General features: G+C 59.1%; 51 protein-coding genes (1 of these 51 cut by a window edge). 22 read left to right on the top strand and 29 right to left on the bottom strand.

Annotation, left to right across the window (positions count from 1 at the left end; genetic code table 11):
* Positions 1 to 151: 151 nt before the first annotated feature.
* The gene (gene ychF / locus AGR13A_RS10950) at positions 152 to 1,255 is read right to left on the bottom strand and encodes a redox-regulated ATPase YchF (protein ID WP_080835421.1); all 1,104 of its coding nucleotides are present in this window, start codon (positions 1,253 to 1,255) and stop codon (positions 152 to 154) included.
* 252 nt (positions 1,256 to 1,507) lie between these two features.
* Here ychF and clpS point away from each other — a divergent pair, with 252 nt between their 5' ends.
* The gene (clpS, locus tag AGR13A_RS10945) at positions 1,508 to 1,819 is read left to right on the top strand and encodes an ATP-dependent Clp protease adapter ClpS (protein ID WP_035220214.1); all 312 of its coding nucleotides are present in this window, start codon (positions 1,508 to 1,510) and stop codon (positions 1,817 to 1,819) included.
* A 3-nt stretch (positions 1,820 to 1,822) separates the two neighbouring features.
* On the opposite strand, the gene AGR13A_RS10940 is transcribed toward clpS, so the two are convergent.
* The 5 genes from AGR13A_RS10940 to AGR13A_RS10920 all read right to left on the bottom strand — a co-directional run bounded on the left by AGR13A_RS10940 (position 1,823) and on the right by AGR13A_RS10920 (position 7,041).
* Complete coding sequence (locus AGR13A_RS10940; protein ID WP_080835419.1) at positions 1,823 to 2,275, bottom strand: GNAT family N-acetyltransferase; 453 nt, start codon at positions 2,273 to 2,275, stop codon at positions 1,823 to 1,825.
* A gap of 7 nt (positions 2,276 to 2,282) precedes the next feature.
* The gene (pth, locus tag AGR13A_RS10935) at positions 2,283 to 2,999 is read right to left on the bottom strand and encodes an aminoacyl-tRNA hydrolase (protein ID WP_080835416.1); all 717 of its coding nucleotides are present in this window, start codon (positions 2,997 to 2,999) and stop codon (positions 2,283 to 2,285) included.
* 77 nt (positions 3,000 to 3,076) lie between these two features.
* The gene (locus AGR13A_RS10930) at positions 3,077 to 3,790 is read right to left on the bottom strand and encodes a substrate-binding periplasmic protein (RefSeq protein WP_080836767.1); all 714 of its coding nucleotides are present in this window, start codon (positions 3,788 to 3,790) and stop codon (positions 3,077 to 3,079) included.
* 16 nt (positions 3,791 to 3,806) lie between these two features.
* Positions 3,807 to 6,194: an EAL domain-containing protein gene (locus AGR13A_RS10925; RefSeq protein ID WP_080835413.1), complete on the bottom strand. Its 2,388-nt coding sequence runs from the start codon at positions 6,192 to 6,194 to the stop codon at positions 3,807 to 3,809.
* A gap of 241 nt (positions 6,195 to 6,435) precedes the next feature.
* Positions 6,436 to 7,041 (bottom strand): 50S ribosomal protein L25/general stress protein Ctc, encoded by a 606-nt coding sequence (locus AGR13A_RS10920; protein ID WP_035220222.1) that lies wholly within the window; start codon positions 7,039 to 7,041, stop codon positions 6,436 to 6,438.
* A gap of 306 nt (positions 7,042 to 7,347) precedes the next feature.
* Between AGR13A_RS10920 and AGR13A_RS10915 the strand changes: the two genes are divergently transcribed.
* The 3 genes from AGR13A_RS10915 (at position 7,348) to adh (ending at position 12,239) form a co-directional block, all read left to right on the top strand.
* Positions 7,348 to 9,429: a putative bifunctional diguanylate cyclase/phosphodiesterase gene (locus AGR13A_RS10915; RefSeq protein WP_080836765.1), complete on the top strand. Its 2,082-nt coding sequence runs from the start codon at positions 7,348 to 7,350 to the stop codon at positions 9,427 to 9,429.
* A gap of 108 nt (positions 9,430 to 9,537) precedes the next feature.
* Entirely contained in the window at positions 9,538 to 10,497 is a 960-nt protein-coding gene (locus AGR13A_RS10910; RefSeq protein WP_035220224.1) for a helix-turn-helix domain-containing protein, read from the top strand.
* A gap of 224 nt (positions 10,498 to 10,721) precedes the next feature.
* Entirely contained in the window at positions 10,722 to 12,239 is a 1,518-nt protein-coding gene (gene adh / locus AGR13A_RS10905; RefSeq protein ID WP_080835410.1) for an aldehyde dehydrogenase, read from the top strand.
* Between the two features lie 190 nt (positions 12,240 to 12,429).
* On the opposite strand, the gene AGR13A_RS10900 is transcribed toward adh, so the two are convergent.
* Positions 12,430 to 14,697 carry a methyl-accepting chemotaxis protein gene (locus tag AGR13A_RS10900; RefSeq protein WP_080835407.1) on the bottom strand — a complete coding sequence of 756 codons (2,268 nt, stop codon included), beginning with the start codon at positions 14,695 to 14,697 and terminating at the stop codon, positions 12,430 to 12,432.
* Between the two features lie 190 nt (positions 14,698 to 14,887).
* On the opposite strand from AGR13A_RS10900, the gene AGR13A_RS10895 reads away from it, so the two are divergent.
* Genes AGR13A_RS10895 through AGR13A_RS10880 form a run of 4 tightly spaced genes read left to right on the top strand, consistent with a single transcriptional unit; the run spans position 14,888 to position 18,356 of the window.
* On the top strand, positions 14,888 to 15,727 hold the full coding sequence (locus tag AGR13A_RS10895) for a glycosyltransferase family 2 protein (RefSeq protein ID WP_080835404.1): 840 nt from the start codon (positions 14,888 to 14,890) through the stop codon (positions 15,725 to 15,727).
* A 20-nt stretch (positions 15,728 to 15,747) separates the two neighbouring features.
* Positions 15,748 to 16,035, top strand: a complete 288-nt coding sequence (locus AGR13A_RS10890) for a lipid-A-disaccharide synthase N-terminal domain-containing protein (protein WP_080835401.1) — start codon at positions 15,748 to 15,750, stop codon at positions 16,033 to 16,035.
* The gene (locus tag AGR13A_RS10885) at positions 16,010 to 17,518 is read left to right on the top strand and encodes an ArnT family glycosyltransferase (protein ID WP_167377470.1); all 1,509 of its coding nucleotides are present in this window, start codon (positions 16,010 to 16,012) and stop codon (positions 17,516 to 17,518) included. Before AGR13A_RS10890 ends, AGR13A_RS10885 begins: the two co-directional genes overlap by 26 nt.
* Positions 17,508 to 18,356, top strand: a complete 849-nt coding sequence (locus AGR13A_RS10880) for a phosphatase PAP2 family protein (protein ID WP_080835394.1) — start codon at positions 17,508 to 17,510, stop codon at positions 18,354 to 18,356. Before AGR13A_RS10885 ends, AGR13A_RS10880 begins: the two co-directional genes overlap by 11 nt.
* A 313-nt stretch (positions 18,357 to 18,669) precedes the next feature.
* On the opposite strand, the gene AGR13A_RS10875 is transcribed toward AGR13A_RS10880, so the two are convergent.
* The 6 genes from AGR13A_RS10875 to lgt all read right to left on the bottom strand — a co-directional run bounded on the left by AGR13A_RS10875 (position 18,670) and on the right by lgt (position 24,691).
* Positions 18,670 to 19,602 carry a ribose-phosphate pyrophosphokinase gene (locus tag AGR13A_RS10875; protein ID WP_035220711.1) on the bottom strand — a complete coding sequence of 311 codons (933 nt, stop codon included), beginning with the start codon at positions 19,600 to 19,602 and terminating at the stop codon, positions 18,670 to 18,672.
* A gap of 220 nt (positions 19,603 to 19,822) precedes the next feature.
* On the bottom strand, positions 19,823 to 20,575 hold the full coding sequence (locus AGR13A_RS10870; RefSeq protein ID WP_080835391.1) for a hypothetical protein: 753 nt from the start codon (positions 20,573 to 20,575) through the stop codon (positions 19,823 to 19,825).
* A 90-nt stretch (positions 20,576 to 20,665) separates the two neighbouring features.
* Positions 20,666 to 21,817: a M24 family metallopeptidase gene (locus AGR13A_RS10865; protein WP_080835388.1), complete on the bottom strand. Its 1,152-nt coding sequence runs from the start codon at positions 21,815 to 21,817 to the stop codon at positions 20,666 to 20,668.
* Positions 21,818 to 22,612: a peptidoglycan editing factor PgeF gene (pgeF, locus tag AGR13A_RS10860; protein WP_080835385.1), complete on the bottom strand. Its 795-nt coding sequence runs from the start codon at positions 22,610 to 22,612 to the stop codon at positions 21,818 to 21,820.
* A 150-nt stretch (positions 22,613 to 22,762) separates the two neighbouring features.
* Complete coding sequence (locus AGR13A_RS10855; RefSeq protein WP_080835383.1) at positions 22,763 to 23,863, bottom strand: class I SAM-dependent methyltransferase; 1,101 nt, start codon at positions 23,861 to 23,863, stop codon at positions 22,763 to 22,765.
* A gap of 15 nt (positions 23,864 to 23,878) precedes the next feature.
* Positions 23,879 to 24,691 (bottom strand): prolipoprotein diacylglyceryl transferase, encoded by an 813-nt coding sequence (gene lgt / locus AGR13A_RS10850; protein WP_167377536.1) that lies wholly within the window; start codon positions 24,689 to 24,691, stop codon positions 23,879 to 23,881.
* Between the two features lie 310 nt (positions 24,692 to 25,001).
* On the opposite strand from lgt, the gene AGR13A_RS10845 reads away from it, so the two are divergent.
* The 4 genes from AGR13A_RS10845 to AGR13A_RS10830 all read left to right on the top strand — a co-directional run bounded on the left by AGR13A_RS10845 (position 25,002) and on the right by AGR13A_RS10830 (position 27,371).
* Positions 25,002 to 25,265 (top strand): accessory factor UbiK family protein, encoded by a 264-nt coding sequence (locus tag AGR13A_RS10845; RefSeq protein WP_035220242.1) that lies wholly within the window; start codon positions 25,002 to 25,004, stop codon positions 25,263 to 25,265.
* A gap of 431 nt (positions 25,266 to 25,696) precedes the next feature.
* Positions 25,697 to 26,197, top strand: coding sequence for a YbjN domain-containing protein (locus AGR13A_RS10840; RefSeq protein WP_003494682.1), 501 nt, complete (start codon positions 25,697 to 25,699; stop codon positions 26,195 to 26,197).
* 2 nt (positions 26,198 to 26,199) lie between these two features.
* A complete protein-coding gene (gene proC, locus AGR13A_RS10835) occupies positions 26,200 to 27,018 on the top strand; it encodes a pyrroline-5-carboxylate reductase (protein ID WP_035220243.1) in 819 nt (272 codons plus the stop codon).
* Positions 27,019 to 27,029: 11 nt separating this feature from the next.
* A complete protein-coding gene (locus tag AGR13A_RS10830) occupies positions 27,030 to 27,371 on the top strand; it encodes a tRNA-binding protein (RefSeq protein WP_035220244.1) in 342 nt (113 codons plus the stop codon).
* 115 nt (positions 27,372 to 27,486) lie between these two features.
* Here AGR13A_RS10830 and AGR13A_RS10825 read toward each other — a convergent pair whose 3' ends face one another.
* The 4 genes from AGR13A_RS10825 to AGR13A_RS10805 form a co-directional block, all read right to left on the bottom strand.
* A complete protein-coding gene (locus AGR13A_RS10825) occupies positions 27,487 to 28,866 on the bottom strand; it encodes an ATP-binding protein (protein WP_080835377.1) in 1,380 nt (459 codons plus the stop codon).
* A 132-nt stretch (positions 28,867 to 28,998) separates the two neighbouring features.
* Positions 28,999 to 29,712, bottom strand: a complete 714-nt coding sequence (locus tag AGR13A_RS10820) for a response regulator (protein WP_035220248.1) — start codon at positions 29,710 to 29,712, stop codon at positions 28,999 to 29,001.
* A gap of 2 nt (positions 29,713 to 29,714) precedes the next feature.
* Entirely contained in the window at positions 29,715 to 30,242 is a 528-nt protein-coding gene (locus AGR13A_RS10815; RefSeq protein WP_035220715.1) for a MarR family winged helix-turn-helix transcriptional regulator, read from the bottom strand.
* Between the two features lie 215 nt (positions 30,243 to 30,457).
* On the bottom strand, positions 30,458 to 31,063 hold the full coding sequence (locus AGR13A_RS10805; protein ID WP_080835374.1) for a DUF1236 domain-containing protein: 606 nt from the start codon (positions 31,061 to 31,063) through the stop codon (positions 30,458 to 30,460).
* 233 nt (positions 31,064 to 31,296) lie between these two features.
* Between AGR13A_RS10805 and AGR13A_RS10800 the strand changes: the two genes are divergently transcribed.
* Positions 31,297 to 31,941: an MBL fold metallo-hydrolase gene (locus tag AGR13A_RS10800; RefSeq protein ID WP_035220250.1), complete on the top strand. Its 645-nt coding sequence runs from the start codon at positions 31,297 to 31,299 to the stop codon at positions 31,939 to 31,941.
* Between the two features lie 95 nt (positions 31,942 to 32,036).
* Here AGR13A_RS10800 and AGR13A_RS10795 read toward each other — a convergent pair whose 3' ends face one another.
* From AGR13A_RS10795 to AGR13A_RS10775, 4 genes are all read right to left on the bottom strand, one after another.
* The gene (locus AGR13A_RS10795; RefSeq protein WP_003494703.1) at positions 32,037 to 32,252 is read right to left on the bottom strand and encodes a cold-shock protein; all 216 of its coding nucleotides are present in this window, start codon (positions 32,250 to 32,252) and stop codon (positions 32,037 to 32,039) included.
* 444 nt (positions 32,253 to 32,696) lie between these two features.
* On the bottom strand, positions 32,697 to 33,599 hold the full coding sequence (locus AGR13A_RS10785; RefSeq protein WP_035220253.1) for a DMT family transporter: 903 nt from the start codon (positions 33,597 to 33,599) through the stop codon (positions 32,697 to 32,699).
* Between the two features lie 183 nt (positions 33,600 to 33,782).
* Positions 33,783 to 34,094 carry a hypothetical protein gene (locus AGR13A_RS10780; protein ID WP_080835371.1) on the bottom strand — a complete coding sequence of 104 codons (312 nt, stop codon included), beginning with the start codon at positions 34,092 to 34,094 and terminating at the stop codon, positions 33,783 to 33,785.
* Positions 34,095 to 34,243: 149 nt separating this feature from the next.
* A complete protein-coding gene (locus tag AGR13A_RS10775) occupies positions 34,244 to 35,173 on the bottom strand; it encodes an EAL domain-containing protein (RefSeq protein ID WP_080835369.1) in 930 nt (309 codons plus the stop codon).
* A gap of 210 nt (positions 35,174 to 35,383) precedes the next feature.
* Here AGR13A_RS10775 and AGR13A_RS10770 point away from each other — a divergent pair, with 210 nt between their 5' ends.
* Positions 35,384 to 36,586: a pyridoxal phosphate-dependent aminotransferase gene (locus AGR13A_RS10770; protein WP_035220259.1), complete on the top strand. Its 1,203-nt coding sequence runs from the start codon at positions 35,384 to 35,386 to the stop codon at positions 36,584 to 36,586.
* Positions 36,587 to 36,805: 219 nt separating this feature from the next.
* Positions 36,806 to 37,495 carry a hypothetical protein gene (locus tag AGR13A_RS10765; RefSeq protein ID WP_080835366.1) on the top strand — a complete coding sequence of 230 codons (690 nt, stop codon included), beginning with the start codon at positions 36,806 to 36,808 and terminating at the stop codon, positions 37,493 to 37,495.
* Positions 37,496 to 37,594: 99 nt separating this feature from the next.
* On the opposite strand, the gene AGR13A_RS10760 is transcribed toward AGR13A_RS10765, so the two are convergent.
* Positions 37,595 to 38,701 (bottom strand): calcium:proton antiporter, encoded by a 1,107-nt coding sequence (locus tag AGR13A_RS10760; protein ID WP_080835360.1) that lies wholly within the window; start codon positions 38,699 to 38,701, stop codon positions 37,595 to 37,597.
* Between the two features lie 195 nt (positions 38,702 to 38,896).
* Between AGR13A_RS10760 and AGR13A_RS10750 the strand changes: the two genes are divergently transcribed.
* Positions 38,897 to 39,163: a DUF2188 domain-containing protein gene (locus AGR13A_RS10750; RefSeq protein WP_035220261.1), complete on the top strand. Its 267-nt coding sequence runs from the start codon at positions 38,897 to 38,899 to the stop codon at positions 39,161 to 39,163.
* Between the two features lie 19 nt (positions 39,164 to 39,182).
* Here the strand turns inward: AGR13A_RS10750 and AGR13A_RS10745 are convergent, their stop codons facing one another.
* Entirely contained in the window at positions 39,183 to 40,127 is a 945-nt protein-coding gene (locus AGR13A_RS10745) for a LysR family transcriptional regulator (protein ID WP_080835355.1), read from the bottom strand.
* An 89-nt stretch (positions 40,128 to 40,216) separates the two neighbouring features.
* Here AGR13A_RS10745 and AGR13A_RS10740 point away from each other — a divergent pair, with 89 nt between their 5' ends.
* Both AGR13A_RS10740 and AGR13A_RS10735 read left to right on the top strand, forming a co-directional pair.
* Positions 40,217 to 41,254: an NAD(P)H-binding protein gene (locus tag AGR13A_RS10740; protein ID WP_080835353.1), complete on the top strand. Its 1,038-nt coding sequence runs from the start codon at positions 40,217 to 40,219 to the stop codon at positions 41,252 to 41,254.
* A complete protein-coding gene (locus AGR13A_RS10735; protein ID WP_080835349.1) occupies positions 41,254 to 41,643 on the top strand; it encodes a DUF6220 domain-containing protein in 390 nt (129 codons plus the stop codon). Before AGR13A_RS10740 ends, AGR13A_RS10735 begins: the two co-directional genes overlap by 1 nt.
* Before the next feature lie 58 nt (positions 41,644 to 41,701).
* Here AGR13A_RS10735 and AGR13A_RS10730 read toward each other — a convergent pair whose 3' ends face one another.
* The 4 genes from AGR13A_RS10730 to trxB all read right to left on the bottom strand — a co-directional run bounded on the left by AGR13A_RS10730 (position 41,702) and on the right by trxB (position 45,732).
* Positions 41,702 to 42,814, bottom strand: coding sequence for an alkene reductase (locus AGR13A_RS10730; protein WP_080835346.1), 1,113 nt, complete (start codon positions 42,812 to 42,814; stop codon positions 41,702 to 41,704).
* Between the two features lie 131 nt (positions 42,815 to 42,945).
* Positions 42,946 to 43,236, bottom strand: coding sequence for an ArsR/SmtB family transcription factor (locus AGR13A_RS10725; RefSeq protein ID WP_003494718.1), 291 nt, complete (start codon positions 43,234 to 43,236; stop codon positions 42,946 to 42,948).
* 600 nt (positions 43,237 to 43,836) lie between these two features.
* The gene (locus AGR13A_RS10720; protein WP_020011327.1) at positions 43,837 to 44,733 is read right to left on the bottom strand and encodes a LysR family transcriptional regulator VtlR; all 897 of its coding nucleotides are present in this window, start codon (positions 44,731 to 44,733) and stop codon (positions 43,837 to 43,839) included.
* 24 nt (positions 44,734 to 44,757) lie between these two features.
* Positions 44,758 to 45,732: a thioredoxin-disulfide reductase gene (trxB, locus tag AGR13A_RS10715; protein ID WP_035220716.1), complete on the bottom strand. Its 975-nt coding sequence runs from the start codon at positions 45,730 to 45,732 to the stop codon at positions 44,758 to 44,760.
* A gap of 265 nt (positions 45,733 to 45,997) precedes the next feature.
* Here trxB and AGR13A_RS10710 point away from each other — a divergent pair, with 265 nt between their 5' ends.
* Positions 45,998 to 46,465 carry an Lrp/AsnC family transcriptional regulator gene (locus AGR13A_RS10710; protein WP_003494724.1) on the top strand — a complete coding sequence of 156 codons (468 nt, stop codon included), beginning with the start codon at positions 45,998 to 46,000 and terminating at the stop codon, positions 46,463 to 46,465.
* 31 nt (positions 46,466 to 46,496) lie between these two features.
* On the opposite strand, the gene AGR13A_RS10705 is transcribed toward AGR13A_RS10710, so the two are convergent.
* Positions 46,497 to 47,552: a glycosyltransferase family 4 protein gene (locus AGR13A_RS10705; protein WP_080835343.1), complete on the bottom strand. Its 1,056-nt coding sequence runs from the start codon at positions 47,550 to 47,552 to the stop codon at positions 46,497 to 46,499.
* Between the two features lie 91 nt (positions 47,553 to 47,643).
* The gene (greA, locus tag AGR13A_RS10700) at positions 47,644 to 48,120 is read right to left on the bottom strand and encodes a transcription elongation factor GreA (protein WP_003522847.1); all 477 of its coding nucleotides are present in this window, start codon (positions 48,118 to 48,120) and stop codon (positions 47,644 to 47,646) included.
* Positions 48,121 to 48,341: 221 nt separating this feature from the next.
* On the opposite strand from greA, the gene AGR13A_RS10695 reads away from it, so the two are divergent.
* From AGR13A_RS10695 to AGR13A_RS10685, 3 genes are all read left to right on the top strand, one after another.
* Positions 48,342 to 49,574: a putative DNA modification/repair radical SAM protein gene (locus AGR13A_RS10695; RefSeq protein WP_080835338.1), complete on the top strand. Its 1,233-nt coding sequence runs from the start codon at positions 48,342 to 48,344 to the stop codon at positions 49,572 to 49,574.
* A complete protein-coding gene (locus AGR13A_RS10690) occupies positions 49,574 to 51,019 on the top strand; it encodes a UdgX family uracil-DNA binding protein (RefSeq protein ID WP_080835335.1) in 1,446 nt (481 codons plus the stop codon). Before AGR13A_RS10695 ends, AGR13A_RS10690 begins: the two co-directional genes overlap by 1 nt.
* Before the next feature lie 149 nt (positions 51,020 to 51,168).
* Positions 51,169 to 51,793, top strand: the 5' portion of a protein-coding gene (locus AGR13A_RS10685) for a GGDEF domain-containing protein (protein WP_080835332.1). 515 nt of this gene lie beyond the right edge of the window; only the first 625 of its 1,140 coding nucleotides appear in the window; the start codon lies at positions 51,169 to 51,171; its stop codon lies off the right edge, out of view.

Genomic DNA, 51,793 nt, shown 5'->3' with positions numbered 1-51,793 from the left:
CGAGCGTCGAGATATTCGGGGGAGGGTGCCCCCTCATCCGACCCTTCGGGCCACCTTCTCCCCGGCGGTGAGAAGAAACAAGCGGCCAGATCTGCGCCCACTTATCGCCTTCAAAGGAAGTGACCTGACCGCAAGCAGGCTCCGCTCCAGATCAGGTATTGAAGCGGAAATGGATGACGTCGCCGTCCTGAACGACATATTCCTTGCCTTCGTCGCGCCCTTTGCCGGCTTCCTTGGCGCCGACTTCGCCCTTGTAGGCGATGTAGTCGTCAAAGCTGATGGTGAAGGCGCGGATGAAGCCGCGTTCGAAATCGGTATGGATGACGCCGGCGGCGGCAGGGGCCTTGGTGCCGCGCACGATCGTCCAGGCGCGGGTTTCCTTCGGGCCGACGGTGAAATAGGTGATGAGGTCGAGCAGGTGATAGCCGGCCCGGATCAACCGGTCGAGACCCGCTTCGGTAAGCCCCAGCGCCGAGAGGAATTCCTCGGCTTCATCGGCGGGGAGCTGCGCGACTTCGGCTTCGATTGCCGCCGAGATGATCACACATTCGGCGCCCTGTTGCTTTGCCATCGCTGCGACGGCCTCAGTGTGCTCGTTGCCGGACGATGCATCGGCTTCCGAGACGTTGCAGACATAAAGCACCGGGTGCGACGTCAGAAGGTTGAGGCCCTTGAGGATTTCGATCTCCTCCGCCGCCAGCGTCTTCAAAAGCAGGCGTGCCGGCTTTCCGTCGTTGAGCAGCGCGATGACGGCTTCCATGACAGGCAGCTGGGCGAGGGATTCCTTGTCCTTGCTGCTGGCGCGCTTGCGGGTCTGCTCGACGCGGCGTTCCAGGCTTTCAAGGTCGGCGAGCATCAGCTCCGTCTCGATCGTGTCAGCATCGCCGACCGGATTGATGCGGCCTTCCACATGGGTGATATCGTCGTCTTCGAAGCAGCGCAGGACATGCACGACGGCATCGACTTCGCGGATATTGGCCAGGAACTTGTTGCCGAGACCTTCACCCTTCGACGCGCCGCGCACCAGGCCGGCAATGTCCACGAAGGAAATGCGGGTCGGGATGATCTCCTTCGAGCCGGCGATGGCTGCAAGCTGCTGCATGCGCGGGTCCGGCACGGCCACTTCGCCGGTGTTGGGCTCGATGGTGCAGAAAGGATAGTTGGCGGCCTGCGCGGCGGCCGTTTTCGTCAGCGCGTTGAAGAGGGTGGACTTGCCGACATTTGGCAATCCAACGATACCGCATTTGAAGCCCATGGCTTGAAACCTGTCCGTTTGAAAGAATTCGTTGAGGAGCCTTTTGAGGAAAGGGCAGGGCAAGGTCAAGCCCGTGGGCCGATTTGGGCGAGCAAAGCCCTGCGAATGGTGCGGAATTTCGCGCGGCCGGCGTGCCGGGCTTGTCGATGCTGCGGTTGCGGCGCAATATGCGCCGGTCGAGCGACCGATCTTTCGTCATCAATGGGGGGTTCCCCATGCGCAATATCTGAGTGACAATTACGGGCGACAATAATGAGTGACAGTCCTGTCGATCTCAAACCGAAACCGAAAGTCAAACCGAAGCTGGAACGGCCGAAGCTTTACAAGGTCATCCTGCTGAATGACGATTATACGCCGCGTGAATTCGTAACCGTTGTGCTGAAAGCCGTGTTCCGCATGAGCGAAGACACCGGCCGCCGCGTCATGATGACGGCGCATCGCTTCGGCAGCGCGGTCGTCGTCGTCTGCGAGCGCGACATTGCCGAGACAAAGGCCAAGGAGGCGACCGATCTTGGCAAGGAGGCGGGTTTTCCGCTGATGTTCACCACCGAACCGGAGGAGTGAGCGTCAATCCTGCCGGATCTGGAAACCGGTCTTGTTCTGGACAAAGCCGCAGCTTTCGTAAAAGGCGTGAACCTCGGGATGCTGTCGGCCGGTCAGCAGCATCACCTTGTAGCAATTTGCGGCAAAGGCGGCCTCGATGGCATGGCGCACCACCGCGCGGCCATAGCCGCGGCCGCGATGGGTTTCCAGCGTCACCACGTTTTCGATGAGGGCATAGGGGCGGGCGGCGCGTGTCAGGTTCGGAACGACCAGAAGCGTGGCGGTCGCGACCGGTTCTCCGGCCTCGGTTGCCAGAAACACGGTGAGGCCGGGTTGGCCGAGCATTGCGGTGAAAGCGGCTCTTGCCTCTTGTGCCGTCAATTGCGGGTCGGACGGATTGAGCGCCCGATAAAGCTCAAGCAGGCCGGGCAGGTCGGCGGAGCCGGCTTCGCGCAGGACGAGGGTTGCTGAAGACATGCGAAACCTAGTCCTTCTTGCCGAACATCCGCTTCAGCATTTCGGCCATGGGTCCGGTTTCAGGCAGCTTTTTCGGCTGGGCGCTGTTGCGGGCCTGATGGATGTGGGACTGTGCCGCGGGTTTGGCCGCCTTAGCAGGTTTTTCCGTTTCCGGCTTGCTGCCGGTGGCCAGCGCCAGCTTGTTCATCAGCTGCGAATCCTCCGCCTTCACCAGCATGGCGGCATTGTCGGCAATGGCGTCCAGCAACGGCTCCAGCCAGACACGGTCGGCCTTGGCGAAATCGCCGAGTACATGGCCATGCACGCGCTCCTTGTCGCCGGGATGGCCGATGCCGAGACGCAGGCGGCGATATTCCTTGCCACAATGGGCATCGAGCGATTTCAGGCCATTATGGCCGCCATGGCCACCGCCGGTCTTGATGCGTGCGCGGCCGGCGGGGAGATCGAGTTCGTCATGGATGGCGATGATGTCCGCCGGCGTGAGCTTGAAGAAGCGCATGGCCTCGCCGACGGATTCGCCGGAAAGGTTCATATAGGTGAGCGGCTTCATCAGCAGAACTTTCTCGCCGCCGATCTCGCCTTCGGAAATCTCCGCCTTGAACTTTCTCGCCCAGGGCGAGAAGGAGGGCAGGCGCTGTAGCGCATCGACGGCCATGAAACCGATATTGTGGCGGTTTCCCGCATATTGCGAGCCGGGATTACCGAGTCCTGCGATGATCTTCATGGGGCATGTCCGCGTTTTGCCTGACGATGCTGTTGTCACCACCCCGAAATCCGTCGGCTGTCAATCATTTTATCAGTTCAGGGGCTGACGAGATTGTAGCGGTCGAATATGCGCTGCTGTGTTCCATCGGCGATCAGCCTGTCCAGCCGGGCCTGCAATTTCGCGATCACTGCGTCGGGAACGCTTTTATTGCATGCAAGACCCAGCTGTTGCCGCGTGAAGGTTATCACTTCCTTGAATGTATCTGCTGGCAGGCTTTTGAAGGTGCTTTCCGACATGGGCATCAGGTCGATTCTTCCAACTCTCAACTTATGAAGCGTGATCTGGAAGTCAGAGCCGACGTCGACCTGCGGGAAACCGAGCCTTTCCAGAAGGCTTTCGGTATAGTCGCCGCGCTGGGTGCCGACCCGGTATTTCTTGGCGTCCTCAAGGCTTGAAACATCGATATCCGCCTCGCGACGCGCCACAAGAATATTGCGGTCGCTGTGGATCGGCGAGACCCATTTGAAGAGCTTTTCACGTTCGGCGGTTCTTGCCGCAGCGAAGACACAATGCATGGGCTGCGTTGTTGCCATGGCGATTGCGCGTGCCCAGGGCATGACGGCGACTTCGTAATCCGTGCCGGTTTCCTCAAGCACGATCTTGAGCTGGTCGATATAGACGCCCCGCACGCTGCCGTCGCCGGCCTGCATATTGTAAGGCGGATAGACCTCGGTCGTCAGGAAAAGCTTGGCCGCACAGGCCGGATTGGCGAGAGCAAGAAAGATCAGACAGAAGCGGATCAATCTCATCGTTGCTCCCACCGGCTCAGGCTTGTCGCGCCGCGGGGTGGCTTGCGCCGGAAGCCGCGTCCAATGCATCCATCAGTCTTCCGATGGGTTGGGGACGTGCAAACAGGTAGCCCTGTCCGTAATCCGCGCCTATCGCCGTCAGAAGCTCCTTCTGCTCTTCCGTCTCAACGCCTTCGGCGATGACGGCGCAGTTCATCTTGTGGGAGATGGCGGCGATGCCCTCCACCAGCATGCGGTTGCGCTGTCTTATCTCCATTGCGTCGTCGCAGATCGAGCGGGTGAAAGACTGGTCAATCTTGACGATATCGACCGGAAAACGGCTGAGATAGCTGAGCGACGAGTAACCTGTTCCGAAATCGTCCAGCGCGATGCGGCAGCCCAGCTGATGAATGGCGTTGAGGATCGCCCGGATTTGCGGGTCGTCCTTCATGATCACAGCTTCGGTGATCTCGATGACCAGCCGTTTGGGGAGAATGCCGTGCCGATGCAGCACACCGGCGATACGCGTCGGCAATCCCGGCTCGAACTGCAACGGCGAAAAATTCACCGCCACATATGTCTGCTCCATACCCGGCAGGCGCGACAGCCGTGCGAGATTGGCGATCGACTGATCGAGGATGACGTTGCCGATGCGGTGGATCGTGCCGTTTTCTTCCGCAAGGCTGATGATGGCGGCGGGGGAGAGCAGACCCTTTTCCGGGTGGTTAAGACGCAAAAGCGCCTCGAAACCCGCCGTTCGGCCGCTTGCAAGGTCCTGAATCGGCTGGAAATAAGCCTCGAACCAGTCGTCGGAGAGTGCCTGCGCTATATCCCGTTCCAGTTCCGCATGCTCGCGCGCCCGGTCCATGATCGAGCTGTCGAAGACCTGCGAACCGTTCTTGCCGGTTCTTTTGCGGGTATACATGGCCATGTCGGCATTCTGCAAAAGCTCCGAGGCGCTGGAAGCATGCAGAGGATAGACGGCCATGCCGATACTGGCGCTGAGACGGATGCTGTTGTTCTCGATCTCGAAGGGTGTGTCCAGCATGGTGCAGACGCGTTCGCAGAACTGCAGGGCGCGCTCTTCCACCTTGTCGCCGGCAAGCAGAATGGCAAATTCGTCGCCACCCAGGCGCGAGGCGCTGTCGAGCGGCGTCAGCAACGGCTCGAGCTTCATTGTGAATTCCCGCAGAACCGCGTCGCCCGCCGCATGGCCGAGATTGTCGTTAATGGCCTTGAACCGATCGAGGTCGATGAACAGGCACGCCAGTTCGCTGCCGTTCCGGTCCGCATCGCGAATCTGCAGGTCGAGGATCGCCTCAAAACCCTGGCGATTGAAAAGGCCGGTCAGATGGTCGGAAATGGCTTGCTGGCGGTTGCGCTTTTCCGACTGGCGCAGCTCGGTCACATCAGTCATGACGCAGAGACATGTGCTCTGCTGTGTAGCATCACCGGAATCGAGGGCTTTTTCGAGAATAAGCGCGTCCATGACGTCGCCATCCATGCAATGGAAGCGGACGGTGATGCCGGTATGCGCGGCGTCCGGCGACTGCTGGGCAGCCTTGCGTTTCTGGAACAGGGAGCGATCATCCGGGTGGATGAGATCGGCGAAATTCAGGCCAAGTATCTTCGCGCGGTCGTAACCGGTCGCCTGCACCCAATAGTCGCTGACGGCGGCAATGCGGTCGTGCCTGTCGAGCGAGAACAGCATGGCGGGCGTCCGGTTGTAGATTTCCGTCTTCCGCTCATGGGCGTTCTTGATCTCCAGCTCTTCCTTTTCGAGCTGGGTCTGCATCTCGTTGAAGCTCTTCGCCAGCCTGCCGATCTCGTCCTTCGACCGCCAGTCGACGTGGTGACGCGAGCCGAGGCGCCGTGTCGCCTCAATGGCGGCTGCAAGCCGCATCAGCGGGCGGATGACCATGAAGCGGTTGCCGGCAATGGCCGCCAGCACAATGGTGAGAATGGCAAGGATGAAAATCGTGATGAACGACAATTCGGTGCGGCTGAGAGATGTCAGAAGGCTGACATCGTCATAATAGATCGTCAGCTGCCCGACCTTGACGGAGCCCTTGGTGGTTTTGTAGGCGACGTCGCGCGTCGTCGAGGAGGCGTCCTGAATGAAGTCGCTGCCGGCTGTCTGAACGATGTCGAGCTGACCGGAGGTGTCCTTGACCTCGACCATCTTGATCATGGGGTCGGAAACGAGGGTCCCGGTAATCTGGTTTATCGTGTCGTCGTCGAGATCCCACAGGGGGCGGGCAAGCGCCTGGGCATTTGTTGAGAGCAGAATTTCAAGGTGATTACGCTGGCTGCGAATAGCCTCGTGATAGGAGAGCGTCAGCAAAAGCGTGAATAGCGGAGCGACCACTGTAAGAAGTGCGCCGGAAACAATCGCGATGAAGCGGCTTTCGACGGAATGAGCCATGTTCTATTGCAGTTACCCTTGCCCCTGAATTGCTGCGCGCCATTTTCCACCCGTCCGGTGTTTTCATGACAGCGCAGGGGTATCGTTTCATGGAATTGTTAATCGACGCTGAAACAGGTCCGGCATCATGCACGGGGCAGAAGGGTTTCTGTCTTTAAAGTTCATAAAAACTAAAAAGCCCGTTCCGAAAACGGAACGGGCTTAAATGTCTGGAGCTGTCCGGCCTTGCGGCCGCCGATTATTATTCGGAAGCTTCTTCAGCCGTTTCTTCTGCAACGCCGCCAGCCGGAGCAACGATCGTTGCGATCGTGAAGTCACGGTCGGCGATCACAGGGGTGATGTTCTTCGGCAGCTTCACATTCGAAATGTGAACGTTGTCACCGATCTTCAGACCAGAGAGATCAACCGTGATGAATTCCGGAATGTCGTTGGCCGGGCAGTGGAATTCCACCGTGTGACGAACGATGTTCAGAACGCCGCCGATCTTGATGTCCGACTTTTCTTCGTTGACGAAGTGAACCGGAACTTCAACGTTGACGAGCGTGTTGCCCGAAACGCGCAGGAAGTCGACATGCATGGTGAAGTCGCGGACCGGATCAAGCTGGTAATCCTTCGGGAGAACCTTGATCTTCTTGCCGTCGACGTCGATGATCGCAACCGTCGTCATGAAACCGCCGGCGTGGATACGCTTGGTGACTTCGTTGGTCGACAGGGCGATGGAAATGGGGGCCTGCTTGTCACCATAGATGACAGCGGGAATCAAACCGTTGCGGCGAAGTTCACGAGAGGACCCCTTACCAACTCGTTCGCGCGCCTCGGCCTTGAGCTCATACGATTCTTTGCTCATGGCAATTCCTTTCGAGGTTATATGGAGAGTTCACGCCGAACAGAGCGGCCTGAACTGGAGAGGCTTTGAGGCCATCCCGCCCGCGTTGCCTCCAAGGGTGTCTACACGGGTGCGGGCGCTATAATACAAACGGCACATAAAGACAAGGGCCGCGTCTCTCGCCGGAATATCATGCCTTGATTTAATTAGATTATTCTAATTCAAGCAGGCGGTGAAAAGTTTAATCTATGCTTATCCATGCATATAAACCCGCTGCAAACTTGGCAAATGATAAAGCATCCCGGAATTCCAATTGTGTAGATGACAATGCTCAAAGTTCTGCAATGCCTCGCCGTCGATCACGACTATCGATATACCGCCGCAGCGGTCTTCGTCTGCATGCTGGGAAGCTTCGTTACCATACGTCTTTTTTCAAGGGCGCGTCTGGCGACGGGTGTACAGAAGATCAACTGGCTGTTTCTGGCGGGCGTGAACGGCGGTGCGGCGATATGGACAACCCATTTTGTGGCAATGCTGGGTTATGTCGCTGCCGGCGATGTGGGTTATGATCCCTATCTGACGGGACTGTCGCTGCTTATCGCCATTGTAACCACAACGGCGGGTTTCGGCATTTCAGCCTATGGCGGGCGCAGCGTGCTGGTGGAAGCGGGCGGGTTGATACTCGGCCTCGGCATTGCCGCCATGCATTATACCGGCATGGCTGCCTACAATGTTCAGGGCATGATTTTCTGGAACCAGGGCTATGTCATCGCCTCGCTGGTGCTGGGAGCGATGCTGGGCGCCATTGCAATCAATCGCGTCGCGCGTCCGGTCAACTGGTTCTGCCAGTACAGCGCGGTAACCTTTCTCATCCTTGCCATCGCCTCGATGCACTATACCGGCATGGCCTCGATGTCCTTTGCGTTTGATCCGCGCATTGTCATTCCGGAAAATCTCCTGCCGCCGGCCGTCATGGGTGGCGGCGCCATCGCGGTGACGCTTCTGCTTCTGGCGCTCGGGCTTTCCACCTATGTCATCGATGCCCAGTCCACCCAGCAGGCGGTTGCCCGCTATCGCCATCTTTCGCTGCATGATCCGCTGACGGGCATTCCCAACCGGGCGGCGTTCATTGAGCATCTCAATCGCCGCACGCGCTATCTCTCCATGGGTGCACATACGGCGCTCCTCTCCATCGATCTCGACCGTTTCAAGGAAATCAATGACGTGCATGGTCATGCGGCGGGCGATGCCGTGTTGCGCGCCATCGCCGACCGGGCGAGTTCTGTCCTGAAAGCCGGCGAGTTTCTGGCCCGTATGGGCGGTGACGAGTTCGTGGCGATGACCCATTCCTATTACACCCGTGCCGATGGCGCGGAATTTGCGCAGCGACTGATCGAACAGATCAGCAAGCCGGTCGAATGGAACGGGCAGACATTCTGCGTGGGCGCGAGCGTGGGCATATCGGTGCGCAATACCAGCGCCATCGATGCCGATACGCTGATGGCGCAGGCCGATGTCGCCATGTATCGCGCGAAAAGCGGGACTTCGGATACGATCTGCTTCTACGATAAGTCCATGGACGAGGCGGCCCGCGCGCGCAACGTCTTGGCGATTGCCATGCGCAGCGGCCTCGCCAGTAATGAGTTTGAGCTTTATTACCAGCAGCAGAACGATACGAGGAGCGGCAGTATCGTCGGTTTTGAGGCGCTTTTGCGCTGGAACCATCCGGAGCGCGGCATGGTCTCGCCTGCCGAATTTATTCCGATCGCCGAACAGACCGGCTTCATCGTCGATCTGGGCGAATGGGTTCTGCGTGAAGCCTGCGCGCAGGCGGCTCTCTGGAAGAAATCGCTTTCCATTGCTGTCAATGTCGCGCCGCAGCAGCTTGCGGATAATGATTTTCCCGAGAAGGTCGAGAGAATTCTCGCTGATACCGGGCTTGCGCCGGAGAGGCTGGAACTGGAAATCACGGAAGGCAGCATTATCGCCGACCACCGCCATGCGCTCGTCACCATCCGCAAGCTCAAGGCGCTTGGCGTCAAGATCGCCATGGATGACTATGGCACCGGCTATTCCTCCCTGTCGACCCTGCAAAGCTTCCCTTTCGACAAGATCAAGATCGACCGTGCCTTCATCGATGGCCTGTCGACCAACGTACAGTCGGAGGCGATTGTCCGCTCGACGCTCATTCTGGCGCACAGCCTCAATATTCCCGTGCTTGCGGAAGGGGTGGAGACCAAGGCCCATATCGAATTCCTGCGACGGGAAGGCTGCCTGCAGGTGCAGGGCTTCTTCTTCGGCAGACCCGGGCCGCTGACCTCCATCGCCAATCTTGTGGACGATACCTTCCTGACGGTGGAAGACGAGCCGAAAATCACCACAGGGCGGCGTTACTTCAAGGCTGTCTGATCGTCCGGCGCAGCCCGCGGTTGCGCCGAGGAATGCTGGTCGCGAAGTTTTTAGTTGAAACGGGAACGCTTCCAGCGCACCATCGCCGAAAAGCTTTGGGAGGAGCGAATGCCGACAGACATCGCCCATGCAGAACGCGTGTATGAAACAGCACGCCAGCGTTCCGCAGCCGCAAGTTCCCCGATCATCGCCTCATGGCGCCGCTGCATGGTCAAGCATCGCCTTGCGCCAGAGGAAAACCGCAAGCCGATCTTCCTCAGCGAGTTTGAATTTCGCCGCGCCCGCGAAAGCTCTGCCGGGCTGATCGCCGAAAGCAGCGATGAACTCGACCGTATTTTCCACAGCGTCGGCAAGTCCGGCTGCTGCCTGCTTTTGACCGATGCGCAGGGCGTTGCGCTGGAACGGCGCGGTGCCGCCGGTGATGACCGCGATTTCCGTGCGCTCGGCCTTTGGTCCGGTGCGGTCTGGAGCGAGGCAAGCGTTGGCACCAACGGTATCGGTACGGCGCTTGTCGACGAGCGTTCGGTGGTGGTTTATCGCGATCAGCATTTTTTCACATCCAATACGGAACTCTGCTGCACCACGGCGCCCATCCGCGACCACACGGGCAGGGTGACGGGTGCGCTCGATATCTCCACCTGCCGCGACGACATCAATGAGATGACCTTCTCCTTCGTCACCCAGGCGGTGAGGGATGCGGCGCAGCGCATCGAGGGCAATCTTTTCCGCCGCGCCTTTCCCGGCGCACGCATCGTTGTGGTGCCGACGAGCTTTGGCGCGGCTCTTTCGCTGCTTGCCGTGGATCAGGACGATCTTGTTCTGGGGGCGACACGTGCGGCGCGTCTGGCGCTGAAGCTCGATGACCATGCCATCGCGCAGGGGGTGCCAGCTTCGGATGTTTTGCAGGAGCAGCGTCACGATGGCGGTTCCGATCTTGCGGAAGCGGAGCGCTCGGCGTTGCGCCGCGTTCTTTCCCGCACGAATGGCAATGTCACGCAGGCCGCATCCCTGCTCGGTATCAGCCGGGCGACGCTTCACCGCAAGATGAAGAAGCTTGCCGTGCACTGAGGGCAGAACCCTTGAAATAGAGGTTTCAGACCGAGTTCAGGCCTCATTTCACGCAGAAACCGGCCTCATTTGCCGTTAAACCGATCTGTCGCGCGGGTTTGTCGCAGATGTGAGACAATGTGCGATGCGGAACCACGACGCCCCACTACCGGCCGCCGCCATCTAGGCCCACCTTTCTCCCATGCGGTCCGTCGCGGATCGTTTTCATCAGGGAGGATGAAATCATGAATATTCAGGTTCAGCAGAAAGCCGGCGAAGCGCCCTTCAAGCTGAAATACGGCAACTACATCGGCGGCAAGTGGGTGGAGCCGAAATCCGGCCGCTACATGGACAATCTGTCACCGGTGACGGGTCACAAGATCTGCGAGGTTCCGCGCTCGGATGCGGCCGATATCGAGTTCGCACTGGATGCGGCCCACAAGGCACGGGAAAAATGGGGCAAGACGAGCGTTACGGAACGCTCCAACATCCTGCTCAAGATCGCCCAGCGTATCGAGGACAATCTCGACCTCATCGCGCGGGCCGAAACCTGGGATAACGGCAAGCCGCTGCGTGAAACAACCAATGCGGATATTCCGCTGACGATCGACCATTTCCGTTATTTCGCGGGCTGCATCCGCGCACAGGAAGGCACGATCGGCGAAATCGACAACGACACGGTCGCCTATCATTTCCATGAACCGCTCGGCGTCGTCGGTCAGATCATACCGTGGAACTTCCCGATCCTGATGGCCGCCTGGAAACTCGCGCCCGCTCTTGCCGCCGGTAATTGCGTCGTGCTGAAGCCGGCCGAACAGACGCCTGCCTCCATTCTCGTCGTGATGGAGCTTATCGAAGACCTGCTGCCGCCCGGCGTTCTCAACATCGTCAATGGTACCGGTCTTGAAGCCGGCAAGCCGCTGGCGCAGAGCAATCGCATCGCCAAGATCGCCTTCACCGGCTCCACCTCGGTCGGCAAGGAAATCATGCGTTATGCGGCTGACAACGTCACCAACATCACGCTGGAACTGGGCGGCAAGTCGCCGAACATCTTCTTTGCCGATGTGATGAACGAAGACGACGCCTTCCTCGACAAGGCGCTAGAAGGTTTCGCCTTCTTCGCGCTCAACCAGGGTGAGGTCTGCACATGCCCCTCGCGTGCGCTGGTGCATGAATCGATCTATGACCGCTTCATGGAGAAGGCGATCAAGCGCGTTCAGGCCATCAGCCAGGACGATCCGCTCAATCCGTCGACCATGCTTGGCGCACAGGCCTCGCAGGAACAGTTCGACAAGATCATGAGCTATCTTGATATCGGCAAGAAGGAAGGCGCAAGGGTTCTGACCGGCGGCGACCGCAAGACGCTGACCGGCGACCTGAAAGACGGATATTACATCCAGCCGACGGTCTTCGAAGGCAACAACAAGATGCGGATTTTCCAGGAAGAAATCTTCGGCCCGGTTGTTTCCGTCACCACCTTCAAGACGGTGGAGGAAGCGCTCGAAATCGCCAATGACACGGTTTACGGTCTGGGCGCCGGGGTCTGGAGCCGGGATACCAATGTCGCCTACCGGGCGGGCCGGGGCATCGAAGCGGGCCGTGTGTGGACGAACTGCTACCATGTCTATCCGGCGGGTGCGGCTTTCGGCGGTTACAAGCAGTCGGGTATCGGTCGTGAGACCCACAAGATGATGCTCGATCACTACCAGCAGACCAAGAACCTGCTCGTATCCTACAGCCCGAACAAGGTTGGCTTCTTCTGAGTTCCTCCCCGGAAGCCGGCGACGGATCATCGTGATCCTGCGCCGCCGGCGTGTTCCCAGGGGCTTCGGCCCCTGGGAGCCCGGATCGGGTTCTCAGGCAAAATAAAAGGCCGGAGGTTTTGCCTCCGGCCTTTTTGATGACGGGGAGCGGAAAACCTCCCCTCCGTCATCCTCGCTCTTTTTGTTCCGATCAGGCCGCGTAGCGCTGGTCCCGCTGCCGGGTTTCGCCTACCGAGAACTGTCCCACCTGCTCGGTCAGGCCGTCCGCCTCGTTCGCCAGCGAGAAGGCAGCAGCCGTCGTTTCCTCCACCATCGCCGCATTCTGCTGGGTGACATGGTCGAGTTCGTTGACGGAGGCATTGATTTCGCTGAGGCGGCCGGACTGTTCGCGCGACGCCGTGGCGATTTCGCCGATCTGGTCGTTGACCGACTGGATGCGTTTCTGGATCTGCTCGAGGCTTTCGCCGGTCTTCAGCACCAGCGCCACACCGCTTTCCACATCGCCTGCGGACGTGGCGATCAGCGTCGTGATGTCACGGGCGGCGGCCGCCGATTTCTGGGCGAGTTCGCGAACCTCCTGCGCCACGACCGCAAAGCCCTTGCCGGCCTCGCCGGCGCGGGCGGCTTCCACACCGGCATTCAGCGCCAGCAGATTGGTCTGGAAGGCGATCTGGTCGATGACGTCGATGATCTGGCGAATCTTGGCCGATGAGGTCTCGATGCGTTCCATGGCAACGATCGCTTCCTTCACGACGGCCGTGGATTTATGGGCGTCCTGCATCGTGCCCGCCGTTGCCTCGACGGCGACGTTGCAGCGTGACAGGGAGACATTGACGGCCTGCGTCATGTCTCCGAGTGCCGCTGCGGCTTCTTCAAGTGCCGCAGCCTGGCGTTCCGTACGGCGCGACAGGTCTTCCGAGGCGCTTTTCAGTTCGCCCGAGCCGGAGCGGATGGCATTGGCGCTTTCGCCGATACTGGAGATCGTCGCGTCCAGCCCCGCGATGGAGTTGTTGAAATCGATGCGCAGATGGTCGAGCGACGGCACGAAGGATTTTTCGATGCGAAGATCGAGCCTGCCAGCCGCAAGATTGGCGAGACCGGTTGCAAGGGCGTCGACAGCCTCTTCCAGTTCCCTGGCGCTTCTTGCCTTTTCCATTTCGCGCTGGGCGCGTTCCTCGTCCAGCTCCTCGCTCTTGCGATGGGACTCGGCTTCCATGTGCTGCTTGTCGAGAATACCCTGGCGGAAAGATTCCAAAGCGCGCGCCATGGTGCCGATCTCGTCGCCACGGGAGACCGCCTTGATTTCGATATCGTTTTCACCGCCGTTCAGGCGCTCCATCAGCCCGGCGAGGCCGGTCAGTGGCTTGGTCAGGCTGGCGGAAACGAAGATGCCGACGAGGGTCATGACGGCAAGGACAGCCAGTGTGGCCAGTGTCGCCCAGAAGGCCAGATCGTTGGCGGCGGCGAGAACCTTGCTTTCCTGCTGGCCGATCGCCAGAAGATGCTTCTGTCCGAAGACGGTGACCGGGCGATAGGCGTAGAAGATGTTGCCCGCAGGTGTCTGCGCCATCACCGTTCCGGCTTCGCTGGTGTTCGAAAGGGCCACAAGGCTTTCGGAAACGGCGGCATCGGCGCCGGCCGAGAGAACGCCTGCCCGCAGCTTGCCTTCCGCGCTCAGAAGAACGGCGTCATCGATCGACTTGCCTGTTTCCTCGGGGGTGACTACTGCGCCGATCCGGTCGGGTGAAATGCGCATGATGACAGCGCCCTTGCGCTGCAGCTGGCCCCAGTTCGAGACCGCGAGCGGCATGCCGACCAAGGCAGAATCATTAGCGCCGCCAACGCCGAACCCGGTGGTGCTGACGACGCCATCCTTGCCCGCTTCGATACGGTCGAACAATTCCTTGATCGTGCTGTTTTGCGGTTCCGACACATTGGTCAGGAAGTTTTTGCCCTTGGTCACGGAATAGATAATGAGACCGGCCTTGTCGATCACATAGATGTCGCTGACCCGGGTGTTGCGCCAGACGCTGGCAATGGCCGCGTTGATTGTCGCGTGACGGATGGCGTAAAGCAGCCGCAATCCTTCGCCGCTGAAGGAGGCGCGCTCTTCCTCGGATACGTTTTCGCGGCGGAAGGCCTGGATGATCGCTTCCTTTTCCGTCGGCACAACGGTGGTCATGGTTTCCAGCGCCTGTGCGATCGCGGCATTCTGCGACAGCTCGGAAATGCTTTGTTCGACGCGCAGCGTATAGGCATCAAGCTGCTTGGACTGATTTCCTGCAACCGTTTCGAGCCTGATTTCGCTGGCGTCGATCAGGCCGGACTTGCCCATCTCATATGACAGCAGCCCTACCGAAAGGCATGAAACCAGCGTCGCGCCCGTGACGAGCGCTGCGAATTTAGCTTTTATAGACAATGATTTAGCTTTGACAGCAGTCGGATTTGCACCCGGCATCCTGTTTCCTCCCCCCAAAAAAACGTTGCCGCAGCGTCGCAACAATTGTTTACGGTCGCGTTAAGGAGCCGGAGAATTGTATGATTATTTCCCGCATACCGCGAGAAAATTGCCGACCCCGGAGGCGTGATAACCCGTAATAAAACTGAAACAAAACGGGCGCATACCGTGCGAAGTTCAACGGCTGTTCATATTCATGCAAGCTTTTCGCGCTCCTTCTCCCGCCACTATCGACGATGTTTGCGGAACTCGCGCAGACGGATATGACGGAGCCACCTTGAGACCGACCCCGGATTTCGCCGTTGTCGTGCCCATGCACAATGAAGAAGCGAGTGTCGAAACACTCGTGGCGGAGATTGTGGCCGCCTGTCAGCCGGTCGGCCGGTTCGAGATCGTCGTGGTGGATGACGCGTCCTCCGACCGCACGGCGGATGTCGCACTTTCGCTTGGCGGGCGTTATCCCATGCTGCGGCTGGTCAGGCACGACCGTCAGGGCGGGCAATCGGCGGCAATCCATAGCGGTGTGCAGGCGGCGCGTGCACCGATCATCTGCATGCTTGACGGAGACGGTCAGAACCCGCCGGACAATCTGCCGGCACTTCTCGCACCCCTTCTTACCGCCAGTGCCCCGAGCCGGCTCGGGCTCGTTGCCGGCCAGCGCGTTGGCCGGCGTGATACGCTTGGAAAACGCCTTTCCTCCCGCTTCGCCAACGGCTTGAGGGCGCGAATATTGAAAGACGGCACGCGGGACACCGGCTGCGGCCTCAAGGCCTTCCGCCGCGACGCCTATCTCGCCTTGCCCTATTTCGACCATCACCACCGCTATTTCCCGGCGCTGTTCAACCGTGACGGCTGGCAGGTCGCCCATGTCGACGTCACGCATCGAGCGCGCCTGCATGGCAATTCCCACTACACCAATATCGGCCGCGCGCTTGTGGGCATCCACGATCTGATCGGCGTTGCCTGGCTGTTGCGGCGGCGCAAGCGGGCAAGCTGGGCTGAAACTTTCAAAACGGAGACATCGCCGTGAATACACCGGCCTTATGGTCCATGCTGCATGTGGACAGCTGGAAGGAATTTCTCTGGGTCTGCATCGGATTCATGGGCCAGATGCTGTTCACCATGCGTTTTCTGGTTCAATGGATTTCGTCGGAACGGGCGAACCGTTCGGTCATACCGGTGGCCTTCTGGTATTTCTCCGTTCTCGGCGGTCTGGTGCTCCTGTCCTATGCCGTCTGGCGCCGCGACCCGGTGTTCGTCATGGGGCAGGCGTCTGGCCTGTTCATCTATGCCCGTAATCTCTGGTTGATCCATGCAGAACGCCGCCAGCATGCATGATGTGGCGGCGTTGCCCCATTTACAGGCAAGCGAGCAGCGCCGGTGGATGACGCTTGCGCTTGCGGCAATCGTGCTTGTGACGGTGCTGCGCATCCTCGGTCTTGCCCTCAACCGGACTGACCTCTTCGTTGATGAGGCGCAATATTGGTTATGGGGCCGCGAGATGGCGCTCGGCGCCTATTCCAAGCCGCCTCTGATCGGCTGGCTCATTCGCGCATTCAGCATTCTGGGCGGCGGCGAGGGCACATTTCAGGTGCGGCTTGCCGCACCCGTGGTCCATGGTGTGGCGGCAGCGGCCATTCTTGTGCTCGGGCGCATGATCTATGATGTCAGGCTCGCGTCGCTGGCTGCGGTCATCTATCTGACATTGCCCGCCGTGACGCTGGGCAGCCTGCTGATCTCGACCGATACGCCGATGATGCTGTTCATCGTGCTGTCGATGATCTGCATGCGCAAGCTGGCGTTGGCCCGAAGCGCGGGCAAACCGGCGGCGGGCTGGGGTCTTGCTCTCGGTCTCTGTTTCGGCCTCGGCCTGATGTCGAAATATGCGATGATCTATTTTCTGCCCTGTTTCATCGCCGCCGGCTGGCTTTGCGAGGCATGGCGCATCCGGCTGCGTGACGCGGGCATCGCCGCCCTTGTTTGCGTCGCCGTCATCGCTCCCAATCTGTGGTGGAATGCGGCCCATGATTTCATGACGGCGCGCCACACGGCGGATAATGCGAACTGGCACGGCGTTCAGCTGAAAATCGGCCCGGCGCTTGAGTTTTTCTTCTCGCAGGCGGGCGTTGTCGGGCCTTTCGTCTTCGTCGCCATGATCATCGCGACCTTCCGCGCGAAGAGCGCTGAAACCCGGGCGCTGGTCGCCCTTTCGGTGCCGATTGTGCTGTTGATAACGGCACAGGGGCTGATGTCGCGGGCGCTTGCCAATTGGGCCGTGGGGGCCTATGCGGCGGGCGTGCTTCTGGCGGTGCCCGTCCTGGCATCCCGGCGCTGGCTTACCATTTCCACCCTTGTGCTCGGCGGCATCGTTGCCATCGCGTTGCCTGTGATGACGATTGCCGGAACCGAATTGCGTCTGCCGAGCGGTGAACTGGCGATGAAGCGCTATCTTGGCCGCTCCGAGCTGGTGTCTACAGGTTTCGCGCGGGCGCGTGAGGCGGGGGCGGATGCCATCGTTGCCTCTGATCGCTCCATTCTGGCCGAGCTTTTTTATCAGCTGCGGGACGAGAAGGGGATCATGCTGCTGGCGCTGCCGGAAACCGGTGTTCCTTCCAGCCACTATGCCCTTCTTTATCCGCTGAAATCCGGCGAGGCGAAAACTCCGGTATTTCTGGCGATTTCGGACGCCCTGCCGGCTTGTCTTGCCGGTGAGGCACCGCTTTCCCGCTGGGTTGCCGGGCCGGGTTTTCTGGAAGGCAGGGAAATCGGAATCTGGCGCCTGCTCCCGCAATGCATTCCGGGGAGCGCCAATGGACGATGATCTCTCGCATATGCGGATCACGATCTGGGTGATGTTCGCCACATTGGCGCTCGTTATCCTGTTCGCGACCTTCCCGTCGATCGATCTTGCGGTCTCGTCGCTGTTCTTTTCTCCCGAAGGGCGTCTGTGGGCAGGTCGCGAGCCACTTCCCGAATGGCTTCGCGACACATTACGCGAGCTGACGGAACTCGCCGCTCTTCTGGCCTTCATCGTCTTTGTCGGCAATATCCGGCTGGGCGCTTTGCAGCGTACGGGCTGGCGGGTCTGGGCCTTTCTCTGGGGGCCGGTGGTTCTCTGCGCCGGGCTGCTGGTGAACGGGGTGCTGAAGGCCAATATTGGCCGTGCCCGGCCATTCAGCGTCAGCGATTTTGGCGGGCAGCAATTGTTCACGCCGCCTTTCCAGTTCAGTACGCAGTGTTATTCGAACTGTTCGTTTTCTTCGGGGGAAACCGCACTCATCGCGAGTTTTTTCCTGCCGCTCTGTGTGCTGGTCTGGCATCGCCTGCAATGGCGCGGGCGGTTTATCATGGGCAGTGCCGCCGCCGGCGCAACAATCCTCATGTCAGGCCTGCGCATTGCAGCCGGCGGGCATTTCCTCAGTGATGTCGTGATGTCGGTTCTGTTTTCGGCCCTGACAACGCTGTTTCTCTACCGGGTGCTGGCGATCTCCCGCCACCGCCAGGTGTTTACCGGCGATGCCGTTACAGCCGACGCAATCAGCCTGTGGCGTAATGGCAGCCATGCTGTCCGTGCCCGCTTCCGGCGTTGGTGGCCGAAAATCAAAGCCGCCGCCACACGCCTGCAAGGGCCTCCGGGTGCGGGGACGGCATCGTCCTGAGCGGCAATCAAGCGTAGCTGCTGCTGGCGCCCTGGACGCTTGCACGAGTTTCCGGGGACGAGGGTAGAGCCTTGTCTTTCAGGGACACGCATTGCTCGGTGGAACACCGCTATATCCAGCGTCGCCTTGATCAAACATTTCATGCGTTTGCTTGAAAGGCGTTTGTATTTGGCGGAGGTTCAGGCTGTTGACGACCCTGTCTCGATACTCGACGTCATCCTCGGTCTTGTACCGAGGATTCACCAACGTGGCTCAAAATCAATAGGTTGCAGATGCTCGGGACAGGCCCGAGCATACAGGGACCGAGAGCGTATCAGTCGAACAGGCCGGAAACCGACTGTTCCTGCGCTGTGCGGTTGATCGCTTCGCCGAGCAGACCGGCTGTGCTGACCACGCGGATATTATGCGCGGACTGGACGGCGGTGGTCGGCTGGATGCTGTCGGTGATGACGAGTTCGCGCAGCTTCGAGGAGGCCACGCGGGCAACCGCGCCGCCGGAAAGCACGCCGTGGGTGATATAGGCGGTGACGCTGGTGGCGCCCTTCTTGAGAAGTGCTTCCGCCGCATTGCAGAGCGTGCCGCCGGAATCGACGATATCGTCGATGAGGATGCAATCCTTGCCGGAAACATCGCCGATGACGTTCATGACTTCGGATTCGCCCGGACGGTCACGGCGCTTGTCAACGATGGCCAGCAGACAGTCGAGGCGCTTGGCCAGCGCACGGGCGCGGACAACGCCGCCGACATCGGGCGAAACAACCATGACGTTATTGGTGTCGTAGTGGTCCTTCACATCGCGGGCGAGAATAGGCGCTGCGAAGAGATTGTCGGTGGGGATATCGAAGAAACCCTGGATCTGGCCGGCATGGAGATCGAGGGTGAGAACGCGGTCGGCGCCGGCTTCGGTAATCAGATTGGCAACGAGTTTGGCGGAAATCGGAGTGCGGGGGCCGGCCTTGCGGTCCTGGCGGGCGTAACCGAAATAGGGAAGCACCGCCGTGATGCGCTTTGCCGAGGAGCGGCGCATGGCATCGATCATGATGAGCAGTTCCATCAGATGATCGTTTGCCGGAAACGACGTGGACTGGACGAGGAAAACGTCCTCGCCGCGCACATTTTCACTGATTTCTACGAAAATTTCCTGGTCAGCAAACCGCTTTACGGTGGCATTTCCCAAGGGAACGTTGAGATACTTGCAGATCGCTTCGGCAAGGTGCCGGTTCGAATTGCCTGCGAAAACCTTCATTGCGGCCGCCTGTTTCCATGCCATCGCCTTGCGCCACGGAAAAGTGTTTGCCGTAACCAAGCGTCGTTCAAGGGGAGGAACATCCGGCCGAAAAGCCTTTGCCGGATACGCCTTGTTGCCATGCGCGCCTTAATAGCGCTGTTGCTTCCGATTGCAAGAGGACTCCGCGCTTTCGCAATGATTTTCGTGAAATCTCTGTGACTTCTCCCGTCGTTTCACCTCATCCGCGTTGAGACTGCTTCCATGACGAATAGTCGTTCAGCGTTTTTGCGGCGATATCCTGCATGACCCTGTCGGTCACGGCGGCCCATGGATCGCTGCCCCTGGCGGCTATGGTTTCCTGCCCCTGCAGGCGGTGAAGCCTGACACCATTGGCGTCCAGCACATCCCAGACATAGATGACATTGACCTTGCCGCCATCGGCGAAGGCGGAGAAATATCCCTTCAGGATGTTCTCAGCCGAATTGTCGTTGGACGCGCGGATTGTCAGTCCCTTTGCCCGTGCCTCGGCCCCCAGCTGACGCGAAAGCGGCGTGACGGCCTGAACGGGGGCGCCGATGATCGGCAGGAAACGGATGGTGTTGCCGGAGGAAGCGGCGGGGGTCAGCGCTGCCGTCTGCTGCGCCGGCTGTGGTTGGCTGGCAGGCAAGGATTGGGCAGGTGGCTGGCTTTGGCTGAGAGGCTCGCCATATTGGTTGCCGTTGGAAAGCGCCTGTGCCTGCGCCTGCAGGGAATTCTGCGGTGCATAAGCGGGCACGGAAGACGCCGTTGCCGGAGCGCCGGCAGGCGCGCGGTCGGCGGCAGCGGCCATCTGGTCGAGATCGCCCTGTGTCACCGGGCCCGATTGTGAGCCGTTGTGGCCGACATCCACCTGCGGCGTCAGCGCCTCTGTCGTGTTACAGGCCGACAGGCCCAGCACCAGCGCCGGGACGACGAGGGCTGGGAAAAGGGGGCCTAACCCCTTCCGGCTCATGCGATGTTCCCTCTCATGTTCCGCTCCTTCTTGCCCAAGGTGGCGGCAATGTAGGGCCGGTTTTCCCGCTCTGTCAAACCCGGTGGCGATTTAAGCTGTGAGAAGATCGAGACTATGGCGTGAGAGCGGCTCGGGAGCGCCGTCCGTGGTCAGATAGGTCTGGCCGAGCGTCATCGCCGTGCCGGAATCGGAATCCATCACGATCATGTGCACGAACAGCGTCATGTCGCTGGTTATCTCCTGCGGATTGCCGGTGTGGAACATCTGGTGCTCCATCCAGGAGGGCGAGAAACGTGCGCCCAGCGAATAACCGGAGGAATTCAGCCGATGACGGGTCAAGCCGCGTTCGTCCATGACGCGGGCATGCACGTCGAAGACATCGCCAAAGGTCTTGCCCGGCTGCAATACTTCTTCGATGGCGGTGAGGTTTTGCAGGCAGGCGCTGTAAAGCTCCTTCTGGCGGAAATCCTGTTCGCCGATCACCACAGTGCGCATCATGGCGGCATGGTAATGGGCGCTAACGCCAGCCCATTCCAGTGTCAGCTGATCCTTGTCGTCGAGCCTGCGGCGGCCGGCCTTGTAACGGCACAAAAGCGCATCCGCGCCGGAGCCGATGATGAATTCATTGGCAGGATAGTCGCCGCCGCCGCCCAGAACCGCACCCTGCATCGCTGCAAGGATGGAGGCTTCGTCGGCACCCGGCTTGATGAGTTCCAGGGCTGCGTCCAGAGCCGCATCCGCTAATTGGCCGGCCCTTCTGGCATAGGCGATCTCGGCGGGACTTTTGACGAGCCGCAGGGTGCTGACCAGATAGGAGGCGTCGATCATCTGGCAGAAGCTGGCAAGCTGGTTGTCCAGCAGGCGGGCGACGCGCCCGGTCATGCCGTGGGTGTCGTATTCAACGCCGATCTTGGCGCCGAGCAGGTCGAGATCGCTCAGGAGGTTTTTAAGATCGAGTGTGGGGTCGGCGTTGGGCCGGTCGACCCAGATGAGAATATTTTCGATGGTCGAGGTATTGCGGGCCTGACGCAGATCCGCCGAACGGGTCAGAAGCGTCATGGAGCCGTCCGACTTGACCACCAGTGTCTGGAAGAAACAATAGCCGAAAGTGTCGTAACCGGTCAGCCAGTACATGCTTTCCTGCGCGAAAAGCAGCATGGCGTCCAGCTTCTCTTCCGCCATCTTCGCAATCAGCCGTTCGCGGCGGGCATCGAATTCCGAGAGCTCGAAGTGCAGGGCCATTTAGTCCTCCAGAATTGCGATTGCGGAAATCTGCCGCCCGTAATCGGGCTCGGCTCTGTGGGTCGTGCGGCGGTAGGAATAGAAACGTTCTTCGTCGGGATAGGTGCAGAGGCCGAGATTTTCCGCCCGCACACCCGTCTTGACCAGACGGTCCACCGTAAACTGCTTGAGGTCGAACAGGGCGTGGCCGTCTTTTTCGGAGGCGGTGAAGTAGGCCGCATAGGCGGGATCGAAATCGGTGAAGCGGGCCTTATATTCCGGTCCGACCTCGTAATTCGCCTGGCTGATGGAAGGGCCAAGCGAGGCGGCGATGCGGTCGCGGTTGGCGCCCAGCTTTACCATGGTCTCGATGGTGTTTTCGAGCACGCCGAAGAGGGCGCCCTTCCAGCCGGCATGGGCGGCGCCCACGACACCGGCTTCCGCATCGGCAAAGAGGATCGGGCCGCAATCGGCGCTCAGCACGCCAAGTACGAAGCCCGGCGTCGACGTCACCATCGCATCGGCCTGCGGGCGGCTGCCGTCATAGCTTTCATCGACCACGAGGACATCAGGGGAATGGACCTGATGTACGGTGGCGAGGCGTTCCGGGGACAGGCCGAACCATTGCGTGACGCGCCGGCGGTTTTCCTGCACCAGCTCCGGCTCGTCATTGGAGCCAAGGCCGACATTGAGACCCTGATAAAGACCCTCGGAGACGCCGCCCTGCCGGGTGAAAAAACCGTGGCGGACGCGGTTTTCACTGAAGGCGGCGAGCAGGGGGCTCTGGATCGGGAGCGGCAAGGTGTCGTTCTGCATGGTGCGGGAGTTCCTTGGAGAATATCGCTTTTGGCCAGTGGGATGGGTCAAGCGAGATGTTTCCTGTTGCCGCTTCGTTGCGCGGCGCGTGTGATGCAGTGTGCCTGCTTCGTGTGTCGCGGCGATGTTGGCCCAGAGGTTATTGCGCTGTCAATCCACCGCGCGAAACGGCAGGAGATGGAGCGCGGGACTTGAAACGGCGATGACCTTGAAAAGTTCCCCCATCTTGCCGGCGCCTTCGCCGGCGAGACGGTTTACGGCTTCGGCGATTTCAAGCGTCTGGTCGGGCGTCGCCTTTGCGGCAAGCGCAGCTGCCCGCTCCTTGAGTCCAAGACCATAAAGAAAGTCGCCCTGTCTCAAGGTGCCATTGACATGTACACCGGTTGCCTCGGCAGTCCTGACGAGGCTTTCGAAATCGACATGGCTGGTGAGATCCGCTTGCCCCGGATGGGCAAGTGGCGGATCAAAGGCATGGTCGCGCATGGCCTGCAATGTGTCACCAAATCCGGCAACCAGGTGGCCGTAATCGATGGCGAGCGCCGTGCCGCCATGGATCGACAGGCGCTGGCAGATCGCCGTCATGACGGCTTCACGGGCGGGAGAGATTTCGAATATGGTGCCGACCGGCTGCCGTTCGGGCAGGGGCGGTAGCAGCGTCGGATCGATGCCGGCAAGGCCTGTCGAGAAGACGAGTTCGTCATTAACATCGAGGCTGACGACGCGTTCGCGAAAGCCCTGCGGCGTCCTGACGAATTGCCGGATCGGGATGGCATCGAAAAGCTCGTTTGCGACGACGAGCAGGAAGCCTTCCGGCACATCGTCGAAGCTCTCATACCATGTCAGCCGGTCAGCATGGGCGGTAAGCGTTTCCTTCTGGATGGCGGAAAGGCGAGGGCTGGTCTCCACCAGATGGACCCGCATCGTCTCGTAGAGCGGCGGCGCGATGCGGCGGATGACGCGCAGCATGTCCGACATCATCGTGCCGCGGCCGGGGCCTATTTCCACCAGCCGGGTCTGCGCGGGCGCGCCATGGCGCTGCCAGGCATGGACCACGAAAACGCCGAGCATTTCGCCGAAAAGCTGGCTGACCTCCGGCGCGGTGATAAAGTCGCCCGAGCGGCCGAAGGGTTCGCGGCTCTTGTAATAACCGTGTTCGGGATCAGCGAGGCAAAGCGAGAAGTAATCGGTGACGCTGAGCGGACCGTTGAGCCGGATAAGGGATTTGATGCGTTGCGCAAGCGGTGTCGTCATGGCAGGCCATACCGCTTAGGCGCTTATTTTCGCGCTGCGTGCGCGCAGGACGGCCCAGAGGCCCAGAAGGAACATCGGCGTGGAAAGCACCATGCCCATGGTCAGCCAGTTACCGGCGAGATAACCGATCTGGGCATCCGGCTCGCGGAAGAATTCCACGAAGATGCGCGACAGCGCGTAACCGCAGACGAAGATGCCGGTGACGATGCCGGGTGTCTTCAGCGCCCTGAAGGCGTAGATGGCGATTGCCAGAATGACGACAAGCACGAGGCCTTCGAGTCCGGCTTCATAAAGCTGGCTCGGGTGCCGCGCAAACGGGCCGCCGGTGGGGAACACGACCGCCCACGGAACATCGGCGATACGGCCCCACAATTCGCCATTGATGAAATTGGCGATGCGCCCGAACAGCAGGCCGATGGGCGCGACGGCGGCGACGACGTCGAACATGCTCCAGACGGGGATGCCGTTCTTGCGGGCAAAGAGGATCATGGCGATGGTAGTGCCGATGAGGCCACCATGGAACGACATGCCGCCGTTCCATATCTCCAGCGCCCTTATGGGATTGGCGGCGACCGCTCCGAGATCGTAAAACAGGATATAGCCGATGCGTCCGCCAAGGACGATGCCGCCGGCCGCCCACAGGATGAAGTCGTCAAGATGCTGCGCCGAGATCGGCGAGGTATCATTCGGCCAGAGGCGATCCGTACGGGCGAGGCGGCGGGCATAAAACCAGCCGAGCATGATGCCGGCGACATAGGCAATGCCATACCAATGGATCGCCAGAGGCCCGATGGACAGGGCAACGGGATCGATATTGGGAAATGGCATGATGGCAAGTTGGGTGGGAGCGGCTATCAATCCGTATATTCCGTCATCGTTGCTGGGCGGACAACAGAATGATCCATTGCCTCAAGGGGCCGGGCGATGATGCTCACCGGTCTCCCTGACGCCAAGGAAAATGGCGATTGCGGCGGCGGTGGTCAAGGCTAATCTTCGTGAGCGGATTGCGATGCCGGGCGCCCCGGGGAAAGGCCGCCATTTTTCGATTTCGCTTGCAAGGCGGCTGTCGAGTGCCTACCTGAAAGGCATCAATAGCGGGGATAAGGAATGCTCCCCGAACCGACGAAGGAACAGCGCCATGAGCACGACAGGCACCAATCGTTTTCTGGATGAATTCGCCAAGCTGATGACCGATGCGGCGGGCGCGGCGCAGGGTGTGCGCAAGGAAGCGGAGGCCGCTTTTCATGCGCAGGCAGACCGCTGGCTGAACAGCCTGGATGTGGTGCGGCGCGAGGAGTTCGACGCGGTGCGCGAAATGGCCATCAAGGCGCGTGACGAAAACGATGCGCTGCGCGCCCGAATCGAGGCCCTCGAAGCAAAGCTTTCGGCTGCAAAGGACTGATTTTAGCGCTTTTTCCTGATGGGTCCCGGATCGCCTGCGATTCCGGGGCTTTTTTGTTTGCGGGCCATGCAACTCGAAATAGTCCCCGGTTGTTCGAAACCGGCCTCCGCCCGCGAATTTTTTGAGGCCTGTGGACACTTTCAAAAAACGCAATCGCCAGAGTCGCTTATGTATCTCGCCTGAGGTGATGGGGGAGAAGATATCCACTGCTCAAAAAGCAAAAATGGGCCCCAAGGGGTGGCAGCAGGACTCGGCCATTATACACTGATTTTAAATGATGATTCGAAACGAACCTGGTAAGCTCCAGACAGGGTGAATGTGTAACTCTTTTGGTGTCGGGCAATCGTCTCAAGTGTTGAATCCGGTTTGTGTGTGCGTTTTGTGCCCGGCGTTCAAAACAGAACATTCAATACCGGCTGAGAAGGTGCCGCATGAGCCTGATGGAATTTGAAATTGAGCGTCAGTCCAATCCCGTGGACATGATCGAGATTGTCGCTGCCTCGAACGACTGGTCGTTCGAGCGTTCGGGCGAAGACGAGATCGCCATGACGGTGGCGGGTCACTGGGCCGACTATCACGTTTCCTTTTCGTGGATGGAGGAATTCGAGGCGCTGCATCTGGCCTGCGCCTTCGACATCAAGGTTCCCGATCAACGCGTCAACGAAGTCATTCGCCTGCTGTCGCAGGTCAACGGTCAGGTGCTGATGGGTCATTTCGATCTGTGGCGGCAGGAAGACGTGGTGATCTTCCGCCAGTCACTGCTGCTGGCAGGCGGCGCCGAACCGAACAATCAGCAGGTTGAAGTGCTGCTTTCCAGCGCGCTGGAGGCCTGCGAGCAATATTACCAGGCATTCCAGTTCGTCGTCTGGTCGGGGCTGGATGCGAAAAGTGCAATCGAAGCGGTCATGTTCGAGACCGTCGGAGAAGCGTGAAGATGGTGTACAAGGCTTCCGGTCCGCTCGTCCTCGTCGGCGCGGGCAATATGGGCGGCGCTTTGCTTTCGGGCTGGCTGAAAAAGGGCGTGCCGGGATCTCAGGTGATTGTCGTCGATCCACGCCCCTCCGACGCCATGCGGACGACGATTGCTGAAGCCGGCGCGGCCCATAGCGAAAGCGTCCCTGATGGCGTCAAGGCGGGGATTCTGTTCGTCGCGGTGAAGCCGCAGATGATGGACGTCGTTTTGCCGTCTCTCAAGCCCCTGTTGGGGCCGGATACGGTCGTCGTTTCGATCGCCGCCGGCACCACAATCGGCACTTTCGTTGCGCATTTCGGTGCCGTTGCCGCCGTGCGGGCCATGCCCAACACGCCGGCCATGGTGGGCCGTGGCGTAACAGGGGCCTATGCCAATGAGTTGGTGACGCCGGAGCTGAAGGCTGTGGTGGACGGCTTGCTGAAGGTCAGCGGCCCGGTGGAATGGGTGGAGACCGAAGGTGATATCGACGCGGTGACCGCCGTTTCGGGAAGTGGTCCTGCCTATGTCTTTTATCTGGTGGAATGCATGGCGGAAGCGGGCCGCAAGGCCGGTCTGCCGGCCGATGTGGCCATGCGTCTCGCACGCGAAACCGTGGCCGGTGCAGGCGAATTGTTGCACCAGTCCTCCGATGAGGCCGCGCGTCTGCGCCAGAACGTGACATCCCCGGGCGGCACGACGGCGGCGGCGCTTTCGGTGCTGATGGCCGAAGACGGGATGCAGCCCTTGTTCGACAAGGCAGTCGCTGCGGCGAAAACACGCGCCGAAGAGCTGGCGGGTTAAAGGGGCGGGGCATGAGCGGCGAAATTTCCTATGCCGATTTCGAGAGGGTCGATATTCGTGTCGGCACGATCATTGAGGCAGAGCCTTTTCCCGAAGCGCGCAAGCCGGCGTTCAAGGTGAAGATCGATTTCGGGCCGGAGATCGGCATCAAGAAATCTTCCGCGCAAATCACCGTGCATTATACGCTGGAAAGCCTTGTTGGCCGACAGGTTCTGGGCGTGGTGAATTTTCCGCCGCGCCAGATAGGCCCGTTCCGCTCCGAGGTTCTGACACTGGGCTTTGCCGATGGCAATGGCGACATCGTGCTTGCCGCCGTGGAGCGGCCGGTGCCGAATGGCGAGAAAATGTGCTGATAGGGCACAACGGCGCGCAGCACAAAGATTATGAAGGTGACTTTGCTTCCGTCATTCCAGCTCAAGGTGGAATGACGGGGTAGGCGAACCGCATTACCCTCTTCAATTGGATGGCCTAGGCCGGGATTTTGACGATTACCCGCAATCCACCCATCGGGCTTTGATCCAGCGATACGTCTCCACCATGGCTGCGGGCGATATCTCGCACGATGGAAAGGCCAAGTCCCGTGCCCGAGGCGTTGAGATTGCGCGCCTCATCCAGCCGGAAGAATGGCTTGAAGACATCCTCGCGTGACGCTTCCGGAATGCCAGGCCCGTCATCATCGAAGGTCATGATGATCGAGCGTGGCGCCTTGCGTATGTCGATATGGAGATTGGTGGCGTAACGGCGCGCATTTTCGGCCAGATTGGCGACGAGGCGGGAGAGGGCATTCGGACGCGCGATGATCCGTTCGATATTATAGAGCTCGTAGCTGAATGTCTTGCCGTGAAGCTCGAAATCATGGCCGATCTTTTCGAGAAGCGCCGGAAGCTCGAGTGTGCCGACATCTTCCTCGACGTCGGTGCGGGCGAAGGTGAGATAGGCCTCCAGCATCGACTGCATGTCCTCGACATCCTTGTCCAACCCTTCGAGGTCCGGATTGTCGCCCGCTAAGGCAAGTTGCAGCTTGAAACGGGTGAGGATGGTGCGCAGGTCATGGCTGACGCCATTCAGCATGGCGGTGCGCTGTTCCATCTGCCGTTCGATGCGTTCACGCATCAATATGAAGGCAAGGCCCGCCCGCCGGACCTCGTCTGCACCACGCGGAGAGTAGGCGCTGACCTTTTGTCCCTTGCCGAAATTCTCAGCCGCTTTAGCGAGCGATTCGATGGGTTTTATCTGCCCGCGCAGGAACAGAATGGAAATGGCGATCAGGACCAGCGACGCGCCGACCATCCAGACAAGGAAAATATGGGTGTTGGATGCATAGGCAGCGCTGCGGCTGGTAAAGACCCGCAGGGTTTTGTCTTCCAGCTGGACACGGATTTCAACCAGCGAGCCATTTCCATAGGTATCGATCCAGAACGGCCTGCCGATCTGCTGGGTCAATTGATCTGCGAGGATCCTGTCGAGAATGGAAAACAGCGGCTCGGGTTTTGGGGCGGGCAGGTCCGCCTTCGGTTCGATATAGACGCTGAGATCCAGTCTTTCACGGGCGATGCGGATGACGCGCTGATAATCGTCTTCTTCCGGGTCGGTTTGCAGAAGCTCGATGATTGCGGCAATGTCGCGCGTCACGGCGGTGGAAAGGCGTTCCGTCACCAGCTGCCAGTGTCGCTCCATGAAGACGGCCGCGACCACGGCCTGAAGCAGGATCATCGGCAGGATGATGATGAGCAGCGAACGGGTATAAAGCCCGGTGGGCAACCAGTGGCGCAGCCACCTGCCGGAGGTGCGCCAGGCTTTCGCTATGCCGCTTTTTCTGACCGTGCCGAGAAAATCGAGGCTCGCCATGCCGTCAGCCCGCCTTTCGCTGGTGCCGCGTCCTGTCGAAAAACGAAACCGATTGTCGACGGGACGATGCACGGATTTAACGTGGCAGAGCGCCCTTTGTGTGTCCAAAGATGCGCGGCGCTCTGTTGCTTGTCAGTCCACACTCAGCCGGTAGCCGATGCCGCGGACTGTCTGCAGATAGACCGGATTGGCAGGGTCGTCCTCGATCTTGCGACGAAGACGGTTGATCTGCACGTCGATGGTTCTCTCGCCCACCTCGGATTCTGCCTCGACCAGTTCGTGCCGCGGAATGGTGTCGCCGGCGCGCAGCGCGAAAAGCAGCATGATTTCCTGCTCCCGGTCCGTGAGGCGGATCGTTTCCGGGCCGCGCCGCAATTCCTTTTTGGGAATGGAGAAGCTGTAGGGGCCGAACATGATCTGTTCGATCTTGGGCGTATCGGGCGACGTGTTGCGCCGCAGGATATTGTTGATACGCAGCACAAGCTCACGCGGATCGAAGGGTTTGGCCAGATAATCGTCCGCGCCCGCTTCCAGTCCCGCAATACGGGAATCCGCTTCCGAGCGGGCGGTCAGGAGGATGACCGGCACGGATTTGTTCTCGTTCAAAGAGCGGGTGAGCGACAATCCGTTTTCCCCCGGCATCATCACATCGAGGATGAGGAGGTCGAAACGGATGCCCATCATCTTGCGCCGGGCTTCGGCCGCATCCGCGGCCACGGAGATGCGGTATCCCTTGTCGCCAAGAAAGCGCTGCAGGAGATCGCGGATGCGGGCGTCGTCATCGACAATCAGGAGGTGGGCGGCGTCGTCATCAGCCGGCGGGCGTTTTGTCGTCGCTGTCGCCATGATCAATCGCCTTCCGGGGTTGTCGGGCTGCGCATCTGCGCCAGGAACTGGCGCACGCAGGCCCGGGCCTCGGGCCCCAAGCCTTCCAGCGCGCGGTCGATGCGGCGCGATTGCGGCTCGCTCAGCGCAAGCGCCAGTTCTCGGCCTGTCAGCGTCGGATAGAGTCTGCGCTGGCGGCGGTCTTCCGGGCCCGCCATCTGGCGGATATAGCCGTCGTCGATCAATTGCTTGAGCACGCGGGCGAGGCTTTGTTTGGTGATCTGCAAGGTGTCGAGCAAATCCGCGACCGTCATGCCGGGCTGTCTGCTGACGAAATAGACGACGCGGTGGTGCGCCCGGCCATATTCCAGTTTTGACAGAATGACGTCGGGATCGGACACGAAATCGCGATAGGCGAAGAACAGCGCCTCGATCGTATCGAAGTCGATCTTGCCGTCGTCAACCTTCGGGAGTGCCGGTGTCTGCCTGGCGGCTGCGGTTTTGAGCGATTGCGGTGGCACTGCGGTTCCTTCATATTCTGCGGCTGACATGCGTCGATGCGCCAATATTCTGTAAACATAGCCGAAAATGCGTCCGCTCGGGAGAATGCCGCCGATCATTTTCTGTTGCGGTGGATAATATGCTGCGGGTGCGGGTGCAACTGGAATCCTGACCGACCTTTACCGCAAATAGAAAAGAGCGCGGAATGCCCGCGCTCTTCAATGGTTTGATGCCATCTATCCGGTCTGATGAATACCGGCTGGGTCTACTGGTAGACGTAGACGATCCGGTGCGTCGATGGTTCGACGAGAACCGGCACGTCGTTCACCCGGACATAACGGTACTGGTAGTCGGGTACTTCGACCAGCCGGGTGTCGGAGGGCAGGGTGGTGCCGACCACGACGTCACCATCGAAGGTGACGGTGTCCGCAGGGTGCTCGTCCATATAGGTGATGACCGCTTCGGGCGGGGTAATGTCCACATCACCAACGCGGCCGAGGTTTGGATCGCCGGGATTGGGTTCGGCCTGCACGCTCGCGGTTTTTTCGTATGTCACGACTGGCACTTCAATATCCGTGCGTCGCTGCTCGAGAATGACAGGAGAACCCTCATACATGACGTTCAGATAATCGGCATGTGCCCAACCGCGCAGGCCGTTGACTTCGATACGGCACCAGCTGCTGCCTTCCATGCAGCCGTCCAGAACCGCGTTACTGCCACGGGTGGCGAGGCCGAGTTCGGGATAGTCTTCACCCGGGCCTGAACGAACAGAAATGTCCGATGCGGTGGTGGCGACCATGGCGGCGTTTGCATAACCGGCCATCAGGGCGAAAGCGCCGCCAGCCATGAGCATTTTAAGCGTCTTGTCCATGTGTCTCACTCCTTTCAAGACTGGAGCTACAACGTCGCAGCCTTCCGGGCGTTCCACATTTTTCGCGGCGGGCTCCTGAAACTCACCCGCGTTTATCCTTTATCTTGTTGAAATTAAATCCGATTTTTAGAGCCATTAAAACCGTTGGGAGGCGATTGGTTTCCGTCGCCATTGTGTCGAAACCGGTCGCGGGCTATAGGAGGCAGGATTTGTCAGACAGGGAGATACGGGAAATGGGAAAGTTACAGGCGGGCATTATCCCGGTCACGCCGTTCGAGCAGAACTGCACCATTCTCTTCGATCAGGACACAAAGGAAGGTGTCGTCGTTGATCCCGGCGGGGATGTGGACGTCATTCTCCAGGTGGTTTCCGAAAACGACATCACGCTCAAGGAAATCTGGCTGACGCATGGGCATCTTGATCATGCCGGTGGCGCTGAAGAATTGCGCGAAAAGCTCTCTTTACCGGTCATTGGCCCGCACGAGGACGACCGGCCGTTGCTCGAAAGGATCGAGACGCAGGCCGAAAAATACGGGATCACCGGTCTTCGCAACGTCCTGCCGGACCAATGGTTGAAGGAGGGTGACAAAGTCTCTTTCGGGGATCATGTCTTCGAGGTCTATCATTGCCCGGGCCACGCCCCGGGCCATGTCATCTATTATAATCGCGACCAGCAATTCGCCCATGTCGGCGATGTGCTGTTTGCGGGGTCGGTCGGCCGTACGGATCTGCCCGGTGGAAACCATGAACAATTGATGGCGTCCATTCGAGACAAGCTTCTGCCGCTCGGAGATGATGTCGGTTTCATCTGCGGTCACGGTCCCGGCGGCCGGCTTGGAGAGGAGCGGCGGACCAATCCTTATCTCAAGGGTATCTGAGTTTCCCGTGTTGTGACGCCTGCCCGCGTCGGGCAGGCACAAAAAAACCCGGCATTCCTGCCGGGCTTCAACTAGAAAAGAAAGCCGTTTTAGGGTCAGCCAGCAATCTGCAGATTGACTGCCTTCGGGCCCTTGCCGCGACGATCCGGTTCCGTGTCGAAGCTCACTTTCTGATTTTCTGAAAGTCCGGACAGGCCAGAAGCCTGTACAGCAGAGATGTGAACAAAGATATCAGCGCCACCATTGTCTGGCTTGATGAAGCCGAAGCCTTTGTCTGTATTGAAGAATTTTACGGTGCCAGTTTCGGCCATGCATCAGGTCCTTTTCGCTCTGCCCGCGTTCAGCTACAGGCAGCATTACAGTTTTGCCCCGCGAGGGCGTTGGCAGGCAGTTCTTGACTATTGAGAAAAAGGACCTTCACAGCGGGAAGTAATGGCGTTCTCATCCAACGTTTTTCGTCCCACCGCCCGAGGTTTATAGCGTCCCCAGTGCGCAAATTTATAGGCCTTCCCATGCTCGCAAATTGCCCGAACCGCGGTAGAGTGATGCGTTTATCGAAAATTGGCAAGCAAAAGTTTTCACGGGCTTTTTGTCAGATAAAAAACCTGCGGTAGAATTACTGCGTGGAATCGCATATTTTTTCCGCATAATCGATTATTGATGAAATAATTGCCGTTCGCCTTTGGTTTTCCGGGCAAAATTTGAATATCGAACCCTGATTTTTCAGCGAATGAGAAAAATACGTTCTTTTGGCGTCAGGCCGCTCCAGCCATGGATTTTTGCCGCTTTCGCGTCAGTTCCGGCACCAGTTCGACGATCAATATGGCGACGAAAATGATCAGGCAGCCGATATAGCCGGCATTTGAAATGGTCTCCTTCAGGAAAACCGAGGCCAGCAAAGCGCCGAAAAGCGCCTCTGAGGACAGGAATATCGCAGCCTGCGGCGCCGTCGTGTAACGCTGGCCGATGACCTGCAGCACGAAGGCGAGGCCGGAGGAAACAAGGCCGACATAGAGAATTTCCGCCATCGACGCCTCTATCGAAGCCAGGCTGATGGGTTCGAAGAACACCCCGATCATGCAACTCAAAAGAGAGCAAACCGCAAACTGGGTGCAGGAGAGCGCAAGTGGACGCTCGCTTTCGGAAACGAAACGGCCGGCGAGCGTGATCTGGATCGCCCAGAAGAAGGCGCAGATGATGCTGAGAATATCGCCCCGCGTCAGCGTCTCGAACGCGCCGCCGGAGAGCAGGAATATGCCGCCCAGCATCATCAGGGCGCAGGGCCAGACGATCCAGTGGGGATGACGCCGGTAAAGGATGACGGCGATGACCGGAACGAAGATGACGTAAAGCCCGGTGAGGAAGCTGGAATTGGTGACGGTCGTGGTCAAAAGCCCGACCTGCTGGGTGGTGGCGCCGCCGAACAGGGCCAGTCCCACGAGAATGAAGCTGCCGATCTCCTTGCGGCGCGGCGGCGACTTTTTCGAACGGGTTTCCATCATCGCAAAGGGCAGTACGGCGATTGCGGCAATGGCGAAACGCAGGCCGACGAACCAGAACGGGCCGATCGAGGCCATGGCGGAGGATTGCGCGACAAAGCCGCCTCCCCAGATCGCTGCGGCGAGCAGAAGCAGCATATTGGCCTGAATACGCGTCATGATTGGCACCAGCACAGCAGGGGCCGGAAGATCATTCAGTCACGGCCTTGGAAATTCGGGGATTTTTTGAAATGTCGATCCGACGGTTTCGCTGGTGCTTTAGCAGCAAGCTGCCGATGCCGCAAGTCAGGGGAGATGGCCATAGCGAGTGCGGAAGCCGATGCCGCCCTTTATGGTGGCGGCCTATTTGAAGCGGCGGGCTTCGTCCTTCAGGCTTCGCCGGGTGAGTGTCAGGCCGCTTATTCCGAGGCCGATGAAGGCTGCGGCCGACAGAATGATAAGCAGGATGTGAGGACCGGCCTGCGATGTTGTCGCCACCTGCGGGATAGCGGATGTGTGCAGGGTATCGACCGCCTGAGCCGCTGCATTTGCCGAGGTTGCAATGCCGGCTGCCATGGTGACAATGACAAGAAACGCCGCGACCGCCATCCAGAGCGAGAACAGCGTTCTCTGCGCCCTCAACCTTTCAACGGAAGTCCGATCGTTGGTAAACATGGCGATTGCCTCTTGTCCCTGTTCCTGAAGGATAAAAGAGGCTTCGAAATGGACGGCTTGGAGACCGAATTCTGGCGTTCCAGAGTATTTATTGTGGCGATATTTGGGCGAGGCCGATTATGGGGCCATTGCCGCCGCCAATGGCGGCGTCAGAGGCCGCGTTTTCCGAAGGTCCGGGTCTGGCGCAGCGGATGCGCTTCAGGCGTTCGTTCGTCCCGGGAAAATGCCGGTGCGGCCGCGTTCCTGTCCGCTCTCGGCGAAGGGGAAAAATACTCGCTGCCAAGTTCGGGAAAGCGTGCGTCGAATGTTGTCGGCGCGAGCTCGGGTTTCGCCAGAACGTAACCCTGCATCAGCAGAACGCCCAGTTCCTCGCACAGTTCGACCTGCCAGCTGGTTTCCAGCCCTTCAAAGACTGGCTCTATTCCATCGTTGCGGAACTGGCTGACGATGACGCGCAGAAGGGCGGCGCCCGCCGAATTCTGCATAAAATCACGCACCCAGCCCGCCTCGAATTTCACATAGTCGGGCTTGATGAGTTTCACCCGGTCGATGTCGGAATCGCCGGCGCCATAGTCATCCAGCGCCACGCGAAAGCCGATATCATGCATGTGGTAGGCGAAATCGGCGACTATCTGCGTGTCAGACGCCTTTTTCTCGGAGATTTCGCAGACGATGCGGTCTGCGGTCATGCCGGCCTCGTGGGCGGCCAGCCGCATGCGTTCCACCTCCTGCCGCATCTTGGCAGGTGTCTGGAACAGGCCGGGATGGAAATTGACGAAGATGCGGGCGCGGGAACGATTGAGCCTGCCGGTATTGAGGATATGGATGGTGCGCAGGATGCTGTCGATATTTTCGATATCTTCAGGCGCCACCAGCGAGAAGAATTCACCCGGCGTCACCGGTTCGCCGTTGCGGTGGGGTCGCACCAGACCTTCGAAGGAATCGATGTCGAGCGCACCGCTCATCGTTCGGCGGAAAATGGGCTGCAGGGCCGATTTCAGGTTGAAGGGGCTATAGGCCGTGGACCATGTGCCATCGACCTCGCGGACAAGACTGGAAAAGATGCTTTTGGGCGCCATTTTTCAACCAGCTATAGAGACACGATCCCTAGGCTCGCTAATGTAGCGGATCAAGCGTTACTTCCGGGTTAAGCAAGCTTTAAATTCTTCGCTATGTCACATATGCCGCTTTTGGCCTTGAAAGAGCGTCTGTCTTTCGACATAGAAAATGCCGCAGAAGATGGGATTTTCTGCCTCTGCCGATGTCAACCACAACAGGACCGATTAAAAATGGCCTTCCTTGCCGACATTCTCTCCCGCGTAAAGCCATCCGCCACCATCGCTGTTACCCAGAAAGCCCGCGAGCTTAAAGCGAAGGGCCGTGATGTGATCAGCCTTGGCGCGGGCGAGCCGGATTTCGATACGCCCGAAAACATCAAGGAAGCGGCCATTGAGGCCATCAAGCGCGGCGAGACGAAATACACGCCCGTTTCCGGTATTCCGGAACTGCGCAAGGCGATTGCCGACAAGTTCAAGCGCGAAAACGGCCTGGACTACAAGCCGGAGCAGACGATTGTCGGCACGGGCGGCAAGCAGATCCTTTTCAACGCCTTCATGGCCACCCTCAACCCGGGTGACGAAGTCGTCATTCCCGCGCCTTACTGGGTCAGCTATCCGGAAATGGTGGCGATCTGCGGCGGTACGCCCGTATTCGTCGACACCACTCTGGAAGACAATTTCAAACTGAAGCCGGAAGCGCTGGAAAAGGCGATCACGCCGAAGACCAAGTGGTTCGTGTTCAACTCGCCGTCCAACCCCTCGGGTGCTGCCTATTCGCATGACGAGCTGAAGGCGCTGACGGACGTGCTGGTCAAGCATCCGCATGTCTGGGTGCTGACCGACGACATGTATGAGCACCTGACCTATGGCGATTTCAAATTCGTCACGCCGGTCGAAGTGGAGCCTTCGCTCTATGACCGCACGCTGACGATGAACGGCGTTTCCAAGGCCTATGCCATGACCGGCTGGCGTATCGGCTATGCCGCTGGCCCGCTGCCGCTGATCAAGGCCATGGACATGATCCAGGGCCAGCAGACCTCGGGCGCCAGCTCCATCGCGCAATGGGCGGCTGTCGAAGCGCTGAACGGCACGCAGGATTTCATTCCGACCAACAAGAAGATCTTCGAAGGTCGCCGTGACCTCGTCGTCTCCATGCTCAACCAGGCCAAGGGCATCAATTGCCCGGCACCGGAAGGCGCGTTCTACGTCTATCCGTCCTGCGCCGGCATGATCGGCAAGACTGCGCCGTCGGGCAAGGTCATCGAGTCGGATGTGGATTTCGTCTCCGAGCTTCTGGAAGCCGAAGGCGTTGCCGTCGTGCAGGGATCGGCCTTCGGCCTTGGCCCGAACTTCCGCATTTCCTACGCCACGTCGGAAGCGCTGCTGGAAGAGGCCTGCAAGCGCATCCAGCGCTTCTGCGCCGATTGCCGCTGATCGGTTGTTGCGATTTTGAAGGAAGCCCGGCAGCGATGCCGGGCTTTTTTGTTTAATAACTAGCGTCTTTCGCATTTTGCAAAACTATAAATTAGAATAATTTGGTATTAATTCTAAATAATTACTGATTTTATTTATTGATTATAATTGTTGTTATTTTGTTTATAGTTGAATAATAATCGTATTTGTATTTCGATTTTTTCTAAAAAAGAGTATTTTATGATGCTTGACGAATTAGTTGTTGACGGGCTGCCTGAGAGAGAATTCTGTAAGGAAATTGAAGATCTACTCAGAGGAGACGAAGCTGATGTGGCTGCCGATCGCCTCAAGTCGCTGCTTAGCGCAGTTTGCGGCCCAGGCCGCCCGCTTCCTTCACGCTTTCTAAGCGTCAGCCCAAAAAGCATTGAGTTGATCGGGTGGTCAAATTTGCCAGCGCGCATCACGGACTACGATCGTGGTGACAACGAGATTAGTGCGATCGGAATCGATCTAAGCTGGCCAGGGCATATAGGGCTAGAGCCGAACGACGACGGATTGCTTGATCCCGTCATCGAGACGAACTTCTATTCGGACGACACATGGCCTTTCTCTACTTCCGACCGCGCCGGTCTTCTTTCGGGATACGATCAATACTCATGCGCTTGGCAAGGGGGATTTGAGGAGATTGACGACACAGTCCAGATCAACGGCATTTCCGACCTCTATGGCGCCGTTTATTTATTGAAGGGGATCACCGAACCGGAATCGCAAACCGCAAGAGTGTTGGGGGCGTGCTATATCGTCGTTTTGATATACTTGGCATTGCGGGATTGTGCGCCTCGCGATGTACTGTCGCGTCCAGTCGCCGTCATTTTGGGGAGCAATGAGGACTACCCGTACTTCAATGCGCCAGTCTTCGCCGCAAGATAGGTGAGCATGTATCGTCGCTGGCCAGTCGAAAACGTCAAAGCTTCGCGGCTGATATTTTTCGATGCCTTTGCTGCTCGCATATCGACCGGTGATCAGACTCTAAAGCCCAAGAAACAGCAGCATGATGAACGTGGCGAAGAGAATGAAATGGGTCATTCCCTCGATCGCGTTGGTTTCACCGTCATTGAGATTGATGGCGGCGGCGATGAGGGTGATGAAGACCATGACGGTCTGAACTGGCGTCATCGCCATGATGAAGGGCTGGCCGGTGTAAAGCGCGATGCCTTCCATGACCGGGACGGTGAGGATGACCGTCGACAGTGACGCGCCCATGGCGATATTGACGACGGCCTGCATGCGGTTGCGCAATGCGGATCGGAGTGCGGTCAGGATTTCCGGTGAGGCAGAGATCGTCGCTACCACGACCGCCATCAGTGCCGGTGGCGCGCTCGTGCCTTCGAGGCTCTCACTCAGGAAGGCCGCCATGAATTCCGCCAGCACGCCGATCAGCACCACACCGGCGATGATGAGGCCGATGGAGAGGGAGACGCTGCCTTCCTCCTCCTCTTCTGCGTGGCTGTCGGAAGGTTGACCGGCCGGGTGCGCCTTGCGGGGATAGGCGTAGCTGAAGAAATAGCTGTGCGGGCCTACCTGCATTTTCAGGAACAATGCATAAAGCGCGATCATGGCGACGATGGTGAAGGCGGAGTAGACATGCCAGCTTTCATCGGGAATGAATTCCGGCACGATCATCGAGATACCCATGGCAGTCAGGATCATGACGCCATAGGTCTTGCCTGAATCGTCATTATAGGGCTGTTCGCCGTGGCGCAGGCCGCCGAGCAGGGCGGCCAGACCCAGAATGCCGTTGATGTCGATCATCACGGCGGAATAGATCGTGTCGCGCACAAGGGTTGGCGAGCTGGATTCGCTCATGATGATGGCAAGGATCAGCACTTCCACCGCCACCGCCGACAGTGTCAGGATCATGGTGCCATAGGGATCGCCGACCTTGGCGGCGAGGATTTCGGCGTGATGGGCAACCCGCATCGACACCAGAATGATCATGCCGATGAGCGCGATGGCGGCTATGAGAGACGCCGTTTTGCCAGCCTCGAATATTGTATGTTCGGCCATATAGGCGACGATTGCCGCCGGTGTTGCCAGGAGCAGCATGCGCTCCTGCTTCAGAATAGAACCCGCCATCGATTTCCCTTCCCCGTGCCAGTCCAAGGCTGTGACGTATCGTCCTTCAGATCAAGCAGGATTTGCGCTTGAGTGCTTTTGGTAGGATAGTGGTGTTGCAGGACATGCTGCTCATGCCGTGGTGTTCCCGTCGGATGCAATGCTTGAAACGCGGTTGTGGTTGCCATGTCGCCTACTGAAACAGGAGGAACATGCATGACCAAAGTGGTCTATGAAATCGTCGAGCATGACGGAGGCTTTGCCTACCGCATGAATGGCGCTTATTCAGAAACCTTCCCTTCCTATGCCGATGCGGTCGAGGCTGCACGCATCGTTGCTGCCGAGCAGCAGGTGGAGGGTGATGACGAGGAAATCAGCTATCAGGACGAGCGCGGCCAATGGCACGAGGAATATAGCCAGGGCGGTGATCGGCCGGAAGCCGAGGTGGTCGACAAGACTTCATCTCCGGCCAGACCTTTTTGAAAAACAGGCGTGAACAGTCCTAGCGCCGTTGCGGCGGGGCGTTCGGATCGGTTTCCTTGAGATGGAGCTTGAGGCCTTCGACAAGGGCGCTGAACACGGCCCGGCATCGCGGTGAGGTCTTGAGGTTTTCGTGCATCGCGACCCAGGTGTGTAGCGGAATGTCGATTTTCGGAAGGACCTGGACGAGACGCGGATCCTTGCGCGCCAGACCGATCTGGCAGACGCCGATGCCCGCGCTGGCGCGGATCATGGCAAGCTGGGCGAGGTTGCTGTCGGCGCGGATTTCGAAGGAAATCTCTTCAATATCGGGTATTTCCGGATCGAGCGAACGCATCCGCTGAATAGCCGCCCGGATAAAGGGCGTCTTGCGGTCGAAACCGACCATGCGGTGGTGGTTGAGGTCCTCCATGCTTTCCGGGGCGCCGGCTTTTGCCAGATAATCGCGCGTCGCATGAAATCCCAGGCGAAAATTGCCAATGTAGCGCATGACGATCGCATCCTGCTGCGGTTCGGTCATGCGAATGGCTATATCGGCCTCACGCCGTAAAAGGTCTTCCAGCGTATCGGAGAGCGACAGCTCGATTTCAAGACGCGGATGAACTTCCTGCATGGCTGCGATGATCGGCGGCAGCATTTCCACGCCGATAATATCCGATGCGCTGATACGCACGGTGCCTTCAATCTTGCCCACCTCACCCGAGGCCGCGCGCATGAGGGCTGCGGTCGTCGCCGCCAGATTTTCCGCATAGGGCCGGAGAGCAAGGGCCGCCTCAGTCGGCATCAGCCCGTGCGGCGAGCGGATGAAGAGCGGAAAGCCGACAGCCTCTTCCAGCGCGCCGATATGGCGTCCCGCCGTCGGCTGGGTGATGCCGAGTTCGCGGGCGGCGGCGGAAAGCGAACCGTCGCTTAGCACGCTGAGGAAGGTGCGGTAAAAATCCCAGCTGATGTCGCGGCTTCTGGTCATAATATTTTGTATAGCCGCTCCACTGATTTCGATAATTTCGTATACCGCGGAACGGGACGATACTCCAGCCCATAACAAGGAGTACGGCGATGATATATGAAAACCAGGCAAATACGGCTGAGAATGCCAGGCCTTTGGCCCTGATCGTCGGGGCAAATGGCGGTGTCGGCAGCCAGATTTCGAAGATGCTGCTGCTGCGCGGCTGGCGGGTGAGGGCGATGACACGTCAGCCGGTGTCCGCCTCAGCGACAGATGGTGTCGAGCGCGTGACCGGCGATGCCATGAACCGGCAGGATGTGGTGGAGGCCGCAAAAGGCGCGCAGCTTGTCGTCCATGCGGTCAATCCTCCCGGATATCGCAACTGGGACAGGCAGGTGCTGCCAATGCTGGACAACAGCATTGCCGCTGCTGAAGCCTGTGGAGCGAGGATCGTGTTTCCCGGCAGCGTCTATAATTTCGGCCCGGACGCCTTTCCGCTTTTGACGGAAGACAGCCCGCAAAAGCCCTTTACCCGCAAGGGCACGCTGCGTGTGGAGATGGAACGACGGCTGAAAATGGCGTCGATGCGCGGCGTGCCGGTGCTGATTGTCCGCGCCGGGGATTTTTTCGGGCCGGATGCAAAAAACAACTGGTTTTCGCAGATGCTGGTGCGGCCGGGAAAGCCGGTCCGCAGCGTCCAGAATCCCGCAGCACCCCATGCGGGACATCAATGGGCGTACCTGCCTGATGTGGCCGAGACGATCGGGCGACTGCTTGATCGCGCCGAGGAGCTCTCGACCTTTGCGGTCTATCACATGGAGGGTTTCTGGGATTTCGATGGGTTGCAGCTGGTCGGTGCGATCGAACGGGCCGTTGGCCATCCGGTCAAGCGGCGGCGGCTATCCTGGTTGGGCATAAAGCTGGCGGCGCCCTTCGTTCCCCTGTTCCGGGAGGTGCTGGAAATGCAATATCTCTGGCAGATGCCGATCCGGATGAGCAACCGCAACCTCACGGATTTTCTCGGAACGGAACCGAAAACGCCGATCGATGTGGCGGTATCCACGACATTGGCGAGCCTCGGCTGCCTTGAAGAGGTGCCGAAAGCGGCGGGCCTTCATCATCCGGCCGATGCCGGGGGCAGGGTGTGATGGCGACCGCGGTGAACGGGATGTCCGCTCGGCGCCGACTATTCGCGTTGATTTCGGCCATTGTGCCGGTGCTGATTTTTGCGCAGGTGCTGCTGGCCGGACTGTCGATCTATTATGACGGATCACTGATTTCGCTGCACAAGGGGCTTGGCATGTTGATCGCCATTCCCATCGTGTCGCTGGTGGTCCTTGCCCTGCGCTACGACGAGGTTCGACCCAACCTTGCCCGCGCGGTCGCGCTGCTGGCTCTCTACTGCTTCCAGGTGGCCCTGATGAGCATCGGGCGGGAAACCGGAAGTGGCCTGCTGCAGGCGCTGCATGTGGCCAATGCCTTCGTCATGGGGGCGTTTTCCGATTTTGCCGCGCGGCAGGCGCGCAGCCTGTCCTGAAACGGCAAACGCCGCACTGCCATGGAGCGGTGCGGCGTTTTGGATTTGTCGATGATTATCAGCCAAGAGCCGGATAGTCGGTATAGCCTTCAGCTCCGCCACCATAGAAGGTCGGCTGGTTCGGCTCGTTCAGCGGTGCGTCATCCTTCAGGCGGCGCACCAGATCCGGATTGGCGATGAAGGCCTTGCCGAAGGCCACGGCATCGACCTTGCCGCTTTCCACCGCCTCGATGGCGCTCTGGCGGTCGTAGCCGTTGTTGGCGATCCACAGGCCCTTGCCGCCGGCATTGCGATAGGCGGCCTTGAAGGCGGCGTAATCGAAGGGCTTGTCGCCCTGCTTGAAGTCGCGGGGACCACCCGTTGCACCTTCAACAACATGGATGAAGGCGAGACCCCGCTTGCCAAGCTCTTCCGCCACATAGTTATAAAGCGGCTGCGGATCGGCCTCGAAAATGTCGTTGGCGGGGGTAACGGGAGAAAGGCGGATGCCGGTGCGACCGGCGCCAATCTCTTCCGCAACCGCATCCACGACTTCCAGCAGGAAGCGGGCGCGGTTTTCGATGGAGCCACCATACTCATCGGTGCGCTGGTTGGTGCTGGATTTCAGGAACTGCTCGATCAGATAACCATTGGCGGCATGGATTTCGACGCCGTCAAAACCGGCCTCAAGCGCTGCGCGTGCACCGGTGCGGTAATCTTCAAGGATAAGGCCGATATCGTCGATGGTCAGTGCACGCGGCTCGGAGGTTTCCGCAAAGGCGCCGGTGCCGTCATCATTGATGATATAGGTCTTCGACTTGGCGGGGATGGCCGAAGGGGCGACAGGCTGGCCGCCATGCGGCTGGAGCGACGTGTGGGAAATGCGCCCTACGTGCCAGATCTGCGCGACAATCTTGCCGCCTGCCGAATGCACGCCGTCGGTGATCTTTTTCCAGCCTTCGACCGCTTCCTGCTTGTAGAGGCCGGGAACATCCGCATAACCCTGACCCTGCTGGGAAATCGGTGTGCCTTCCGTGACGATCAGCCCGGCTGTCGCGCGCTGTTCGTAATAGGTGGCGTTGAGATTATTGGGAATTGCCCCCGGCGAACGGTTGCGGGTGAGGGGGGCCATGACGATACGGTTGGCGAGTGCGATATCGCCGGCCTGTGCCGGTTCGAAAAGACTGGTCATGCGACTTCACTTTCTGGTCGGTTGGCGAAATTGCGCGGGGGACGCGCTCTCTGTTTGTTTCGGGCATCGAACCCTGTGAAACCCGGATTACCGTCTTCGGTTCGATGCCCTGGTCTTGAAGCTTGGGAGGCTCAAAGATTGGCTTGCAGATAATTGCGGAAGGCGTCGATCGTTTCCTCGTTACGTTCGAAAAACACCCATTGCCCGACTTTCTTCGACCTTATAAGGCCAGCTGCCTGCAGAACCGCCAGATGGGACGACACGGTCGATTGCGACAGGCCGCTGATCTGGAACTGGTTGGCGCATACACCCATGCTGAGCGGATGATCCTGACAGAAGTGGTTTTCCGGACACTTCAGCCATTCAAGGAACTTCAGCCTTGCAGGGTGGGAAAGGGCTTTGAGGATTTCCTCCGGGTTCATCTGCGCTTCTCTAATATCTGGTAGGTTCGATATTTATATCGATAATTCCCGATATACAATTCACGTATCCGTGAAGGCTATCGACCGTTGCCATGCAGCTTCCAAAAAAGAAGGCCGCTGGATTTCTCCGCGGCCTGACAAGTTTGAAGGTCAAAACCTCCAGAGGGGAACAGCTGTCGCGTGCATAGGCAAGCGTGACAGCTGATTGAAATATGGGAGCGGCAATAATGCAAAACAAGGTTGCATCATGCGATATTTCGCGAAATTGGGGAAAATTCTTGCAGGTAAAAAAAGAGGGCCGCCGGATAGATCCAGGGCCCTTTAAGTGTGAAGGTCAAAAACCTCCAGAGGGGAACAGCTGATGCGGTGGAACTGGGAGGAAAAGCCACCGTGTGCATCAGCTGAGAGCGATATGGTGCTTTTTTGTGCACGAAACAACTCTTTTTTGTGCAGGTCAGGCATGCGTATCACGCAGGTCTGCATATTTCCGGTATATTTTCTGTGCAAAGCTGGCATGGAGCGCACCCGGCGCATGGCTGCGCCGGACAGGCCAACTCCATGAAATAGTATGATGTTTTGTGGCGTTGGCCTATTTAAACGTCAGAAATTCCAGTTTCGGGCTTTTGCCACGATGAAGTCTCTGAAGGCTTTCAGCTTTGCAGCGTTTTTCATCTCGTCCGGATAGCAGAAGTAGGTATCGAACGAGGGAATATCGGCGGCGAGTGACAGCTGAATCAATCCGGGGTCGCGGCCGACGATGTAATCCGGCAGGCAGGCGATGCCTATGCCCAGCAGGCAGGCGCGCTTGATCGAGGTCTGGCTGTTGATCTGCAGATGCGGCGTGCGCGTATTGTCGGAGGAGCGTCCGGCATTCTCCAGCCAGTTGACATCAAGCAGATAGTTGGGCGCCGGTTCGCCGAAGGAGATGATGCGGTGATTGTCCAGATCCTCGATCGACTGCGGTTCGCCGTGACGATTGATGTAGGACGGTGCGGCATAGACGTGCATGTGCACCGTGAACAGCTTGCGCTGGATGAGATCAGACTGTTGCGGCTGGCGCAGGCGGATGGCGCAATCGGCATGGCGCATGTTCACGTCCAGCTCCTCATTGTCGAGGATGAGCTGGATCGACATTTCCGGATAGAGTTGCAGGAATTCCTGCACCTTGTCCGTCAGCCAGCCCTGGCCGAGACCGACCGTCGTTGTCACGCGCAGCTTGCCGCTCGGCTTCTCCGTCGTTTCGGTGAGCTGCATCTTGACGGTTTCGAGCTTCAGCAGCACGTCATGGGCGGTGCGGTACAGCAACTCGCCCTGTTCCGTGAGAATGAGGCCGCGAGCGTGGCGATGGAACAGCTTGACGCCGACATCCTGCTCCAGCGCGCTGACCTGACGGCTGATGGCCGACTGGGACAAATGCAGCTTGTCGGCAGCGTGGGTAAAGGACCCCGCTTCGGCAGCCGCATGAAAAATGCGCAGTTTATCCCAGTCCAAGGGCATTGCCATGCCTATCCTGCCTTTCGGTTATTCCGCTGCGACCGCGAGCGGTTGTTGCGCGGTGAGATAACGTTCCGCTTCCAGCGCGGCCATGCAGCCCATGCCGGCGGCGGTGATCGCCTGACGGTAAATGTCGTCGGTGACGTCGCCGGCTGCGAAGATGCCTTCCACGTCGGTTGCCGTGGAATCGGGGGCGGTCCACATGTAGCCGTTGTCCTTCAGCTTCACCTTGCCCTTGAAGAGTTCAACCGCCGGCGCATGGCCGATGGCAACGAAGACGCCGTCGATGGGGAATTCGCTGATCGTGCCGGTTTTGGTGTCGCGCAGCTTCACGCCGGAAACGGAGGGTGGCATTGGCGGCTTTGCGGGCGCACCGGTAATTTCAGCGATCTCCGTGTTCCAGAGAATCTTGACGTTTTCCTTGGCGAACAGCCGTTCCTGCAGGATTTTTTCCGAGCGGAAACTGTCGCGGCGGTGCACGACGGTGACCGATTTGGCGATATGGGCAAGGTACAGCGCTTCTTCCACGGCGGAGTTGCCGCCGCCGACCACGATCACATCCTTGTTGCGATAGAAGAAACCGTCGCAGGTGGCGCAGGCGGAAACACCAAAGCCCTGGAAATGCTGCTCGCTCTCAATGCCGAGCCACTTGGCCTTGGCGCCGGTGGCGATGATCAGCGTGTCGGCGGTCCAGACCTGACCGGAATCGGTCTTGGCCACGAAAGGCCGGGTCGTGGTGTCAACTTCGGTGACGAGGTCGCTGACGATTTCCGCGCCCACATGCGTCGCCTGCTTCAGCATCTGATCCATCAGCCAGGGGCCCTGGATCGGATCGGCGAAGCCCGGATAGTTTTCGACATCGGTAGTGATCATCAGCTGACCGCCCTGTTCCATGCCGGCAATCAGCACGGGTTTGAGCATTGCGCGGGCCGCGTAGATCGCCGCGGTATAACCGGCGGGACCAGAGCCTATGATCAATACCTTCGTGTGGCGGGCAGACATGGGAAACATTCCTTTCAATAGCGGGGTCTTTCGCAACGGTGCCTTTTTGCACCGAGCCTTCCAGCCGCATGACGGCGGACGGGCAACACCCCTTCATTGCCCGGTATTTAAGGTTGTCTAGTGCCTTTATTCAAGGGCAGCCTTGCGTTACCAACAAGGCAGTTGTGGATGTGCGCGCAATTTTGTGACCGGCCGGCGGCATATTCTTGCGAATCCCGCGCCGAATAGTACAAGGAACTTCTCCAGCTTAACGAGGAACGTCTCCGTGACCAGCGTCGAACTCGATGCCATCGATCTGAAAATCCTGCGCGAATTGCAGCGCGACGGGCGCATGACCAATGTGGAACTGGCCGAAAGGGTCGGTATTTCCGCTCCGCCCTGCCTCAGGCGCGTCCGCAAGCTGGAAGAGGCGGGCGTGATCGAGGGTTATCACGCCATGTTGAACGCGCCGAAGCTCGGTTTCGATCTTGTCGCCTTCTGCATGGTCGGTCTCAAGCGTCAGTCGGACAGCAATCTGAAGGCCTTTGCCGCGGCAACCGCCGGCTGGTCGCTGGTGCGGCAGGCCTGGATGGTGTCAGGCGAAAGCGATTTTCTGCTGCATTGCGTTGCCAGAAATCTGACGGAGTTTCAGGATTTCGTCATCGAGGTTCTGACGGCGGACGAAAATGTCGATACGGTGCGCACCATGCTCACCATCCGGCAGGTCAAGCGGGTCGGTCTGGTGGAAATCTGATCGGCAGGCTTTATTCTTGCCTTGAGGTGCATTACCCGCGCCGCAAAGCCTCATAGACTTCGCCGAGACTTGTCGCCTCTTTTTCAAGCGGGAATGTGCTGCGCACATGCGCGAGACCGGCACGGGCGTGGCTTTCGGCCAGAGCCGGATCGGCAAGATAGGTCCTTATCGCATCCCTGAGCGATGCATAGTCATCCGCTTCAACGACTGCGCCGGTTGCGCCCTTGACGATCATTTCCTCATAGGCGCCGGCAGTGCTGGCGACGACGGCCGTTTCCGACGCCATGGCCTCTAGTGGTGTCAAGCCGAAACCTTCGTTGCGCGACGGCGCGACATAGAGCGTCAGCCGCCGGTACCACGGCTTGATGTCGTCCACCTCACCCTGAAACACGATGCGGTCCGAAAGGCCGGCGGCCTTGACGCCGGCCTCAAGTGTTTCGGCAAAAGCCTTGTGTTCCGCCGTCACACGGCCGGAAACCACGGCTGTCCATTGCGGGTAGTCGTGCAGGAGTTCGATCATGGCGCGCACGAAGAGATCGGTGCCCTTCTGGTGGCGCACCCGTCCAAAGCAGCCGATCAGGTACTGGCCCGGAAGACCCGTCGCGGCGATGCTGTCCTCGGCTGTGGTTGCGGGATGGAACAGGTCTGTATCGACGCCATGCATCACGACGCGATGGGGCACTTCCAGAAACGAGCCGGAGCGGGTGCTGGTCGCGACCACGGCGTCCATTTTCGAAATCAGAAAACGGGTATAGGCGGAATGCCGCCTTTGCGCTGCCGAGGTGAACAGCAGCTTCACCTTCATGCGCAGCACATCGCGCATGAAAATACCCGGCAACATTTCAAGATTGCGGCGGGCATGCCAGATGCGCGGGCCGCCCTGCGGGCCGTTTTGCCAGAGCCGCCACAGATCGCGGAAGCGCACATGCGGCAGATGCGTCGGCAGGCCCGGCCCGATGACGGCCACTTTCTGCCCCAGCCGGTTCTGCACCGGAATGAGCTGAACGATGGTGGAGGTGACGCCGGAGAGCCTGCGTTTGAAGTTCGGCGCAAGCACCTGCACATCTTTCAGACTGACGTGGGACAAGATGGGCTTCCGTCTTTGCGGCTAATGCGGGGGGATTGAAGACGTCAAAAAAAGCAATGCGCCCGCCTGGGGCGCATTGCGCGTGAGGGCATCAGCCCCACTGTACCGCGAGAATCTCGTAGCCCTTGGCGCCGCCGGGGGCGTTGACTTCGATGCTGTCGCCGACTTCCTTGCCGATGAGGGCGCGGGCGATCGGCGAGGAAATGGAAATGCGACCGGCCTTCACATCGGCTTCCTGGTCGCCGACGATCTGATAGGTCTTTTCCTCGTCGCTGTCTTCGTCCACCAGTTTCACGGTGGCGCCGAACTTGATCTTCGAACCGGACATCTTGGAAAGGTCGATGACCTCCGCGCGTGCGGTCAGGTCTTCGAGTTCGGTGATGCGGCCTTCATTGTGGCTTTGCGCTTCCTTGGCAGCATGGTACTCGGCGTTTTCCGAAAGGTCGCCATGGGCGCGCGCTTCCGCAATCGCCTCGATGATACGGGGACGTTCCTCCTGCTGGCGCCAACGCAGCTCCTCCTGCAGCTTGACGAACCCACCCTGAGTCATCGGTACTTTTTCTACCATTTTTTTATCCTTCGCAGTCCTGTCGCTTTACTTGCAGACACAAAAAGAAACAGGTTCCGGAGAGGAACTCCGGAACCATGCCAAAATCATAACTGAGCCGACTATATCAGAAGACGACAGCGAAATGCCAGCAAATTTGAGGCAGGAATATTTCTTCATTTATTCAGCGCCTTAACCGACAAGATTGACATTTTTCAATAGAACATATAGTGAACATAATCATGAAGAAGTCAATCAGGCAACGGCTGGCCATTCTTTCCGATGCGGCCAAATACGATGCGTCCTGCGCCTCCAGCGGCACGACGAAACGCAACTCTGCCGCGTCCGGCGGGCTTGGTTCCACAGAGGGGTCTGGCATTTGCCATGCCTATGCGCCGGACGGGCGCTGCATTTCGTTGCTGAAAATCCTGCTCACCAATTTCTGCATTTATGATTGCGCCTATTGCATCAACCGTTCTTCCAGCAATGTCGAGCGGGCGCGGTTTACTGCCGAGGAGGTGGTGTGGCTGACGCTGGAGTTCTACCGGCGCAATTATATCGAGGGGCTGTTTTTGTCCTCCGGCATCATCCGCTCTTCCGATCATACGATGGAAGAAATGGTGCGGGTGGCGCGGGAACTGCGCGTCACACATGGGTTTCGCGGTTACATCCATCTGAAATCCATTCCCGAAGCATCGCCAAAGCTCATTGAGGAGGCGGGGCTTTACGCTGACAGGCTGTCGATCAATATCGAATTGCGGACGGATAGCGGCGTCAATCGTTTCGCACCGGAAAAGCAGCCTGCCAATATTCGCCGCTCGATGGCCGACATCCGGCTGAAGATCGAGGAGGCGGGGGAGCCGACCGTCCGGACACGCAAGACCAAACGTTTTGCTCCCGCCGGGCAGAGCACGCAGATGATCGTGGGGGCTGACGGGGCCGATGACAGCACCATTCTTTCCACCAGCGCCCGGCTTTATGGCAGTTACGGTTTGCGGCGCGTTTATTATTCGGCCTTCAGCCCCATTCCCGATTCGTCGAAGAACCTGCCGCTCATCAAGCCGCCTTTGATGCGGGAACACCGGCTTTACCAGGCGGACTGGCTTTATCGTTTTTACGGTTTCGATATTGGCGAGATAACCGCGATCGGCGGCGATGGCATGCTCGATCTCGATATCGACCCGAAGCTGGCCTGGGCGCTCAAAAATCGCGAGCGCTTTCCGGTGGATGTCAATGTGGCGGATCGGGAAATGCTGCTGCGCGTGCCCGGCTTCGGCACCAAGACCGTGGCTTCAGTCCTGTCGTCACGCCGCTTCCGGCGGTTGCGGCTGGAGGATATCGCCCGCTTTGGCGTTTCCCTCAAAAAGGTGAAGGCCTTTATCGTGGCGGAAGGCTGGACGCCGGGCAAGCTGACCGAGCGGCCCGATCTGCGGGCGATGTTTGCACCGCAGCCCGAACAATTGTCGCTGTTGTGATGTACAGCACGGTTCTGGAAGGGCGGGGCGACTTCAGCGAGTGGCGGGATGCCGCGCGTGCGGCGCTTGCCGCCGATATTCCGCCTGACATGATTGACTGGCGGTTGCGGAATGACGGCGCCGGGCTTTTCGATTTTGCCGGAGAGGCGTTGCCGGTTCCGGGCGCGCGTGGCGCGCAAGTGTCCGTTCCGGCCTCCTTCGTGGCTCTGGCGCAAGCCATTATCTGTCACAGCGATCCGGGCCGTTTCGCGCTGCTTTACCGGTTGCTGTGGCGGCTGAAGCGCGATCGGGCCCTGTTGCAGTTCAAGTCCGATCCGGATGTTTCAGAGGTTCGGCTGCTTGAGAAATCAGTGCGCCGGGATTGTCACAAGATGACGGCCTTCGTCCGTTTCAAGGAATTGCCCCTGCCGCAGGGGCAGGGCGGGCGGCGGCGCTTCGTGGCATGGTTCGAGCCGGATCATTTCATCGTCGAGCGAACGGCCCCGTTTTTCCAGCGGCGATTCACCGACATGGATTGGCTGATTGCGACGCCGAACGGCTCTGCACAATGGGATGGAGATGTGCTCAGGACATCGCGGCAGGCGCTTCCGAAGCCGGAATTGACGGATGAGACGGACGAGCTGTGGCGAACCTATTATGCCAATATATTCAATCCGGCGCGGCTGAAGATAAAGGCGATGACGGCGGAGATGCCGAAGAAATACTGGAAAAATTTGCCGGAAGCGGACCTTATTCCCGGTCTCGTTCTGGGTGCCGAGGCGCGGGTGCTGGAGATGGCGGCGAAGGCGGCAAGCCAGCCGCAGCCATTCCACCACCGCCTGCAGGCCGCCGCCTCGGCGCGGGAAATGCCGCAGCCGGTGCCGGACGGGACGTTGGCGTCGCTGGCGCGGGAGGCCAGCCAATGCACGCGCTGTGCCCTGCATTGCAAGGCGACCCAGACGGTTTTCGGCATGGGGCCGGAGGATGCGAAAGTCATGATTGTCGGTGAACAGCCCGGTGATCATGAGGATCTTGCCGGAAAACCTTTCGTGGGTCCCGCGGGTCAGCTGTTAGACCGGGTTCTGGCCGAAGCCGGCATTGACCGCAAAAAGCTGTATGTCACCAACGCCGTCAAACATTTCAAATACGAAACCCGCGGCAAACGGCGCATTCACCAGCGACCGAACGCTGGTGAAGTGGAGCAATGCCGCTGGTGGCTCAACCGCGAAATTGCGCTGGTGCGACCGAAGCTGGTCGTTGCCATGGGCGCGACGGCGCTTTATGCGCTGACCGGCGGCAAGGAAAAGATATCGGAGATACGGGGTCGCCCGATACCGATGCAGGAAGGGCGGACGCTTTTTATCACCGTGCATCCCTCCTATCTCCTGCGGCTCCCCGATGTGCAGGAGAAAGAACGGGAAATGCTGATGTTCAGAAAGGAGATCGAGTTAATAAATTTATTCTAATAGATTTCTTCTTATATTCGTATATTATTATTTATTTTTACTTGATGTTCTGTCTATATTTTGCCTTTTATTATTTGTCATTATTATTGAAATTTTATAATTAACATTATAATTGCAATTATTCTATTTATTCAATGCGCGGACCTATTATGCTGGGCGAACTTGATCTTGCAACCGTCATACTGATGCAGAAGTGTTCCTACATCGTTGGGTTGCTGAGTTTTATCTATCTGAAGCTCACAAATCGCGGTTTGCGTGGACCGGCTGCCCTGGCGGCTGGCTTTGCTTCCATGACGATCGGCTCCACGCTCGCCGGTTACGGCGAATGGGGCATCATGTCGCCGGTCCTGTGGCAGTTGGGCAGTATCGTCTTCGGTATTGTGGGTTATGCGCTGATCTGGCTCGGCCTGAAAATCCTGAGCGACGGACGTTCTGCCAGCAAGCGGACCATAGTGGCAGTCTGTCTCATCGCCCTGCTGGCGATTGTTCTCGCGCAGCAGGTGGCGGACAATAATGTTTATCGCGCGGCGTTGTTCAACGGCTGCGCAGCTCTGGCCTATCTTGCAGGGTCAGGCGGGCTTTTTGCCCGGTGGCACAGGGAACCGCTTCTGTCCCGTCTGGCGCTCGGCGCAATTTCCGGCATTTCCGGCCTGATTTCGCTTTCGGTGGTGAAGAGCGTGCTTTTCCCCCAATACGCCACCATCGACCTGGTCAATGCGTTTTTCTTCATAATCACGCTGAATTTTGCCATTGCCCTGTTCGTAATGGTGCTGG

This window comes from Agrobacterium genomosp. 13 str. CFBP 6927 (assembly GCA_900012615.1).
GTDB lineage: Bacteria > Pseudomonadota > Alphaproteobacteria > Rhizobiales > Rhizobiaceae > Agrobacterium.
Note: the sequence above shows the minus strand (reverse complement) of the source record. Positions and strands in the feature narration are given on the sequence as shown.

Excerpts from the sequence above, each read along its gene's own strand:
- ychF (WP_080835421.1), bottom strand. The coding sequence starts at position 1,255 with ATGGGCTTCAAATGCGGTATCGTTGGATTGCCAAATGTCGGCAAGTCC.
- clpS (WP_035220214.1), top strand. The coding sequence starts at position 1,508 with ATGAGTGACAGTCCTGTCGATCTCAAACCGAAACCGAAAGTCAAACCG.
- AGR13A_RS10940 (WP_080835419.1), bottom strand. The coding sequence starts at position 2,275 with ATGTCTTCAGCAACCCTCGTCCTGCGCGAAGCCGGCTCCGCCGACCTG.
- pth (WP_080835416.1), bottom strand. The coding sequence starts at position 2,999 with ATGAAGATCATCGCAGGACTCGGTAATCCCGGCTCGCAATATGCGGGA.
- AGR13A_RS10930 (WP_080836767.1), bottom strand. The coding sequence starts at position 3,790 with ATGAGATTGATCCGCTTCTGTCTGATCTTTCTTGCTCTCGCCAATCCG.
- AGR13A_RS10925 (WP_080835413.1), bottom strand. The coding sequence starts at position 6,194 with ATGGCTCATTCCGTCGAAAGCCGCTTCATCGCGATTGTTTCCGGCGCA.
- AGR13A_RS10920 (WP_035220222.1), bottom strand. The coding sequence starts at position 7,041 with ATGAGCAAAGAATCGTATGAGCTCAAGGCCGAGGCGCGCGAACGAGTT.
- AGR13A_RS10915 (WP_080836765.1), top strand. The coding sequence starts at position 7,348 with ATGCTCAAAGTTCTGCAATGCCTCGCCGTCGATCACGACTATCGATAT.
- AGR13A_RS10910 (WP_035220224.1), top strand. The coding sequence starts at position 9,538 with ATGCCGACAGACATCGCCCATGCAGAACGCGTGTATGAAACAGCACGC.
- adh (WP_080835410.1), top strand. The coding sequence starts at position 10,722 with ATGAATATTCAGGTTCAGCAGAAAGCCGGCGAAGCGCCCTTCAAGCTG.
- AGR13A_RS10900 (WP_080835407.1), bottom strand. The coding sequence starts at position 14,697 with ATGCCGGGTGCAAATCCGACTGCTGTCAAAGCTAAATCATTGTCTATA.
- AGR13A_RS10890 (WP_080835401.1), top strand. The coding sequence starts at position 15,748 with ATGCTGCATGTGGACAGCTGGAAGGAATTTCTCTGGGTCTGCATCGGA.
- AGR13A_RS10885 (WP_167377470.1), top strand. The coding sequence starts at position 16,010 with ATGCAGAACGCCGCCAGCATGCATGATGTGGCGGCGTTGCCCCATTTA.
- AGR13A_RS10880 (WP_080835394.1), top strand. The coding sequence starts at position 17,508 with ATGGACGATGATCTCTCGCATATGCGGATCACGATCTGGGTGATGTTC.
- AGR13A_RS10875 (WP_035220711.1), bottom strand. The coding sequence starts at position 19,602 with ATGAAGGTTTTCGCAGGCAATTCGAACCGGCACCTTGCCGAAGCGATC.
- AGR13A_RS10870 (WP_080835391.1), bottom strand. The coding sequence starts at position 20,575 with ATGAGCCGGAAGGGGTTAGGCCCCCTTTTCCCAGCCCTCGTCGTCCCG.
- AGR13A_RS10865 (WP_080835388.1), bottom strand. The coding sequence starts at position 21,817 with ATGGCCCTGCACTTCGAGCTCTCGGAATTCGATGCCCGCCGCGAACGG.
- pgeF (WP_080835385.1), bottom strand. The coding sequence starts at position 22,612 with ATGCAGAACGACACCTTGCCGCTCCCGATCCAGAGCCCCCTGCTCGCC.
- AGR13A_RS10855 (WP_080835383.1), bottom strand. The coding sequence starts at position 23,863 with ATGACGACACCGCTTGCGCAACGCATCAAATCCCTTATCCGGCTCAAC.
- lgt (WP_167377536.1), bottom strand. The coding sequence starts at position 24,691 with ATGCCATTTCCCAATATCGATCCCGTTGCCCTGTCCATCGGGCCTCTG.
- AGR13A_RS10845 (WP_035220242.1), top strand. The coding sequence starts at position 25,002 with ATGAGCACGACAGGCACCAATCGTTTTCTGGATGAATTCGCCAAGCTG.
- AGR13A_RS10840 (WP_003494682.1), top strand. The coding sequence starts at position 25,697 with ATGAGCCTGATGGAATTTGAAATTGAGCGTCAGTCCAATCCCGTGGAC.
- proC (WP_035220243.1), top strand. The coding sequence starts at position 26,200 with ATGGTGTACAAGGCTTCCGGTCCGCTCGTCCTCGTCGGCGCGGGCAAT.
- AGR13A_RS10830 (WP_035220244.1), top strand. The coding sequence starts at position 27,030 with ATGAGCGGCGAAATTTCCTATGCCGATTTCGAGAGGGTCGATATTCGT.
- AGR13A_RS10825 (WP_080835377.1), bottom strand. The coding sequence starts at position 28,866 with ATGGCGAGCCTCGATTTTCTCGGCACGGTCAGAAAAAGCGGCATAGCG.
- AGR13A_RS10820 (WP_035220248.1), bottom strand. The coding sequence starts at position 29,712 with ATGGCGACAGCGACGACAAAACGCCCGCCGGCTGATGACGACGCCGCC.
- AGR13A_RS10815 (WP_035220715.1), bottom strand. The coding sequence starts at position 30,242 with ATGTCAGCCGCAGAATATGAAGGAACCGCAGTGCCACCGCAATCGCTC.
- AGR13A_RS10805 (WP_080835374.1), bottom strand. The coding sequence starts at position 31,063 with ATGGACAAGACGCTTAAAATGCTCATGGCTGGCGGCGCTTTCGCCCTG.
- AGR13A_RS10800 (WP_035220250.1), top strand. The coding sequence starts at position 31,297 with ATGGGAAAGTTACAGGCGGGCATTATCCCGGTCACGCCGTTCGAGCAG.
- AGR13A_RS10795 (WP_003494703.1), bottom strand. The coding sequence starts at position 32,252 with ATGGCCGAAACTGGCACCGTAAAATTCTTCAATACAGACAAAGGCTTC.
- AGR13A_RS10785 (WP_035220253.1), bottom strand. The coding sequence starts at position 33,599 with ATGACGCGTATTCAGGCCAATATGCTGCTTCTGCTCGCCGCAGCGATC.
- AGR13A_RS10780 (WP_080835371.1), bottom strand. The coding sequence starts at position 34,094 with ATGTTTACCAACGATCGGACTTCCGTTGAAAGGTTGAGGGCGCAGAGA.
- AGR13A_RS10775 (WP_080835369.1), bottom strand. The coding sequence starts at position 35,173 with ATGGCGCCCAAAAGCATCTTTTCCAGTCTTGTCCGCGAGGTCGATGGC.
- AGR13A_RS10770 (WP_035220259.1), top strand. The coding sequence starts at position 35,384 with ATGGCCTTCCTTGCCGACATTCTCTCCCGCGTAAAGCCATCCGCCACC.
- AGR13A_RS10765 (WP_080835366.1), top strand. The coding sequence starts at position 36,806 with ATGATGCTTGACGAATTAGTTGTTGACGGGCTGCCTGAGAGAGAATTC.
- AGR13A_RS10760 (WP_080835360.1), bottom strand. The coding sequence starts at position 38,701 with ATGGCGGGTTCTATTCTGAAGCAGGAGCGCATGCTGCTCCTGGCAACA.
- AGR13A_RS10750 (WP_035220261.1), top strand. The coding sequence starts at position 38,897 with ATGACCAAAGTGGTCTATGAAATCGTCGAGCATGACGGAGGCTTTGCC.
- AGR13A_RS10745 (WP_080835355.1), bottom strand. The coding sequence starts at position 40,127 with ATGACCAGAAGCCGCGACATCAGCTGGGATTTTTACCGCACCTTCCTC.
- AGR13A_RS10740 (WP_080835353.1), top strand. The coding sequence starts at position 40,217 with ATGATATATGAAAACCAGGCAAATACGGCTGAGAATGCCAGGCCTTTG.
- AGR13A_RS10735 (WP_080835349.1), top strand. The coding sequence starts at position 41,254 with ATGGCGACCGCGGTGAACGGGATGTCCGCTCGGCGCCGACTATTCGCG.
- AGR13A_RS10730 (WP_080835346.1), bottom strand. The coding sequence starts at position 42,814 with ATGACCAGTCTTTTCGAACCGGCACAGGCCGGCGATATCGCACTCGCC.
- AGR13A_RS10725 (WP_003494718.1), bottom strand. The coding sequence starts at position 43,236 with ATGAACCCGGAGGAAATCCTCAAAGCCCTTTCCCACCCTGCAAGGCTG.
- AGR13A_RS10720 (WP_020011327.1), bottom strand. The coding sequence starts at position 44,733 with ATGCCCTTGGACTGGGATAAACTGCGCATTTTTCATGCGGCTGCCGAA.
- trxB (WP_035220716.1), bottom strand. The coding sequence starts at position 45,732 with ATGTCTGCCCGCCACACGAAGGTATTGATCATAGGCTCTGGTCCCGCC.
- greA (WP_003522847.1), bottom strand. The coding sequence starts at position 48,120 with ATGGTAGAAAAAGTACCGATGACTCAGGGTGGGTTCGTCAAGCTGCAG.
- AGR13A_RS10695 (WP_080835338.1), top strand. The coding sequence starts at position 48,342 with ATGAAGAAGTCAATCAGGCAACGGCTGGCCATTCTTTCCGATGCGGCC.
- AGR13A_RS10690 (WP_080835335.1), top strand. The coding sequence starts at position 49,574 with ATGTACAGCACGGTTCTGGAAGGGCGGGGCGACTTCAGCGAGTGGCGG.